The sequence below is a fragment of the Variovorax sp. P4_B10 genome, from assembly GCF_056402375.1.
Map to the genome: position 1 here is coordinate 1 of NZ_JBFUHN010000030.1, position 57,671 is coordinate 57,671.

Sequence of the window (57,671 nt, forward strand, 5' to 3'; positions counted from 1 at the left end):
CCGGTAGCATGCGCATCGGAGGGAGCGCGTTGTCAGTTGTGATTTACGACAAGTCGGGCAGCTTTGGGCCAGGCGTTCATTCCAAAGACCAACCCGCGACTAACCACCTCAACCGGACTGCCGAGCAGGTTTCCCTTTGCGCGGACGCCAGTCACAAGAAGCTGGGTATCGAGGTCTACGAGAGGAAAGTTGAGACTCTCTACCAATGGGCGGCGGAGAAATTTAAGTCCACGAACAATCCGCGCTACCACATAGCGCCCCAGCAGTGGGTCGACCGGGCTCTTGTCGGGGAGGCACTGAGCGACACCTTTGACGCCCTGGTCCTTGAACTAAGAGGCCTGCAGGTGGCCGTGAGACTAGTGCGTTCGCGAGTGACCGACCTTGTTCCTGCCGGCGGCGGAAAGCACAAGGTCGTTTGCGATGACGCGTCGGCCTGGAATGATCTTGCGGCAGATTTCGTATTCCTATGCACTGGACATACTTCCAACATGCCAGCTGCCGGAACACTTGCTGCCGAAATCACGGCGCTAAGCAACGCGGCGACATCCTCCTTGCGGTACGTTCATCATGTTTACCCAATAGAGAAAATAACAAACGAAGTGGTCCCGCCGTCCAGCACGGTTGCGTGCTTAGGAATGGGCCTAGCGGCCATTGACTGCATCAACTGGCTCACCGCAGGCCGCGGTGGCTACTTTGTGGAGGAGGCGGTATCCCGCAAATTGAAGTACATGCCTAGCGGGTTTGAACCTCGCAAGATCTTTCCCATGAGCGAGTCGGGCTTGTTTGTTAGGGCGCGAGCTTTCAACGAGAAAGAGAACGTGGCCGAGCGACGTCACAGCGGGATTGTCTTCAATGAATCGATGTTCGCTTCCCTAAGAAGCACGGAGAAGAGGCAGTGGCCGCGCAAGGACGTCATCGACGCTGAGGTAATACCTCTGCTCGCTTTGGAAATGATGATGCTCTACTACCGCACATTGCTATCGGTGGCGGCCGTTGGCGCAGTGGAAGAGGAAGTCAAGGGTGCTCTGGACCGCCATATCAAAAACCGCCATTTAGGTACAAATGCTTCGACCATCTGGGACGTCTATAGATCAGCCCATGCGCGGTACCGGGGTTACCTAGAGCACCTCGATGTATTGCTGAAATTGCCAGACGAGAAATGCTCGGACCTTGGGCCTGCAGATCACGAGGCGGTCTCTCGGTTTTTGAAGGTTCGCCTGGGCCCCGGGGTTCACACCTTGCTGACTGGAAAACGTCATGCTGATTTTCTGAAGGCGGCGAGGCGTCTCAACAAGGCCCAGTCTCCTTGGGGGCACGATGGTTCGATTCTTCGGCACACCTTTGATTGGAACGAGATCGTGGATCCCCTCGCCAAGCTGGCTGAGGCGGATGATCTACACGCGCAAGCTGCTTCATGGCTGGAGAACGATATTCTTGGCGCAATCCAGGGGAATCTGTCCAATCCAATAAAAGCTGCAATCGATGGAGCAATTCGGGACCTTCGCCCCTGCTTTAGGCAGCAGGTCGAATGGGGTGCCGGTGGCCCATCAGGCACTCGAGATTTGTTTACCAAATGGTATCGTGTTACCAATCGGCTTGCAGTTGGAACGACCCTTGAGCTTATGAGGAAGATGCTAGCTTTGGTGGAGGTCGGAATCGTGGACCTATCATTCTGTCGAGATCCTCTTAAGGAAGTTAACAGCGAAGGTGTGCGCTTGAAATTTGGTGACCGGTCTAGTGTTGCCAGCGTAGTCTTGAACGCGGTCGTTCATAGATTCAATTTGTCGCTCAGTGACAGTGAGCTGTATCAGAACCTGAGGCGTCGTGGTGTTGTGCGCGAATGGGCTGTCACCGATGGAGCTGAGTCCTACTCTCCTGGTTCGTTGGAGGTTGATAGAGAGAGTCGGCTGGTCGTCGGGGAAAATGGGGTAATTCTTCCTAACATCGTAGCCTTGGGTAGCCCGGTCGATGGCCCGTTCTATTACCGCTTGGCTTTGAGTCGGCCATATGTTTCTGACACGATATTGTTTGATGCGGACCAAGCGGTGAACAGCGTAGTCAGCCATTGGAGTTCATTGCAGGCAAACTCCTGACTGGATTCGCACGGAATTTCATGCCATTTTAACCGTGAACAATTCAGATCATCTCGAAATGCTGAGAAGTGATTTGCTGCTTCTCAGTCGTGTGGCGCAAAAACAAAGGGCGTTCGAGGCCGACACCTACTTCATAGAGGGGAGGGCGACCCTAATTGGTGCCATGGGGCCAAGCGCGAAAGAGTTTGCAATGAATCACTCGTTGTTGGTTGTCAAACCGGACGCAATAGTCGGTCGGAGGGTCGAGCAGGTTGTTGAGTGGCTTATGATATCTGGCTACGCCGTTGTCGGAGCAAAGGTACTCCGCTTCAACCGGCACATGATCCGGGCCATGTGGGGATATCATTGGAACGCCATGACAGAGGAGCACAAGCTGGTCGTGGATAAGCTGATGTTGTCGGGAGACGCTCTGGCGCTCATCGTCCGAGCTTCGGCGCGAGAGCAAACGGGTATTCCGGCGACAGTGATGCTTAGTGGCCAAAAAGGGTCAGCCTCCCCGCAGAGTAGGACGCCAGGGCAACTGCGATACAAGGTCGCTTTCAAGCTGCAGTTGCTCAATGCAGTGCATAGCCCTGATGAGCCTGCAGATCTCGTTCGAGAGTTGGCCGTTTTGTTCGAGCGAGAAGAGCGTCTGCAATTGCTTCAAGACGTCGTTTCAGGAGTTGAGATGTCGCCGGAACAACTTACTAAACTTACGGATACGTTGTACGCGACGAATGAATACCAAAATATCGAGCGGTTCTGTGCAGAAGCTGCTGGAATACGGGCGCGCGGCGTAAATGATGTGGCCCTGGCGAAGGGCGCTGTACTGGGGGGCTGGAATCTCCTTGTCAAGTATGCGAGCACCGTGCGAAATGAGATTCCTGGTGTTGAACGGCTGATTCCAAAGCCAGGATCAGACGCGTGGATGAGTTCGATCAATGAGAAAAAAGTTTGTTGAATCAGGAAGGGTACTGATGAAAGAGGTTCGGATTCGGGGCTCCATAACGGTTGGCAACAATAGCCCGCTCGTTCTTTTCGGTGGCGTGAATGTTTTGGAATCACGGGAGCTGGCGTTGCGCACGGCAGAAGAGTTCGTACGTGTTGCGGAAGCTCTAAACATTCCATACGTGTTCAAAGGCAGCTTTGACAAGGCCAATAGATCGTCGATCAAATCATATAGAGGCCCTGGTATTGAGGAAGGCTTAGTGATCCTTGATGCTGTTAAGCAGGCCTTCGGTGTGCCGGTCTTGACCGATGTTCATGAGCCTTGGCAGGCGCAGCCCGCAGCGGAAGTTGCCGATGTGCTCCAACTTCCGGCGTTCCTTGCACGGCAGACGGACTTGGTTGTGKCGCTAGCGGCGACTGGCCGTCCAATCAATGTGAAAAAGCCTCAATTTATGAGTCCGACGCAGGTAGCAAATGTCGTCGATAAGTGCGCTGAAGCGGGCAACGAGCAGGTGCTCCTGTGCGACCGCGGGACCTCCTTTGGTTATGACAACCTCGTCGTCGACATGTTGGGCTTCGGTGTCATGAGGCGTGCTACTGGCGACTGCCCCATCATTTTCGACGCAACACATGCGTTGCAACAGCGCGAGGCGAGTGCCATCGCCTCAGGGGGAAGGCGGAGCCAATTACTGGAGTTGGCGCGCGCTGGCGTCGCGGTTGGTCTTGCAGGAATATTCCTGGAAGCTCACCCGGACCCTGCAATGGCAAAGTGCGATGGCCCAAGTGCCCTGCCGCTGGACAAGGTGGAACCGTTGCTGCGACAGTTGAAGAGTCTGGATGACCTCGTGAAGTCCTTCCCTGCTGTAGAAATCAGCTGAATCCGGGTTGGGTCGAGCTCCTTCGACACCTTGCCCAGATGCTAGCGAGCCAAGCGTGCAGATCATCGTATGCGGTCAATGAACCCCGTCTTTGAGCCGCAGGCTGTGACCTGACAGCCTACGTTCCCACGTAGATGAACGCGGGAACGTAAATGACAGACGATTTGGAAGACCTCAAACGCCGGCTGGTGGTGGGGCACAAGAGCGACGGACGCAGCCTGTGCGACGAGGCAGCGAAGTCGCGACTGGTGGCACTGTGCCTGCAGCCAGGCGCCTCGGTGTCGCGCCTGGCGCGCGAGAGCCGCGACCTCGCCCGATCACTGGCTCTTCCAAACCGGCATTGACCCGGCTAGGCACCCGCGCCAAGCCAAGCCCAGCCCGCCGTATGCGTCCGCCCAACACATATTGAATCCCCCAGGCGGCTGGGCCGTAAGCGTCCAGTCACCTCATCTTGACGATTCAGGTGCTGAAGATGCTGATCTGTGCAGACGACAGTCGCTGTATCCTTCAATGATGAGATGCACTGCTGCGTTGGAATGAACAGACCATGACCCTTGATCACCGAGTATTTGTTGCGTTGAAGCGGCCACCCGGTTACGAGGACGGTATGCGTCCGCCCAACACATATTGAATCCCCCAGGCGGCTGGGCCAGCATGGTGTGCACCAGACCGATAGGTGGACACCATCAAAGACTCCAAGCGACTCACTCGGCGGCGCCATGACGCCGCCCTCAAGGCTCAAGTTCTGGCCGAATGCGCCAAGCCCGAAGCTTCGGTGGCCGGCATCGCGCTGGCCCATGGCCTGAACGCCAACCTGGTGCACAAGTGGCGCCGGATGGCTGCGGGGCCATCAACGCAGAAGCCGGTTGTGAACCCGATCCCCGCTCACTCGTTCATCGCGTTGCCGGTTGCGCCTCCCGCGGTTACGCCCGCCCAAGAACTGGTCATCGAACTGCGTCGAGGCACGCTCATGGTCAAGGCTACATGGCCCATCACCGCTGCCGCCGAGTGCGCGGCCTGGATGCGCGAGCTGCTGCGGTGATCCGCATCGATGCGGTGTGGCTTGCGGCCGAACCGCTGGACATGCGCGCCGGCACCGACACCGCGTTGGCGCGCGTCGTGCAAGTCTTCGGATCGGCCAAGCCTCATCACGCCTACCTGTTCGCCAACCGAAGGGCCAACCGCATGAAGGTGCTGGTGCACGACGGTATCGGCGTCTGGCTGTGCGCCCGCCGACTCCATCAGGGCCGCTTCCTCTGGGCCAACACCGCCCTGGGGGCGCAGATGGCCCTGTCTCGTGAACAACTCGACGCGCTCGTGCTCGGCCTTCCCTGGCAGCGCCTGGGCGATGGAGGCGCCATCACCATGGCGTGAGCGGGAGGTGGCCCTGCAGCAATTGGGGCGTTTGCGAATGGCCCTTGCCGCGGAGTTCGGCACACTGGCGTTCATGCTCACCAGCGAACAACTCCAGGGACTCGGCGAGGCCGAGTTGCGCGCGCTGGCGCAGGGGTTGCTGGCCCAGATCACCGAGCGCGATGGCTTGATCGCCGAGCGGGATGCCGAGATCGCGCTCAGGCAAGCCCAGCTCACGCAGGCCGACAGCGAGATGCTGATGAAGGATCGCAAGCTCGTCTGGAGCGAAGCCCGCATCGACCAACTCACCCACGAGATCGCGGTGCTCAAGCGCTGGAAGTTCAGTGCCCGCACGAGCAACTCGACGCTGCGCAGAAGAACCTGCTCGACGAGACTGTCGATGCCGACATTGCCGCCATCGAACTGGAACTCGAGCTGTTCAGAACGAAGCCGCAGACCCCGCCGCCGCAGCACCCGAAGCGGGCACCGCTGCCGGCTCACCTGCCGCGCACGTCGTTCCATCACGAACCCGCCTGCACCACCTGCAAGTGCGGCTGCGAGCTCAAGCGCATCGGCGAGGACGTGAGCGAGAAGCTCGACTACACGCCTGGTGTGTTCACGGTGGAGCGCCACGTTCGGGGCAAATGGGCCTGCGCGAAGTGCGAGACCCTGATCCAGGCGCCGGTGCCCGCACAAGTCATCGACAAGGGCATGCCGACCGCCGGCTTGCTGGCCCAAGTGCTGGTGGCGAAGTACGCCGACCACATGCCCTTGTACCGCCAGGAAGGCATCTTCGCGCGGGCCGGCATGCCGCTGGCGCGCTCCACGCTGGCCGAATGGGTGGGCGCATGCGGCGTGCAGCTGCAGCCGCTGGTCGACGCGCTCAAGCAAGAGATCCTGAGCCACAGCGTGCTGCACGCCGACGAGACGCCGGTGGCGATGCTCACTCCGGGCAAGAAGAAGACGCACAAGGCCTACCTGTGGGCGTACTGTCCCAGTGTCTTCGAGGGCCTCCGGGCCGTCGTCTATGACTTCGCGGAGAGCCGCGCCGGCGAACACGCGCGCACCTTCCTGCAGCAGGGCGGCGAGCCATGGATCGGCAAGCTGGTGTGCGACGACTACGCGGGATACAAGGCCAGCTTCACGCAGGGCGTCACCGAGATCGGCTGCGCTGCGCACGCCAGGCGCAAGTTCTTCGAGCTCCAGGCGAGCACCAAGAGTGCTGTGGCCGAGCAGGCGATGAAGTTCTTCGGTGAGCTCTACGAGATCGAGCGCGAGGTGCACGGCTTGACCACGCAGCAGCGACTAGCGATCCGCCAACACAAGGCCAGGCCCGTGACCGATGCGCTGCACGCATGGATGATCGCGCACCGCCTTCGCGCGACCGATGGCACGGCGCTGGCCCGGGCGCTGGACTACAGCCTGAAGCGATGGACTGCGCTCACGCGCTACATCGACGATGGGCAATTGCCGATCGACAACAACTGGGTGGAGAACCAGATCCGACCGATCGCACTCGGGCGCTCGAACTGGTTGTTCGCGGGCTCGCTGCGGGCGGGGCAACGCGCGGCCGCGGTGATGAGCTTGATCCAGTCGGCCAAGCTGAACGGGCTCGATCCGTACGCGTACTTAAAGGCCGTCCTGCAGCGCCTGCCCACGCACAAAGCGCGTCTCGTGGGGGAGTTGCTGCCGCATCGCTGGACGCCAGGCTAGACCGCCGAGAGGGAAGGCCTCAACTCTGACATATCTCTCCAGAATCCAGTCGCAATCGAAAGGACTTCCAGCCTCCTGGAGGGTCCCACTCAGCATCGCCAAAGATCTCGCCGTCTTGGACTCGGTGAATGACGACACCATCGATTCCAAGCCCTGACCTCCGCCACAAGAGTTGGCCAGCGCCGTCGAAGCGCAGCAACTCTGAAGCCGATGCGACCAGCACCGACGAACCAAGATTGGGCGACTCAAGATCCAAAGTCGTGAATACATGGCCGAAGTAGCCGTCGAGCGAGTGCGATGCCAAGCTCGCCGTCTTGGGCGAGAACACCGCAACTTGCTGACCGTAGCCGATGTAAACCAGTTCGCCGATGCAGCGTACGTCTTGAAAGCAAGATTGGCCAACGCTTGCGAACAAATCGACTCGCCATCGAACCTCCGATCCCACGCTGATCCCGACTGCCGTGGCTGCACGCTCCGTTGATCCAGAAGGGTTCCCGAGTACAGCGCAACCGGCGTCCTGCCAGTTGCTGATGTCCTCGGTGGCAATGAAGGTCGCTTGCAGGCTCATTCGCATCAGTCTAATGGGGCAGGTCGGCTGGTCCGTCAACACGGATTGCTCGGACGCTTACAGCCCGCCTCCCTATGTTCAAACTGCGCGCCACGCTCATCAGTCAAGGCTGCGATGATGCTGGCCGCGTATGAACCAGTCAGCGGGCACGGGATGCTCCGAGCCACAATTGCAACTCAGCCGCGGCTTCGCATACATCGCCGTGCGGCAACGGTAAGGTGCGGAACGACTCCTTGATGCTCGCCTTCGACGGGCAGAAAATCCGGGAAAGCTTCGACAAGAGCCATGGTCATGGCGACGAACGGCGCAGAGGACTACGACGATGCCTACTACGCGAAGAATCCAGGCTCGGCCGAAGCCTCGGAGGGCCAGCCCTTGCCGGTCTGGCGCGCGCATTGGTCGACGGCACGGAACTCTATGCCGATCCCGCCTCGGGCAGGGTGCTGTTGCGGGTCGACAGGTCGGGGCGATGGCAGCGGGGTTCATGTACCAGGGATTGCACAGCCTCGATTTCGGGCCGCTGCGCGAACGACCTTGGTTGCGCGAGGCGTCGGTGCTGATCCTGTCAGCCCTGGGCATCGCCTTGTGCATCACATCGTGCGTCATCGGCTGGCGCGCCCTGGTGCCCAAGGCGGCGGCGCGTAAGACAACCGGGCGGCGCACCGCATGAGTGGAGGTGTTCCGCTATGATCAGTCCGTTGGTGCTCGTTTCGTCCTTCCGGTCGAAGCAGTTCAACGGGAATCAGGAGGGGTGGTGCGGCAAGCCATCGCGCGCCCTAACCTGAGCTGCCCCCGCAACGGTAAGCGAACGTGAGCCCTCGTGCTCGCCGCTCGTGTCTATAGCCCACTAGGTCAATCCGCGCAATCTGCGCTGCCTGGGAAGGGAACACGGGTCGTCTTCGCCAGCCCGGATACCGGCCAACGAGGCGGCGCGCTGTGCGAACGGCGCGCCTTGTGGTGCGTACCTGCGGGGAAGCGGGTGAGCATGGCTGGCGCGGTATTTTCTCTATGACACGCATCCCCTTCAGGCGACATGGCCCTGGCTCACGCCCGCTGTGCGATGGCGTCCATGCGCTGCGAGTGGCCGGGAGGCCGATGAAGGCCGAGGGATGATTGCACCCGCAGCCTTCCGCTGTCCCGCGCTGCTGGTCACGGCCCCGGCCTCGGGCCAAGGCAAGACCACCGTCACTGCCGCTTTGGCGCATTGGCATCGCAGCAAGGGCCGGCGCGTGCGCGTGTTCAAGACCGGGCCGGATTTTCTCGACCCCATGGTCCTCGAGCGTGCCAGCGGCGCGCCGGTGCAGCAGCTCGACTTGTGGATGGGGGGAGAGGCGCACTGCGGCGAGCTCTTGCACCGTGCGGCTGCAGAGGTCGACCTGATCCTGGTCGAAGGCGCGATGGGGCTGCACGATGGAACGCCGTCGAGTGCCGATCTGGCGCTGCATTTCGGACTGCCGGTACTGGCCGTGATCGATGCATCGTCGATGGCGCAGACCTTTGGCGCAGTCGCCCACGGGCTGGCGACCTATCGCCCCGGCCTGCAGCTGGCGGGCGTGCTGGCCAATCGCGTGGGCAGCGCGGGCCATGCGCAGATGGTGCGCGAGAGCCTGCCGGCCGGCATGGCCTGGTACGGCGCGCTGCCGCGCGGCGGGCACTACGCGTTGCCGTCGCGTCACCTCGGCCTCGTGCAGGCCGGCGAGGTCGACGACATCGCCGAGCGCATCGGAGCCGCCGCGCTTGCGCTTGCCGAGCACGGGGCGCTGCCGATGCCGCCTGCCGTGGATTTCAACGCGCCGCTGCGCTCGGCTTCGGATTCAGGTCTGCCCGTCTCGCTCGCCGGCGTGACGATCGCCATCGCGCAAGATGCCGCCTTCTCGTTCGTCTACTCCGCCAATCTCGACCTCCTGCGTACCCTGGGCGCGCAACTCCGTTTCTTTTCGCCGCTGGCCAACGAACCGGTGCCGCAAGAGGCGCACGCGCTGTACCTTCCGGGCGGTTACCCGGAACTGCACTTGCAAGCGCTGGCCGGCAATGCAGCGACGCGCGAATCCATCGCTGCGCACCATGCCGCGGGTCGCCCGATGGTCGCGGAGTGCGGCGGCATGCTGGTGCTGCTGGAGTCGCTGAGCGACGCTGCCGGCCACAAGGCGCCCATGCTGGGTTTGCTGCCCGGGCAGGGCGCGATGTCCGACCGGCTCGTCAATCTCGGCATGCACAGTCTGGAGTTGCCCGAAGGCGAGGTCCGCGGCCACACTTTTCATCACGCCCGCATCGACACGCGCACGCCGGCTGCACTGCACACGCGGGCCCGGCGCCACCACGGCCAAGCCGAAGCGGTCTTCCGCCAGAAACGCCTTTTCGCGTCCTTCATGCATCTGTACTTTCCGAGCAATCCGGCGGCCATCGCCGCGTTGTTCAAGCCCTGATCGCGCGCTGGCAACGCCGCACGCGACCCCACAGAACCACCACAGCCCATGCAAACCTCGACTTCCACGCCCATGCAAAGCCGCAAGATCCCCGCCACCATCGTCACCGGCTTCCTCGGCAGCGGCAAAACCACGCTGCTGCGCCACCTGTTGCAGAACGCCCAGGGCCGGCGCATCGCGGTCATCGTCAACGAGTTCGGCGAACTGGGCATCGACGGCGAGTTGCTGCGCGGCTGCGGCATCGGCTGCGACGAGACCGGGGCGCCGGACGGCCAGTTGTTCGAGCTGGCCAACGGCTGCCTGTGCTGCACCGTGCAGGAAGAGTTTGCGCCGGTGATGGAGCAACTGGCCGCGCGGCGCGATCAGATCGATCACCTGGTCATCGAGACCTCGGGCCTGGCCCTGCCCAAGCCCCTGGTGCAGGCCTTCCAGTGGCCGGCGCTGCGCAACGCATTCACGGTGGACGCGGTGATCACGGTGGTGGATGCACCGGCCGTCGCCGCCGGCCGCTTCGCGGACGATCCGCTGGCGGTAGACGCCCAGCGCCGCGCCGACGAGAACCTCGACCACGATTCGCCCTTGTCGGAGTTGTTCGAAGACCAGCTCGCGACCGCCGACCTGGTGGTCGTGCACAAGACGGATGGGCTCGACGCGGCGACGCTGGCCGGCGTGGAGGCCGTCATCCGCGCCGAGACCGCGACAGGCGTGAAGCTGGTGCATGCGCAGCACGGGCGCATCGACCTGGGTGTGCTGCTGGGCATGGAGCGGGCGGTGGAGGATGCGATCGACCAGCGCAAGACTCACCACGACGAGGAGGAAGACCACGACCACGACGCCTTCGACTCGGTCTCGGTGACCCTGCAGGTCCCTGACCGCGGCCGCTTGCTGGCCGCCTTGCAGAGTCTGATCGAGCGCCACGAGATCTATCGGGCCAAAGGCTTCGTCGCATTGCCCGGCGCAGCGATGCGGCTGGTGGTGCAAGGCGTCGGCACGCGCTTCGACAGCTACTTCGACCGGCCCTGGCGGGCCGACGAGGCTCGGCAGACGCGCCTTGTGCTGATCGGGGCAGGACTCGATGCGGCAGCCTTGCAAGCCGAGCTGGACGCGGCGCTTAGCGTGGCCGCGGTGGCCTGACGCGTCGCCGAAAGCCCCTCATGCATCTGCTGTCCACCCGCCCCGGCGGCCACGTCGAAGACGGCGGCCAAGGCGTCGTGCGCGTGGCGCAGACGCCCGCCTCGGTGGTCGTGCTCAGCGCCGCCGACACCACCCTGTCGCTGCTCGCCGACGCGGCCGGGCAGATGGGCGCCGACTATCCCAGCGTGCGCCTGGCCAACCTGATGTGGCTTCGACAGCCGGCTTCCGTGGACATGTATGTCGACGACGTGCTGCGCCATGCCCGCGTGGTGGTGATCGACCATCTGGGTACCCCGAGCGACTGGGCCTACCTGGTGGAGCGCGCCATGTCCTCGGCACGCGAACGCGGTCAATGGCTGGCGATATTCTCGGGCGATGCTTCCGAAGACATGCAGCTGCTCATGCGCAGCAGCGCGCCGCACGACGATTGCCGCCATCTTTGGCGGTGCCTCCGCGAAGGAGGGCTCGACAATGCGAAGGCCTTCTTCTCGCTGATCGGCCATGCGGCGTTCGGGCTGGGCAGCCGGCCGGCGCAGCCGGTGCCCCTGCCTTCGGCCGTGCGCTATCGGCCGCGGGAGGTTGCCGGCCATGCCACCTGGAAGGCAGGCGCGCCGGTGGCGCTGCTGCTGTTCTACCGCGCCCATCTGCAAGCAGGCAACACGGCAGTGTTCGACGCCATGCTCGAAGCGCTGTCGGCCGCCGACCTGAACGCGATGGCACTCGCCGTGGATTCGCTCAAGAATCCCGACAGCCACGCCGCGGTGCAGGCTCTGGTCGCGGAACACCGCGTGTCGATCGTGCTGAACGCGACCAGCTTCGCGGTGGCGTCGATCGACGGCCGCGACGATGGGAGCGCAGGCGACGGCGGCATGTCGCTGGCCACGCTGGCCGGGGACGCCCCCGTGCTGCAGCTCATTACTGCCGGCGGCACGCAGGAGCAATGGCTGGCCGACCCGCACGGCCTTGCGCCGCGCGATCTGGCCATGCAGGTGGTACTGCCCGAGGTGGATGGGCGCATCCTCACGCGCGCCATCAGTTTCAAGGGCATGGCCTGGCGCTGCAAGCACACCGAGCTCGACGTGCTTCGCTACCAGGCCGAGCCCGGCCGGATGGCCTTCGTGGCCGAACTGGCACGCCGCTGGTGCGTGTTGCGCGACAAGCCCAACGCCGACAAGCGGATCGCGCTGATCCTGGCCAACTACCCGATCGACGATGCGCGCATCGCCAATGGCGTCGGGCTGGACACGCCGGCGTCGACCGTGGTCGTGTTGCAGGAACTGCGGGCCGCGGGGTACCTGACCGGGGATCTGCCCGCCAGCGGCGACGCCCTGATCGCAGCGCTGTTGCGCGGCATCACCAACGACAGCGACGCCAATGGCGGCCGGCCCGCCGCGCAGAGCTTTTCGCTGGCCGACTACCTGGAAGATTTCAATCGATTGCCCGCCGACAGCAGGGCGGCGGTCAACGCCCTGTGGGGAGCGCCCGAGCAAGAGCCGTCGCTGCGCAGCGGGCGCTTCACGATTGCCGGCCTGCGCTTCGGTCACGTCTTCGTCGGCATTCAGCCGGCGCGCGGGCGTGCCGTGGACCTTGCGGCCACCTACCACGACGCGGACCTGGTGCCGCCCCACCACTACCTGGCCTTCTACTTCTGGCTGCGCCGCGCCTTCGCGGTCGACGCGATGGTGCATGTGGGCACGCACGGCAATCTCGAGTGGCTGCCGGGCAAGAGCGTGGCACTGAGCGAGGCGTGCTGGCCCGACGCCATCCTGGGCCCGCTGCCGCATCTCTATCCCTTCATCGTCAACGACCCGGGCGAAGGGAGCCAGGCAAAGCGGCGTACCCAGGCCGTGATCATCGACCACCTGATGCCGGCGATGACGCGCGCCGAGACCTATGGCCCGCTGCAGCAGTTGGAGCGGCAGATGGACGAGTACTACGAAGCCCTGTCGCTCGACCCGCGACGCGCGCGGCTGTTGCGCGAGGACATCCTCGGACGCACCGTGCGCGAAGGCTTGCACGAGGAACTGGGTTTCGCGCGGCCGACCGACGAGAGTGCCCGGGAGAGCCTGTTGAAGGGGCTGGACGCCTATCTTTGCGAGATCAAGGAATCCCAGATCCGCGACGGTTTGCATGTTCTGGGGCGTTCGCCGCAAGGCCGCCAGCGCATCGACACGCTGCTGGCGCTGGCGCGTTTTCCGGGCGGCACGGCCGCCAGCCAGAAGAGCCTGCTGGTCGCACTGGCGCAAGACCTTGGCGTGGAGGGCGCGGACGGCTTCAGCGCTCTGGGGCCGGACTGGGCCGCGCCGTGGCGCGGTCCGCGTCCGAAGGTGTTGCAAGAACTCAGTGCCGAGGCATGGCGCCACGCCGGCCACACGCGCGAGCGGCTTGAACTGCTGGCCGCGCGCCTGGTGGCGGTGCAGGCGGTGTCCGGCGACACCCGGGCGGGCGCTGCGCATGATGCCTTCGATGTCCATGCCTGGCCCCATGCGGCACCGGTGCTGCAGCGCCTGAAGGAGGTGCTGGCCCCCCGCCTCGATGCCTGCGGCCCCCAGGAAATGACGCAATTGCTGCGAGGCCTGGCCGGACGCTTCGTGCCCCCTGGCCCGAGCGGCGCGCCGTCGCGCGGTCGGCCCGATGTGCTGCCCACCGGACGCAATTTCTACAGCGTCGACACCCGTGCCGTGCCCACGCCCACGGCCTACGCCATGGGTGCGGCCGCGGCGGAAAGACTGATCGAGCGGCACCTGCAGGACCACGGCACGATGCCTGGCGAGGTGGGCTTGTCCGTCTGGGGCACCAGCACCATGCGCACCGGCGGCGAAGACGTGGCGCAGGCTTTCGCGCTGCTGGGCGTGCGGCCGAAGTGGGCCGACGGCAGCGCGCGCGTGATCGACATCGAAGTGTTGCCGATGGCTGTGCGCCATCGGCCGCGTGTGGACGTGACTCTGCGCGTGTCGGGGTTCTTCCGCGATGCCTTTCCCAACGTGATCGACCTTTTCGACACGGCCGTGCGCGCCGTGGCCGCAATCAGCGAAGACGATGAATCCGACGAGGTGAACCCGATCCGTGCCCGCGTACGGCGCGAGGCCGCCGAGGCCCTGGCGGCCGGCCAACCCGTCGACCAGGCGCAGCGCCAGGCCACGTGGCGCGTGTTCGGCCCGCGTCCGGGCGGCTACGGCGTGGGTGTGCAGGAGGTACTGGACAGCGGTCGATGGCAACACAGTGCCGACATCGCCCAGGCCTATCTGCAGGCCGGTGCCTTTGCCTATGGGCAGGGCGAGCACGGTGTTGCCGCGCGCGCCTCGTTCGAGCAACGTCTGGGACAACTCGATGCGGTGCTGCACAACCAGGACAACCGCGAGCACGACGTGCTCGACGCTGCCGATCACGCTCAGTTCCAGGGCGGGATGGCGGCCGCCGTGGCGCATCTTGCGGGCGCACCGGCTGCGCTCTACCACGGCGATTTCAGCGTGCCGGGGTCGCCGCGTATCCGCAGCTTGCGCGAAGAGGTCGCGCGCGTGGTGCGATCGCGCGCCGTCAACCCGAAGTGGCTGGACGGCGTGCGGCGGCACGGCTACAAGGGCGCGGCGGAGATCTCCACCACCGTGGACAACCTGTTCGCGTACAGCGCCACCACGGGCGTGGTCGGCGATCACCAGTACGCGCTGATGGCCGATGCCTACCTGCACGACGACAAGACGCGCGAGTTCCTGCAGCGGCACAACCCGCTGGCCTTGCGCAGCATTGGCGAACGCCTGCTGGACGCCATGCGGCGCGGCTTGTGGCAAGAAGCCGGCGACCACCGCGAACGCATCGAACACCACCTTCTGGCGCTGGAGCGCCGGCTCGAGGACCACGGCGAAGGGCCGCTCTGATGACACCCCATTCCACCGAAGCGATCGCCGGCCCGAAGCTCGAGCCCGCCAGCCGAACGACCTTCCCCTTCAGTGCGCTGATCGGTCAACCCATGCTGCAACGCGCGCTGTTGCTCGCGGCCATCGACCCCGGTATCGGCGGCGTGCTCATCAGCGGACCGCGAGGCACCGCGAAGTCGACCGCGGCGCGGGCCTTGGCCGCGTTGCTGCCGCCTACGCCCGCTTCGTCGGCTGCGCCCTTCGTCACCTTGCCGCTGTCCGCCACCGTCGAGCAGCTGGTGGGAACGCTGGACGTCGAGGACGTGCTCCGCGATGGGCGGCTGCGCCTGGCACCGGGCCTCGTGACGCGCGCCCACCATGGCGTGCTGTACGTCGATGAAGTCAACCTGCTGCCCGACGCACTGGTCGACGCGTTGCTCGATGTCGCCGCCAGCGGCGTGAACACCGTCGAGCGCGACGGCATTTCGCAACAGCACGCCGCACGCTTCGTGCTGGTCGGGACCATGAATCCCGAGGAAGGCGAACTGCGCCCCCAGTTGCTGGATCGTTTCGGCCTGTCGGTGGCGCTGGCCAACCCGAGCGAAGCCGGGCAGCGGATGGCGATCGTGCGCGCGCGTTTGCGCTTCGACGAAGACCCGCTTGGGGTGGCCGAAGCCCATGCCGGTGAACAGGCCCGCCTGGCTGCGGCGGTCGTTGCAGCCAGCGCCGGGCTGGCGCGCCTGGCGTGGTCGGATGCCGTGCTGCAGCGCGCTGCGGAATGCGCGCTCGCGGCTGGCGTGGACGGCATGCGGGCCGACCTGGTGATGCTGAGAGCGGCGCGTGCGCTCGCTGCATTCGAGGGCCGCACCGAAGTCACGACGGACGATGTCGATGCGGTGGCGGAACTGGCATTGGCCCATCGACGGGAGGAGGGCAGGAGCAGCCCGGCGCCAGAGCCGAAAGCCGACATGCGTCAGGCGGCGCCGACATCCGCCGGCAGTTCCGCACCATCCGCCAACAGTTCCCCCATGGGCGACTGGGGTGCGCTGCCGCCGATTCCCGAAGCCACTTCCCGCGTGCAGCCCGAAGGAGGGTGGCCCGCAAAAAAAGCGTGAGCCACCGCAGCCGCCTCATGCGCGCCGGGCGCGGAGGTCTGCGGTGGCTGAATCCAGCCCGGCAGCCATTGCTGGCGCCGCCTGCACATCCGGATGCCGGGCCTTCGCGGGCTGCCATCGCATGGTTGCCCACCCTGCTGGCGAAGGGCCCGCAGCCTTTGCAAGGCGGGCATCTGCGCTACAGCCAGCGCTCGGTGCAACCGGCGCGTCTGCACCTGATCGTGCTCGACACCTCCGGCTCGATGCGCCAGCGCGGGCGGCTGGCGCTGGCCAAGGGGCACGCCACCTGGCTGATCGAGCAGGCAGCGCGCGCCGGCGACAGCGTGGCCATGCTGAGCTTTGGCGGTCAGGGCGTCGAGCTGCGACTGCCGCCCGGTCGGGCGCGCGCGTCTTGCAGGGAAAAGGTTCGAGCGCTGGGCGGTGGCGGGGGCACGCCGCTGGCGCATGCCCTGGCACAGGCCGACAAGGTGCTGCGCCGCGCCGAGCGTCGCGACGGTCCGGCCGAATCCTGGCTCTGGCTGCTGACCGATGGCCGGACGCTGGAGCAGCCGGCGGCACCCGAGGCCCCGCAGCATGTCGTGATCATCGATTTCGACGAAGCCGCGCGCGCCATCGGCCGCTGCGCCGCCTGGGCGCAGCGCTGGGGCGCGGAACATCGCCTCGCCAGCCGATCCGAGTGACACCAGGAACAAAGTAGAACCATGTCCCACGCAGCTCACCCAGCGCCCACCGCGCTGCGCCCTGCCGCCAAGGGCTGGTGCCCCGGCGCGCATCGCGCCATGGCTTCCGGCGATGGCCTGCTGGTGCGGGTGCGGCCGCGGCTGGCGCGCTTGACGAGCGCGCAGGCCCTGGAGCTGTGCGAGCTGGCCGGGCGCCTGGGCTCGGGGCTCATCGACCTGACCCATCGTGCCAACCTGCAGTTGCGTGGCGTGACGCCCGACGCCCACGGCGCGGTGATCGATGCACTCTGCGCCCTGGGCCTGGCCGATGCGGACGCCACGCGAGAAGCCTGGCCGCTGGTTCTCGTGGCGCCTTGCTGGCAAGCGGGCGATGACACCGAAGGCATCGCCACGGAATTGTTGTCGCGCCTGAACGAACTGCCCGCGCTGCCGCCCAAGTTCGGGTTCGCAGTGGACGCGGGGCCGGCGCCGGTCCTGGCTGCGGCACCGGCCGACGTGCGTATCGAGCGGGCCCGCTCGGGCGGCCTGCTGGTGCGCGCCGACGGCGCCGCGGCCGGACATCCCGTGTCTCGCGCCGGGGCGGTGGATGCGGCATTGGCGATGGCCGACTGGTTTGCGGCGACGGCCAAGGGGGTCGAACCGGCATCGCGGCGAATGCGTCGCCATCAACAGATCTTCAGTTGGGCCGACGGCCCGCAGCCGCTCGAACCCGCGACCGCCTCGGCCTCGCTGCCCACACCCGGCATGTCCTCGCTCGGACCGGTCTACGGCGTGCCTTTCGGACAGATCGAGGCTGCGGCCCTCGCCGCGCTGCTGCGCGACAGCGGCGCCGTGGGGCTGCGCCTGACGCCGCATCGCGCCCTGGTTCTGGAAGGGGGCCGGTGGTGCGATGCGAGGGCTTTCATCACCGTGGCCGGCGATCCCTTGCTGCGGGTCGATGCCTGCCCCGGCGCGCCTTCGTGTGCTTCGGCAACGGTGGCGACCCATGCGCTCGCCCGCGCACTTGCTTCGGGGCTGGCTGCGGCGGGCACCGGTGCACCCCGCAGCCTGCACGTGTCCGGCTGCGCCAAGGGTTGCGCACGTGCGCGCCCGGCCGATGCCACTTTGGTGGGCCGCAACGGCGCCTTCGATCTCGTGCGCAGCGGATGCGCCTGGGACGCGCCCGTGCAAACCCGACTGTCCCCTGAAGCCTTGTGCTCACTCATCGGAATGCCCTGATGCACGTCTTTGAAACCGATGGCGCGGAAATCTACCGTCGCTCTTTCGCCATGATCCGGGCCGAGGCCGATCTCTCGCGCTTCGATGCCGACGACGAGCCCGTCGCGGTGCGCATGATCCACGCGGCCGGCCTGATCGGGCTGGAAGCGCAGCTGCGCTTCCAGCCCGGCTTCAGCCGCGCGGCGCGGGCGGCGCTGGCGGCCGGTGCACCCATCCTGTGCGACGCACGCATGGTCAGCGAAGGCGTGACCCGCTCGCGCATGCCGGGCGGCAACGAGGTGGTGTGCACCTTGCACGACCCGGAGGTACCCGGTCTGGCCGCGGCCATGTCGACCACCCGGTCTGCCGCCGCGCTGGAACTGTGGCGACCTCGGCTGCAGGGCGCCGTGGTGGCCATCGGCAATGCACCGACGGCCCTGTTCCATCTGCTGAACATGCTGCAGGATCCGGCCTGCCCGCGGCCCGCGGCGATCATCGGTTGTCCGGTCGGCTTCGTCGGCGCGGCGGAATCGAAAGACGCGCTGTGGGCCGAACAGCCCGCGCCCTGTTGCATCGTGGCCGGACGCCTGGGCGGCAGTGCCATCACGGTGGCGGCGATCAACGCGCTGGGGAGTCGTCTGGAATGAACCCGCGCGGCACCCTGTACGGACTGGGCCTGGGCCCCGGGGATCCGGACCTGATGACCGTGCGCGCGCACCGCCTGTTGCAGCGCGCGACCCATGTCGCCTACTTTCGCAAGGCCGGCCGGCCCGGGCAGGCGCGCCGCATCGTGGACGATCTGCTGCCCGAAGCGGTGACGGAACACGCGATGGAATACCCCGTCACCACCGAGATCCCGGTGGACGATCCGGCCTACAACCAACTGCTGTCCGGCTTCTATGCCGAGTGCGCGTCGCAGCTGCGGGCGCTGTCGGACGCCGGCCACGACGTGGTCGTGCTGTGCGAGGGCGATCCGTTCTTCTATGGCTCGTTCATGCACCTCTACACCCGGCTGATCGAAACCCACCCGGTGCAGGTGGTGCCGGCGATCACCGGCATGTCGGGCGCATGGACGGCCACCGGCCAGCCCATCACCTGGGGCGACGACGTGTTGACCGTGCTGATGGGCACGCTGCCCGAAGCGCGGCTCGCGCGCCACATGGCCGACAGCGAGGCGCTGGTCGTGATGAAGATCGGTCGCCACATCGACAAGGTGCGCCGTGCATTGACGGCGGCGGGTCGACTGCAGGACGCCTGGCTGGTCGAGTTCGCCACCATGCCGGGTCAGAAGGTGATGCGGCTTGCGGAGGCCGAAGGCCGCGTCACGCCCTACTTTTCGATCGTGCTGGTGCATGGGCAAGGACGGCGGCCATGAGCGCCGCCCGGCCGCCCGAAGGCGCTCGCACCGCAGTGCGCAGCACGGAGGTCGCCTGATGAGCGTGGCGACGAACGCAGCCACGGCGGCGACGCATGCAGCGGGCTGGCTGGTCATCGCCGGGCTCGGCCCGGGCGCCGATGGCTGCGTGACACCCGAGGTGAGCGCGGCCCTGGCCGATGCCACCGACGTGGTGGGCTACATCCCCTACGTGGCCCGCGTGGCACCGCGCGCCGGACTCATGCTGCACGCGAGCGACAACCGCGTCGAGCTGGAACGCGCCGTCCACGCGCTGCGCCTGGCCGCCCAAGGCCGGCGCGTGGTGGTGGTGTCGTCGGGCGACCCGGGTGTGTTCGCGATGGCCTCCGCGGTGTTCGAGGCGGCGGAGGCGGGCGATGCTGCATGGCGTCTGCTGGACGTGCGCGTGTTACCCGGGATCACCGCGATGCTGGCTGCCGCCGCACGCGCCGGAGCGCCGCTGGGCCACGACTTCTGCGCCATCAACCTGTCGGACAACTTGAAGCCCTGGGCCCTGGTGGAACGCCGTCTGCGGCTGGCGGTGCAGGCCGATTTCGCGATGGCCTTCTACAACCCGCGCTCCGTGTCTCGCCCGAGCGGCTTCGCCCGAACGCTGGCCGTCCTTCGCGAGGCCTGCGGCGCGGCGGGAAGCCCGGCGCGTCCGGTGATCTTCGCCCGTGCCGTGTCCACGCCCGACGAGACCATCCGCGTGGTCGCACTGCGAGATGCACAGCCCGAAATGGCCGACATGCGTACCGTCGTCATCGTCGGCTCCAGTCTGACGCGGGTCATTGCCCGCGAGGGCCGACCCTGGGTCTACACGCCGCGCTCGGCGCCGCGCGAGGTGGGCGCATGATGCGCTGTCTCCAGCCACAGCAGCACCTCGGCCACGCGCGTCGCTTCCTGTCGCGCGGGCAGCGGTGGCCGCGCCACCATCACGATCGGCAGTCCGAGCTCGCGGGCAGCGTGCAGCTTGGCCTGTGCACCGGTGCCGCCGGCGTTCTTGCAGACCAGGACGTCCACGCGCTGCGCGCGCAGCAGGGCGATGTCGCCTTCCAGGTCGAAGGGCCCGCGCGAGACGATGACCGTGTGTTGCGGCAAGGGCGGCCGCAGCTCGGGCAGGTCGACCAGCCGCAGGATGTAGTGGTGCTGTGGCTGTGCCGCGAAGGCGGACAGGTGCATGCGGCCCAAGGCCAGCATCACGCGCCGCGGTGGCCCGCCCAGCGCGGCGACAGCCGCGGGCAGGTCGGGCACGGGCTGCCAGCAGTCGCCAGGACCTGCCTGCCAGCCGGGGCGAGTCAAGGCCAGCAAGGGCAGGCCGCACTCCGCGCAAGCCGCCACCGCGTTCGCGCTCATGCGCGCGGCGAAGGGATGGGTGGCGTTCACGACGTGCGTCACCTGCTCTTCGCGCAGATGGCGCACCAGGCCGTTCACGCCGCCGAAGCCACCCACGCGCACGGCGATGGGCTGCGCCTTGGGCTGGGCCACCCGGCCGGCATAGGACAGCACGGCGCGTTCGCCCCTTTCGGCGAGCGCCCGCGCCAGCGCGCTCGCTTCGAGCGTGCCGCCCAGGACCAGGACATTGCGCATGGCTGAATTCACTGAAGTTACCCCCTGGTTGACGATCATCGGGCTTGGCGAAGACGGGTGGGAGGGCCTGCCTTCCGCCAGCCGCGCGGCACTCGATGCGGCCGAACTGGTGGCCGGCAGCGCCCGGCATCTGGCGTTGTTGCCCCATCTCCGCGCCGAGCGGCTCGAATGGCCGGTGCCGTTTGCCGATGGCATCCCGATCCTACTGGCACAGCGCGGTCGCCGCGTGGCGATGCTGGCCTCGGGCGACCCGTTCTGGTTCGGCGCGGGCAGCTCGGTGACGCGCCATCTCGGCGCGCACGAATGGCATGCCTTGCCCACTGCATCGACATTCGGCCTGGCGGCTGCGCGCCTGGGTTGGCCGCTGGAGCACCTGACCTGCCTGGGTCTGCACGCGGCGCCGCTGGCGCGTCTGCGACCGCACCTGCACACGGGCGAGCGGCTGCTGCTGCTGCTGCGCGACGGTGCCGCAGTGACGGCGCTCGCGCGCTACCTCGTCGACAACGATTTCGGCGCCAGCGCGATGAGCGTGCTCGAAGCACTGGGCGGCCCGCACGAGCGGCGGCGCGACGTCGCTGCGTCCGCCTTCGACCTAGCCGATGTGCGGCATCCAGTGGCCGTGGCCTTGCAGTTGGCCGGAACGGGCATGGCCATGCCGTGCAGCACGGGCCTGCCGGACGACGCATTTGCGCACGACGGCCAGCTCACGAAGCAGAAGGTGCGTGCCCTGGCGCTGTGCGCCCTGGCACCGCGGCCCGGCGAGCGGCTGTGGGACATCGGTGCGGGCTCCGGGTCGATCGGCATCGAATGGCTGCTGGCGCATCCGAGGTGCGAGGCCGTCGCCATCGAGGGCGACCCCGAACGCGCGATGCGGCTGCGTGCCAATGCCGACCGGCTGGGCGTCGATCGGCTCGCATTGGTGACAGGCAGCGCTCCCGAAGCCTTGGCCGGCCTGCCGCCGCCGGATGCGATCTTCATCGGCGGCGGCCTCAGCGACGCAATGCTGGCGCATCTGTGGCGCGTGCTTCCGCAAGGCTGCCGCGTGGTGGCCCATGCAGTGACACTGGAATCCGAAGCGCTGCTGAGCGACTGGCACGCGCGCGCCGGCGGCAGCCTGACACGCATCGAGCTGGCGGAGGCCGCGCCATTGGGAACGCGGCGCGCCTGGCGCGCTTCCTACCCGATCGTGCAATGGAGTGCGACGCGATGATGGTGGCGGGTTTCGGTTTCAGAAGCGGCGCGACGCTAGCATCGCTGCGCGACGCGTTGGCGCACGCGGCCGCGGCCTTGCAACCCACGGTGCCGGTGCAGTCGATTGCCTGGCTCGCCGCTGCGCAAGACAAGGCCGACGCGCCGTGCCTGCGTGCGCTGGCCGAGGCGCTGGGCGTGCCGGTGTGCGCCGTGGAGGCTGCGCGGATGAACGCCACCGTCACCCTGACCGACCACGCCCGGGTGCGTGCGCTGCGCGGCAGCGGCAGCACCGCCGAAGCCGCGGCCCTGGCGGCAGCCCTGATGCACGTCGGTCCGGGTACAACGTTGCTTCATCCACGCGTGGTGTCGACCGACCGCCTTGCCACCTGCGCGATCGCCGCGCGAACACAACAACCGGAGTTTCGACCATGACCATCCACTTCATAGGCGCCGGTCCCGGTGCGCCAGACCTGTTGACCCTGCGCGGGCGCGACCTGATCGGCCGCTGCCCTGTCTGCCTCTATGCCGGCTCGCTGGTGCCCGAAGAAATCCTGGCGCACTGTCCACCCGGCGCGCGCATCGTCAACACCGCGCCACTCGATCTCGATGCCATCGTCGCCGAATTCGTCGCCGCCCATGCGGCAGGGCAGGACGTGGCGCGGCTGCATTCGGGCGATCTGTCCGTGTGGTCGGCGATGGGCGAGCAATTGCGCCGTCTGCGGGCCGTCGGCATCCCCTACACGGTCACGCCCGGCGTGCCCTCGTTCGCCGCCGCGGCGGCCGCGCTGGGTGCCGAGCTCACGCTGCCGGGCCTGGCGCAGTCGGTGGTGCTGACGCGCACATCCGGCCGCGCGTCGCCCATGCCCGCGTGCGAGACCTTGGCTGGCTTCGCCGCCACCGGAGCCACGCTCGCCTTGCACCTGTCCATCCACAAGCTGGCCGAGGTGGTTGCAGAGCTGGTGCCGTTCTACGGCGCCGAATGTCCGGTTGCCGTGGTCTATCGTGCAAGTTGGCCGGACGAGCAGATCTTCCGCGGGACCTTGACCACCATCGAGGCGACGATGGGCGAAGGGGTGGAACGCACCGCGCTGATCCTCGTCGGCCCCGCACTGGCCGCAGAAGGCTTCGCCGAAAGCCGCCTCTATGCCGGCGACTACGATCGAAGGTTCCGGCCGACACGCGCCGAACCGGGCCATTCGCCAACCACCTGACATCGCGTTTCTCGTTCCCTCCCATCAACCCCCTCGCAGCTCCGCGCAGCGGACTGCACTCACCCTACGGAGCCCCGCCATGCACATGGAACCCGGAATCGTCGACGGCAGCAAGATCCTGCTGTCCTATGCCACGGCGAGCGCCTGCGCGCTCTATGTAGTGAAGCTGTCCCTGAACCACATTCGCGAGGAGGGTGCGGGCTCGCTGCTGCTGCGCAGCGTGCTCGGCGCCATGCTGATCTTCGTCTTCTTCGAGGTGTTCCCGCACGCGCCGGTCGGTGTGTCCGAGGTTCACCTGATCCTGGGCTCGTCGCTGTTCCTGATTCTGGGCGCAGCGCCCACCGCCATCGGCCTGGCCGCGGGGCTGGCGCTGCAGAGCCTCTTCTTCGAGCCGCAAGACCTGCCGCAATACGGCATGAACGTCACCACGTTGCTGGCCGCGCTGTTCGCCATGCAGGCGGTGGCCAAGCGGGTGCTGCCGGCCAAGCTTCCCTATGTCGAGCTGGGCTACGCGCATGTGCTCAAGATGTCGGTGGTGTTCCAGGGAGGGATCGTCGCCTGGGTGGCTTTCTGGACGATCTACGGCCGCGGCTTCGGGGCAGAGACGCTGCAAGCCGTGGGCAGCTTCGGCGCCGCCTACATGACGGTCGTGCTGCTGGAGCCGCTGGTCGACCTGGCCGTGCTGGCAGCAGCCAAGGGGCTGCGCGGGCGGGCAGGGCAGGGCGGGTCGGTGCTGCTGACGCGGCGTCTGCACCACGCAGCCTGACCACGAGCTGGCCGATTGCCGCGCAGGCCCGCTGATGGATGCCGTCTCCACGATCGAGCTGATGCTGATTGGCATCGGCACCGGCAATCCCGAGCATCTCACGCTCCAGGCCATCGGTGCATTGAAGCGCGCCGACCTCATCCTGATTCCGCGCAAGGGCGCCGACAAGGCCGAGCTCGCCGACTTGCGCCGCAAGATCTGCGCAACGCATCTGAACAGTCAGGCCCGACTGGTCGAGTTCGATCTGCCTGTGCGCGACATCGCCGCGCCCAGCTATCTCGACGGCGTGCACGAGTGGCACGCGGCCATCGCCGCCGTGTGGGCGGGGCAGATCGCCACATGCCTGCCTCATGGCGGTCGCGTGGCACTGCTGGTCTGGGGAGACCCCTCCCTCTACGACTCCAGCATGCGCATTGCCGAACGGTTGCAAACGGCTGGCATGGCGCTGCGGGTCGAGGTGATTCCCGGCCTGAGCAGCGTTCAGTTGCTGACCGCCGCACACGCCATCCCGCTCAACACCCTGGGGGCCTCGGTGCTGATCACCACTGGACGTCAGTTGAGGGCCGGCGGCTGGCCGGCAGGCCTGGACACGGTCGTGGTCCTGCTCGACGGTGCCTGCGCTTTTCAGGTTCTACCCCCGGAGGGCATCGAGATCTATTGGGCAGCGTATCTCGGGATGCCGCACCAATTGCTTATTGCCGGCCCTTTGGCCAGCACGGGACCACGCATCTGTGCGCTTCGCGCAGCAGCCCGCGAGGAGCACGGCTGGATCATGGACAGCTACCTTCTTAGACGGAGCGTGTAGTTCTCCCAGGTCTTGCCGGTTCGACGGATTGAACGTGCGGCCTTGCTAGCGCGCGTCATCGGGTCGACGACGGCTTGCACCATCTTGATCCGATCGACCTTGGTAAGCGTACGGCAAGCAACGCCGCTCTCCCTCAATAAAAGATTGAACGAAGAAGAACTCAAGAATCGACCGATGGGCGAACTTGTATAAACCATCAGCATCGTGATTGCCCGAGCATGAAGAGCGACAGCGGTCGGCATCGAGGCGGTTCCCTGAGCGATTTCTTTCCTCCCCTTGCCTCTACCAGCGCCGAACCGCTGTCGAAGGGCAGTGTGCGTGACTCCAGTGAAGTCAGAGTGAAGCCCGTGTCGGAGTTCTGTGAAACGATGCTTGTCGTCTTGTTTCGCGCAACTCCTACCCTGGAACACACAAAGAGCCTGGTCGCGCTTCCCCTGAAAAAGGGATGCGCGGCAGCTCAACAAGCAGTTCAATTCGACTCCCAGCGCCATCGCTTCGTAAGCGTCGGTATTGCGCTCCAGTGCACGGCGATCAGGCGGTACAGCTTTTTTCCCACGAAGGAGTTCCCCGATGACCGCAAGCCTCGTTCCCATCGACGTCCCCTCGATCTACCTTCAGGGAGGCCACAAGGTGCCGCTGCCCAAGCGCATGGCTCTTTGCACGCCCGACATGAAGATGGCCATCTTCAAGCTCGGTGAAGCGGTCAAGGAACGGGACGGGCTCTTCGCCCTGTCGGACCTCTTTCGCACCTACGAGATGCAGCTCCAAGCGGCACTCGACTACGAATCCGGGAAAAAATCTGCGTTCAGTCCCCGGCCCGGGGGGAGTCTTCACGAAGCGGGCCGTGCATTCGACGTCGACCTCGGGTCCCTACAGATGACCCTCGACAAGTTCTGGAGCCTCGCCGGGAGCTTCAACGTCGTTCCGATCAACGACACAGCAGACCCCAGCCTCAAGGAAGCATGGCATTTCGAGTGCAGAGGCAGCCACCAACTTGTCTACGACTATTACAAGATCGGCAAGGGAGCAAATTTCAAGAAGCCCTATAGCGCCATGGCGGCAAGCGCGATCCTCTCGGTGGGAATCAGGCACGACCGCTTTCCGGAAAACGCCGCGGTTGCCCGGCTTCAATCAGGCCTGATTCGCCTGGGCCACGACATCGGAAACATGGACGGCGCCCTGGGCCCCAAATCGACGAAGGCCCTGCAGGCAATGGGACTGGCCGAGATGGCTCTGGAGCAGCAAACGAATGCGGTCGAGGCCCAGCTCCAAGCCAGGTTTCCGGCCGAGTACTTCGACGCGGTGCCCGACGAAGCAACATTGAGCCCGTGAACAGGTCGCTCTTGTTGTTGCAAGGCTTTAGGCGTTGAGTACGCAGTCGAATGATCGCGAGGGAGGTGTATGGCCAAGAACGAAGTCCCCGGTCGCGATGCAGACGAGAGACCAGTAGCGCAGACTAGGCGAGAGCGCGACGATCCCGTGCTCTGGCTGGTCATCGGCTTCTGCCTTCTCGTGCCGGTAGGGTTGTGTATTCATTGGGCGGCATCGGACCATCTCTATCCGCCCATGCTGATCGCTGTTCTTTTAGGGATCGGTGTCGCCGCATTGACTTACCGGTATCTGGGCGCGACGGGTGGGTCCGCGTTTTCGGTGGGACTGCTCAAAGTCGCGGGGTCCGCAGCATTGCTTCTCGGCACTGCATGGTTCACGAACTCTGAACTGGCGAAGCAGATGTCCAAGGACACATTGCCCAACAAGATCAGCGAACTCAAGGCGCGCATTGCCGGCGATGCAACGAAGATTGAGGCCTTGGAGCAGGAGATCACGAGGCTCAAGTCTGACGAGGAAAAAGAAGACTTGGAGAACGAGGCTTCGGTCGTTCAACGTGTGTCCAATCTGGAGCCTGATTCCCCGGCAGTCCAGAAGATCTTGGAACTGATCGAGAAGAAGAGTGGCCCTTTCTCGGAAGTGAAGAAAAAACTCGTCGCGAGGGTCACGTTCACGCCGAATCCTCGTGACAAGGGGCGTTTCTTCGCGTGCAAATCCATGGCGCTGACTGGCGAGCGCGTGCGGGTGTCCCGGCGTCCGGAAACCGGGCAAGACGAGAACTACGCGGAGGTCGATGCGATGGAGGCGGGAGGCATCGCCTCGGGACCATGCGACGCGCCGGATCGCAAGTTCGATTTGCAGATGAGCTGCGAAGCCGGGCTCGCGCTACTACCCGAGGAAATCGTGGGCTGCTCCAGGGACGGCAACGTCAACTGGAAGACCCCAAAGGGCGCGCGCGTCGTCAGAGTCAGTCTTGAGGTTCTTGCAAGGAAGTAATCTCTATTCTTTGGTGCGCCCGTTCCGGTCGTCGTTCGGCTCGCCCGGCTGCCGCGCGATCTCACTTCGCGTGAGTAGCGAGAAACTGCAGCACCCGCTCGCCGGCTGCCTTCTCAACGACCGCGTTGACTGTTTGACTCTCCAACGGCTTTGGACGCGAGCCCGGAAAGACGATGAAGGTCACGCCCGATGGAATACCCACGCCGCTGCCTTTCTTCAGGGCACGACAAGGCAACTGCCCCTGTACGGCGCACTGCGGATTGCCGAGATCCTCGTGTGTGCGCATCGAGGCCTCGCCGAGCCGAAACCAGGGACCGGCGTCGCCAACAACGGCCAGGGAGCATTGCTCACCCTTGACGACAACCGCCAGGTCCCCTTTGCCGACACCGGTGTCCTTCATCAGTGACAGGGCAGGGATCTTGGGCACAGGCAGCGGCATGACGATAAATGGCACAGCCTCTGCATTGACGAAGTGATCCTTGGAGCCCTTGTCAAAAGTCAGCCAGGTCTGGACGTCGTTTGGCCAGCCGCTGCCGCCAACCACAGGCGAGCCATCTGCGTCGACCCCGGCTTTCGAATTGAAGACCACCGTGCCATCGGCGTAGCGATCAATCGACGCAACCCGATTGGGGTCGCTGGAGCACCGCAGTCGCTTCCCGTTGTGCTTCGGTAGGGCGAGACCGGCAAAGCGGTTGGAACGGTCGCAATCGTCGTACAAGGTCTTCCACGTCTTGCCCTTGGCGCCTTGAGCAGCCAACGGCTCGCCAGGCTTTAGCTTGGTCAGGCCAGCGGAGATAGCGCTGCACATCTGCGCCCGTGATACCGACGTTGATGCCGCGGGTGCCGCCGGCACGGATTCCACCTGCGACACGGTCGACGTCACCGGAGCTTTCGTCGGCGAGCCCTCGACTGGTGCATTGCTTTCCGGGCTGGAAGGCCGTGGCGATGCACAAGCGACCAAACTACCGGCCATGGCCAGTCCAGCAATCCAGCGCATATTCGCGCTGCGTCGACGTGGGTGGATCATCGTTGTTTTCCCTCCGACTGGTTTTGCGGGCGCCCGGCTTGATGCCGCCACCACCATCCTTCTTGGACATCCGCACAGTGATGTGCGGTGCGCCACGTTATGCGGTCTTTCCAGGCACGTCAACTCCGTATCGCCGACATGATTTGTAGAGTCGACTGCCGCCTGGCAGACGGCGCGCGACCTCGCTCTGCCTCAAAATTCGGGTAAAGAGTCGAACACCGAATCGGCGTAGCTTCCGACACTGAAAGACGAACATTCGATGGGCAAGAAATACGTCGGCAAGAAATGCGTCTACTGCGAGCGATCCGAGGCTGGCAGGATTGGCCCCAGCTCGACGTGCAGAGGCTGGCGTACCTGGATGTCGCCCAGCAACACGATCGCCTCAGGCTGAAAGTCGACCGCAGCGATTACTGGCTCGAGATCTCCGTGGGGGTCGCCGAAGAACATCAACTGCGGCGTCGGCTGTTTGTGCTCGGATTGCGCGCGGAGGTTCGATGAGACGAGGAGGTTCATTTCATGTGCGTCGAAGTGGCGACGAAGCATCGGCCGGCCGCGAACCGAAGAAAGTGCGAGCGCAGTTCCTGAAAGCTATCTTGATCGAATGCGCGCTGGGGGTCGGTCAGCACGAGCTGCTGGAGGTTCGCTACAAAGTTCCCGGGCCAATCGTCAAGTGCGACCCACTCTGCGTCACTGCGGCCGTTCCCATCGAGCCAGGCCTGGATCTCCAGTTGGCGCCGGTTGTGGACGGCCAGATCGGGATCAATCTGCGGCGTCGCTCCGATGATCCGAGGCCGGATGTCGGCGCTGAAATATCGCTGCAGTTGCTCGATGCTTTCGGCTCGCCGCCAATCCGACGAGATGATGATGTCGACAGACGTGAACTCGCGAAGGAGCTCTTCCAGAAGCGGCAGATGACTGAAGAACTTGCTGCTGAACGAGTAGCCGGTCTCGACGGGATGAAGAACGCCATCGATATCCAGGAACAGCAGGTCGCTGGAGTCACCAACGTGGGTGGTGCGCGGAGTTGTCATCCGACGAAACCGGCTTGGAAGGACTCCAGGAGATCGAGCACATCGGCGGCTCGCCCCTCGGCCACCAGCGACTCAGATGTCTTGTAGTCGAATGGCGCGAGTGGCTCGTTCCTGTACCAGAGGATGGCCGCCTCGAGGTCCCCGCCCGAGACCGCAGTCGCGGCAGCCACCACTTGCTGGATCGGGGGGATAGATGACTGGATGTCACTCATAGCTCGACCATGAACTCGGGGTTGAACTGCTTGTTCTCCTGGTCACGGCCATGCCGCATGTATCCCCGGGGGTTGCACACCACGCGGCAGTTACCGACCTGGTAATCGAAGCTCTCGTGGATGTGGCCGTGTACCCAGAGCGAGGGAACGTCGAAGAAAGAGTCCGGAAGCTCGCTCACGAAGGCGCCGGACAGCCAATTGGCCTGGTAGTGTGGTGCGAGCGATCCGCGGTGCGGTGCATGGTGGGTCACGACCACCGTCGGTCCGTCGAAGGGCTCGGCCAACTTCTGGGCCAGCCAGGCTCGGTCACGCTGGTGCAGCGCTCGCGTGTCCTCGGGCGTCAGGCGGCGCTTCCTCGGCTTGACGTGCACCATGGACTGATCGGCAGGCTCTGGTGTCTCGGCCCACCGGATCGATGAGTAGTCGTTGAGTTGGAGCTTGGCGATCTTCATGGCGCGCTCGATGTCGACGGTGGGGCCGGCCTTGGCCTGGATGGGCAACTCGAAATCGGTCCACAGCGTGCAGCCCAGAAATCGGACGCCCTCGATCACGGCCTCGCCAGGCGCCAGCAAATGAACCTTGCACGCGGCCGCAGACAGCGCCATTTCCTTCTGCGTGGTCCGCAGCACGCCGCTGTAGAACTCGTGGTTGCCCGGCACGAAGACGATCGAGACCGTGTCCCCGAAAGTGTCTGCCCGCCGGGCCCAGCGCATGGCCTTGGAGCCGGGCACGAAGATGTCCCCGGCAAGGATCACGACGTCGTAGTCGATCTTCGGGACGTTGAAGACGCCGAACTCGAGATGCAGGTCCGACAGGATGAGTAGCTTCACGAGTCCTCACCTCCAGTAACATTTTGCACATCGATGACCAGACCAGGATCGAACGCCTTGTTCTCGATCCTGCCGCTCCAGTTCACATAGCCGCGCGGGTTACTCACGACTCGGCAAGAGCGGACGCGATAGTCGAACTGCTGATGCGTGTGACCGTGGACCCAGAGCACGGGCACATCAAAGAACGCATCCGGAAGCTCGGTGACGAAGGCACCTGAGGCCCAGTCATCGGCGTAGCGCTGCGCCAGTGAACCGCGATGCGGCGCATGATGCGTCACCACGACCGTCGGTCCAGCGAAAGGTTCCGAAAGCTTGTCTCGCAGCCAGGCACGTTGTGCCTGATGGATCCGCAGCGTATCGGCAGCCTGGAGTTTTCGTCCCTGTTTGTCGCGCCAGGTATCGGGTTCGGCCGACTCGTCGACCGTGCGGATCAGCGCGTAGTCGTTCAGCAGATTGGTCGCCGTCTTCATGGCACGCCCGACATCGCTGACCGGACCTTCAGGCGTCTCGATGGCAAGCTCGAAGTCGGTCCACAACGTCGCGCCGAGGAACCGCACGCCGTCGATCACTAGCTCGTCACCGTCGAGCAGGTGGACATTGCTTCCTTCGGCTTCGCGGCGCGCTTCGGCCAATGTCGTTTCTAACCGTCCGTCGTAGTACTCGTGGTTTCCAAGCAGATAGATCACCGGCTTGCAGCGAAAACGATCCGCCGCCCACTGGATGGCGCGCTTAGCCGGCGAATGGATGTCGCCGGCGAGGATGACGACATCGAAATCGAGATCAGGTGCCGGCTCGAAGGGTGCGAACTCGAGGTGGAGGTCGGAAAGAACCAGTACTTTCATTGGGACGCTCCTTCAAAGCGCGCGCGAAGCTCGGCACAGGCCTTGTCGTCGAAGCCGGTGAACGAGCCGCATACCACCAGATGGTCCTTGCAGTGGTCGAATTGCCAATAGGCATCGTCGAGCGCAACCCATGTCTCGTCGACCGCGTCGTGGATCTGTAGCCAGGCGAGGATTTCTCCTTCGCGCTGCCTGCACGGCGGCGGAAGGCCGAAACCCGAAGGCGGCGTGGCTCCAAGAATTCGGCCGCGGATGTCGCTGGAGAACGGCTTCAGCAAGGTCTCATAGAGCAGTTGCTCGCGCCAGGACGAACTGATCACGATCTTCACATGCGGGAACTCGCGCAGCAGCGCCTCCAGCCGGGGCAGAAAGCAGAAGTCGACGCCGCCGTTGAGGATGTGATCCTCCCCCTCCGGATGGAGTACGCCGTCGAAGTCGAGGAACAGGATCACACCGGGCTTCCTAATCCTGTCCCATCCAGCGACCGCGCGAGGTGCGAGCCCATGTCGATGCCGAAGGCGCAGAACGGCGCCGGGACGGTCCTCATACGACACCCCCGTGTTGAATGGCGTTGAGCACCGATCGCACCTTGTCCGACCCGCCCCCGACAGCGAAGGCTGCTGGCGTTTGGCCGTCGAGCCATTCGTGCGGCTTGTTCAGCCAGGCTTGGGCTTCTACGCCGAACACCTGAGCAGCGAGATTCAGCAAGTCTTGTGGAGGACTTCCCACCCCAGTCTCATCCCGCGGCCAGGTCAGGTGCGAGCCCATGTCGACACCGAAGGCACGGAATGGTGCCGCGGCGGTCTGCATCCCCTCGGCGAGATAGTCGATGTTCTGATGATGGTGGCCATGGACCACCAACTGGACACCGAGTGTCTCGGCGAGTTCGTCGATCGCCTGCCAGCCGTGCGGGTGAGCCGCCGGCGCCTCGTGCGTCACCAGGATGTCGGCGGGCTGGCTCCGCAGCAGCTGCTGGAAGTCGTCCGGGAAGATGGTGGAGCGGTACCGGCGAGCAATGCCGTCTCTCCACCGCTCCTCGCGGCGCATGGACCGGCGCAACGCGTCGGCCGAAGCGAAGGCGGCTTTCTTGATCGGCCGCCGCGGATCCCAGATCTTGCTGCGAAAGATGCCGCCCAGGCCCGCGACCCTGTACCCGGCGATCTCGACGATCCGTCCGTGCAGGTTGCGGTCCGCGAGCTCCGATCCCCACAGGTTGTCGTAGTCGGCATCGGAATCCGTGTCGTGGTTCCCATGGATGAACCAGACCTCGGTGATGCCCATGATCTGCCGTAGTTCGATGTGCAGAGGCTGGCGCGCCTGGATATCGCCCAGCAGCACGATCGCCTCGGGCCGAAAATGCTCGACCGCAGCGATCACGGGGGCGAAGTCGCCGTGCGGATCGCCGAAGATCAGGATATCGGGGCTAGCACTTGCAGGTGGGAGAGGCGAAAGTTGCTTTGGGCTGACCATTCTGGGCTCCTGGATGGAGCCGAATTTGTCAGCTCCTGGACTGGGGAACGAGGATGAGGCGAGGCGATATCGCCGCCGCTATCCGGTTCGAGGTTCGGGTCGAGGTCCGCGAACATATGGCCATGCGCACAGCCACGCCTGCGTCGGATGCGACGCGGTGAGTGGTTGCGGCTGAGAAGTTCAACATGGCGTTTGAAGTGAGTCTTGACGGAGCGTTTTCGTCAGACTCATCTTAGCGGTGACCGCTGCATCCAGGCAACCAACATCGTCAGAATGCAACGGCTGAACGAAGGCAGGCTCGGTACGGGAGCGATGCCGCCTAGACTGGGCGCATCCAGACGCTACTGCAAAAGGATCGCCAGCGTCCCGTTCCATTGGCCACTTCGACCTTGGAAATCACATTGACCCGGATGGTCGGGCGATCGAAGTCACTCGTCTCAAAGATGAGATGCGCGTGCAGGTGCGGGCTCAGCAGCCCTTGAAACTGCTCGATCTCACTTGAGCTGCCGCAGCCAGAAGTCGTCGAAATCGATGGCAACCGAAACAACGCGTGCTTCTTCGGCAGCTCCTTGGTTGTCCGCAATTTGCAGAATGGCGCTGCAATTTGTCGCTCAGTTCCCCAATGAGAAGAGGGATCGACATCCACGACAAATTCTGGCCTAATCGAAACATGCATACGACAGCGGCGAAAATGCATCGCTAAACTGCAAAATGAAACCAGAGCCCGTGATCATCCGCGGACAAACCGGCTACTCCGGTGGCCAGCGCGTCTTTCTTGGCTTCGCGCCTGCTAGCGTCCTGTGCGGCATCAGCTACGCGGACGTCTTGGACGAACAGACGGGCGCCGGTTACCAGAGACGCATTGCGCGAGAGCATAGTCTGGCCTTCAAGCGCTACATCCAGACCGAAGGCGCGACCACCATCCCGTTGACATTCAACCTGCGCCAGACTTGTGCATCCGCATGGGAGCTGGTTGAGGCGCCGGACGGGTCTGCGACATTGACTGTCGACGCGTCCGCGGGCCGCGTTCTCACACAGGTCGACGGCCAGCACCGGCTCGGCTTTCTTCAGGACAGTCCTGTCGTTTTCTCGTTCATGTCCTTCATCGGTCTGTCCGAGGGGCAGGAGATGGAAGTCTTTCGCACGATCAATGGCAAGGCCAAGGGATTGAGCAGTAGCCTACTAGATTACACGGGCGCAAAAGCGCTTGGCTCTGACCTCGCCGAAGTCGACCCGGCGCTCTTCGTGGCTCTGGGGCTGAACCGGGAGGGCGAGTCCCCCTGGTGCGGTCGCCTTGATCTGGGCGGTGGTAATACGGTTGGCCCTAAGCGGATTGCCTCACTGCGCACCATGCACCAAGCCGCCCAGCGAATGCTCAAGGCAGCGCAGGTTGGAGACAAGGTGGATGCCTCTGCGTGGCTGGAGCGCAGCATTGCCTTCTGGCAGGCAGTCGTCCTTGTTCTTTCGGAGCAATGGGCCGCGCCACGGCAGCACATGCTTTGCAAGGGCATCGGGGTGTACGCGCTCATGAGCCTTGCAGGGCACCTTGTGCGCGAGGCGGGTAACCGTCCTCTGACCGTCGACTATTTCCTGGCCAAGTTGTCTGATTTTCTTGACCAGATCGATTGGACGAATCATGGCCCGCTGGAAGGCTTCGGTGGATCAAAGGGCGCCGACATGGCGCTCAAGATGATCCTTGAAGTACGCAAAGATATTCATACGCGATTGAGTCAACATGCCTAATAGAAACATCCTGCTCGTCGAGCCGGGATACCGCAACAAGTACCCGCCACTAGGGCTGATGAAAATCGCCGCATATCACGGGCCCTACGGTAAGAAGGACAACGTCGTTTTCGTTAAGGGCGACCGGGCGGAGGTCCTTGGACGTCCATGGGATCGCATTTATGTGACCACTCTGTTCTCTTTCGAATGGAAAGAAATCTCCAAGTCCATCGAGTACGCCATCCAGGTTGCCGGCAGTCCGCGCAAGGTATTTGTTGGCGGCATCGCCGCCTCACTCATGCACGAACAGTTCGTCAAGGAGTTCAAGTGGCGGGGGGTGCGCTTCATCAAGGGATTGCTGTCTGAGCCACCCGCGGTCGCGCTGGAGCTGGACGAGTTCGAAGAGGAGCTGTACGCGGACGACCGCAATGGAACGCCCATCGAAGACCTGATTCCGGACTACTCGATCATTGAGCAGATCAGCGAGTACTACCAATATCCGGTCCACGATGCGTACTTCGCGTATGCCTCACGCGGATGTGTCCGCAAATGTCATTTCTGTGGCGTGCCGAAACTTGAAGGTGCGCAGCGTGACGGCCAATCGATCACGGCACTCGTAAAAGCCGTGGACGAGCGCTACGGGCCGCGCCGCGATCTGATGTTGATGGACAACAATGTCGCTGCATCGGCGAACTACCGCAACATCATCGCGGAGATTAGGGATCTCGGGTTTACACCGGGAGCAAAGCTCGCGCGGCCGGGCAAGGTTCCTGTTCAGCGCCGCGTGGACTTCAATCAGGGTGTGGACGCGCGCATTCTCTGCAAGGACAAGATGTACCTGGAGGAGATGGCGACGATTGCACTGAAGCCTCTACGAATTGCCTTCGACCACATCGGTGTGCGCAAGCCCTACGAGACGGCTATCCGCATGGCCCACAACGTGGGCTTGAATGACTTGTCCAACTACATGCTCTACAACTTCCATGACACGCCGGAAGACCTGTACGCGCGCATGAAGCTGAACATCAACCTGAACGTTGAACTTGGCTGCAGGATTTTCTCTTTTCCAATGCGATATCAGCCCACTGACATGAAGGACCGCTCTCATATCGGCGAGCATTGGAGCCGCTTCGCCCTCCGGTCTATGCAGACAATTTTGCAGGCCACGCACGGTATTGTGAGCGGCTCGCCCGACTACTTCCACACTGCTTTTGGTTCAGATGAAGGCGCCTTCCGTGCCTTGCTGTTGCGCCCGGAGCGCTTTCTCTTTAATCGCTTCTACTACGAGAAGTTTGAGGGCCGAGCAGAGTTTGAAGAGTACCAGTCGCAGTTCGTTCGGCTAGGTGACACTGACCGCAAGGAACTCGCAGCTCTCCTTTCGGGTGTCAAGCCTCGTGACTACGCTGGATTGGCGRACAAGACCACAAACACGGCTGTCCAGAGGATCCTTCCCTTCTACATTCCGCTGGACAAGCAGTTGGAGGCCGACATTTGGGAAAAGATGCGCGCAAAGGGCAAGGCGGCGGTACTGGCGGCCCCCGAAGTGCCTGACGACGAACGTGTAGAAGACGCAGGGTTGACGGAAGAGGTAGTGTGATGCAAGAAACAATGATTCGGCTGGCGGTACCAGCCAAGATCTCCGCCATTGATGACGACATCGTTGTGGGCAAGGATGTTCTCGAGCTGGTTGCCGGTGCGATGTATGCCGATCCCCTTACGGTCTACCGTGAGTACATCCAGAATGCGGCGGATGCGATTGACGAGGCTCGTGGTGCAGGTCTCCTTGCCTCCAGCGAGACGCCCCAGGTCCAGATCACGTTTGATCACGCTAACCGCTCTGTTCGCGTCAGAGACATCGGCATTGGCGTCTCCAATGGCGACTTCGTTCGGCGCCTTACCGCGGTAGGTGCCAGCGGGAAGCGCGGCGCGAAGCAACGTGGTTTTCGTGGCGTTGGGAGGCTGTCTGGCCTGGGCTATTGCCAAGAGCTTGTCTTTCGCAGCCGCGCCAAGGGCGATGCAAAGATCAAGGAGCTCAGTTGGGACGGCCGCGCGCTGCGCGAGAAGTTGCGCGATCCTGCGTTCACAGGGGGGCTGGGAGACTTGATCCGTACGATCGCGCGCGTGACCACGCACTCCGATGACGGCACATTTCCCGCGCATTTTTTTGAAGTCGAGATGAAGAAGGTCGTGCGTATCAAGAACGACCTGCTCATGAACGAGGAGGAGATCCGCAACTACCTGTCGCATGTCTCTCCTGTTCCGTTCCATCCCGACTTCAAGTTTGGCACTCAAATCCGCGCCTGGTTGGCTGAGCAAGGGGTCAGCGAGCCCATCAATATCGAGCTCAATGACGATCGGGGCGTGGTGTATCACCGCATTACAGATCGTGTCGAGTCAGGGCGGCAGGCGAGTGTCGATTTCTCCGGTGCAGAATTCAGGACGCTCACGAACTCGGCTGGCGAAGTACTTGCCTTTGGCTGGCTACTCGAACATGGCTATCTGGGCGCCATGCCCCGCGGCTCACGCCAGGGTGGTATCCGGCTGCGAACGGGCGATGTACAGGTTGGGGATGCGAGCGTACTCGCACCGCTTTTCGTGGAGCAGCGCTTCGGATCGTGGGCTGTTGGCGAACTTCACGTAGCCCACCCGAAGATTGTTCCCAACGGCAGGCGCGATGAGTTTGAACACTCTGCGGCCTACACGGAGCTGCAGGATGAGCTGAAGCGGCTGACGACGGAGATCGCGCAGACGATTCGCGGTCGTTCCGAGGCGCGACAGCGGGAAAGACGTCTGTCAGCTTCCATCGCTTCAGCGGAAAACTGGCTGGACATCGCGCAGCGCCGTGCGCTGCATGAGACGATCCGCCGCGCAGCGCTCCAGCAGGCGGTCGAACACGTCAAGGGTGTAGAGAAACAGCTTGCCAAGAAGGAGCCTGATGAGCTCACGCAGGCCAACCTGCATCGCCTGCGCGCGCAGGTCAAGCGCCTAGACAGCAGCTTGGAGAAAAAACGCGAGGGCACGCGTACGCAAGGTACGACGAAAGGGGCGCTGGCCGCTGTCAACGCAATCCTGTCGTCGTCCCTCCAGGCCCAGAAGGCGCTTCCCATGGCCGAACGCGTTCTCGCTGCGATGGAAGGACGGCTGAACGACTAGAGCCGTCGAGTAGGAGCGCTTCGGCGCTCGAAGGGTGCAGTCGGGTACTTGACAGTACGTTTCGGTATCAAATATGATTTTGATACTGAAACGTACTGGATTGTCATGGCCAAACCAACCAAAACTAGCCGACTTGTCATCGCCGGGACCCCCGTAGAGGTCAGCCACGAGGTTGTGGCGCTGGACACTCTTCGATTGGATCCGCGAAATCCACGCATCCGCTTGCAACTCAAAGTCAAGGGCCGCAAGAACGTACCGACTCAGGAGGAACTGTTGGCGCTCATCCGGGAACAGCCGGGCTACGACCGCTTGCAGCAGCAAATTCGCATGGAGGGCGGCATTTATGACCCGCTGATCGTGCGCAATGACGGCCAGGTTGTTGAAGGTAACACGCGTCTTGCGGCGCTTACCGTGTTGTCGAAGACTCCTGGAGGCCCGAAAAAATGGAGCAGCGTCCCGATTACCCGGTTGCCTGCAGGTGTATCAGAGAAGGTCATCCAGCTGCAGATGGCCGGCTACCACGTTGGCGGAAAGACCAAATGGCGCGCAGCCGCCAAAGCCGACCAGATTTATCGCCTCATACACGAGGAACGCGCGAGTCCCGAGGAAGTGCAGGCCGCAACTGGTATGGCACCCAATGAGGTCCAAAAGCATATGGATGCATACGAATACCTAGTGAACGAGGTTATTCCCGAGGTCACGAACGCAAGCGCAGAGAGGACGCAAGAGATTCTGGAAAGCAAATTCAGTCATGCGCTCGTGTTGATGTCCACAAAAAAGCTGGATAGCGTGCGGCAGGACAAGGGAAAGCGGAAAACGCTGGCCAAGCTCATTGCCAATGACCAGATCAAAGGCTTGCAGGTGCGCCAAGTCCATCTTGTCCTGGATGAGCCCCGTGCCCGCGTGGAACTTCAGCGCAACGGTTTCGTCGCTGCCAAGGAGGTGCTGCGCAAAGCCGACCCTTGTGCGGACTCCAAGGTGCTGAAGGACATCTCCAAGCTTACCGACACGCTTGGAAACTTAGGGCGTAGTGACCTTGAGCTGTTTGCCGGTCATTCAAAAGCTCGAGACGCACTGCAGTCGCTGGTGCAAGCGGCCGAAGACGTCCTAGTGATGGCGAAGCGGGAGAAAAAACGTGGCGACTAAGAAGAGTAGTGCCCAACCGCCACTGGAGCAGTACGCGCACGACGGCGTCGAACTGGTTGACGAGATCACGCTGGATCAGCGCCGCGTCATTGTGCGATGTATCGACTTGCCGCTGGACGTGGTGAAGCTTGATCCGCGCAATCCGCGAATCGCCAACACCGCCCGCGTCAACAACTTCGGAAGCAGTGATCAGCAGCAGCAGGAGCTTGCTGAGTTGCTCTGGAGCGACCCGGACGTGCACGCGCTTTACCAGTCCGTGCGGCAGAACAAAGGACTCGTCGAGCGCATCATCGTTCGCTCAGACGGCACCGTGGCCGAAGGCAATTGCCGTACTGTTGTCTACAACAAGCTGGCTCAGGCTGCGCCCAAGGATCCGACCTGGCAGCGAATCCCTGCACGGGTTCTTCCCGACGACATTTCAGAACGTCAGCTTGCAGTGCTGCTCGGAGAGTTGCACGTCGGAGGGAAGAACAAATGGTCTGCGTTCGAGAAAGCTGGGCATATCTATGAGCTCTTTGAGACCCATGGCCTTACGCAGGACGAAATTGCCAAGCTGCTGAAAACCTCTAAGACAGCCGTCAATCACAGCACGCGTGCGTTTTCGGCCATGAAGGACCAGTACCTGCCTAAATTTGGTGGCGTCGGCGCAGTCCACCGGTTTACCCACTTCCTGGAGCTGTACAAGCAACCCGATCTGCGCGAATGGGTCATGGCAGAGGACGCGGCGCTTTCAGAATTCGTTGACTGGGTGGGCTCAGGCAGATTGCCCAAGGCAGCGGATGTTCGGGATCTTGTAGACATCGTCAAGAGCCCGCCGGCTCTGGCCGCATTCCGTCAGTCCGGGTTTGAAGGCGCGCGCAGTGTGCTTGAGCTGGATCAGCCGGAGCTTGCCTCCGAGCTGTTCAAGCAGATGGTGGAGATGACCAACGCGCTTGAGGCGGCGCGGCTTCCGGACATCCAGCGCGTGCGAAAGGACAACGTCGGAAGCGCCAAGCGGATCGTGCGCAACCTTCGCGATTCGCTGGACAGGTTCATTGACATGTGTGATGGCGTATAGGAGAAGAACATGGTGACTTACACACGCAACATTCAGGGCGTCGGCGTTGGCCTGACATTGGTTGAGGTCGATCCCAACGAAGTCCAATTGGATACCACGAATCCGCGGGTGGGATTTTCGATGCGCCAGCTCGATGCCGAGATGCGCAACGATCCTGCCTGCACGCTGTTGCTGACGAGCCAAGAGGATACGGAAGGCCTCAAGCGTTCCATCGTTCTGTCCGGCGGCGTTCAGGAACCCATCTATATCCGCGACGACCTGACGGTTGCCGAGGGCAACCGGCGCGTAGTCGCCATGCGCGCTGCGCAGGAAGACAACCCAGGCGACCCAAGGTTCAGCCGCATGCCCGCCTGGCGCATCGCCCCCGACACGCCCGAGAACGTAATACAGGACCTGCTGAACGAGATCCATTTGGGCTCGGTGCGCGGATGGGCGCCATACGAGAAGGCCCTTCAGATGCGCGCGCTGCTGAACAGCGGCCTTGTCCACGAGGAAGTCGCCGAGCGCTACCGCATGACGGCCAATGAAGTGCGTCAACATGTCCAGGCGGCTCAGATGATGGACCGGATGTACTTTCCGATCACTGAGGACCCGACCGATGCGGAGCACCGGTCCAAGTATTCGTACTTTCTGGAATACCTGAAGAACACCAAGTTGCACAAGCAGGTCGCCGCAGTTCCGGATCTGGACGAGCGCTTCTCGCGCTGGGTGCGCGATGGCAAGGTGGACACTGGTATGAAGGTGCGGCGTTTGACCAAGGTGGTCGAGAACAAGGATGCGTTGCAGTTGCTTGAAACGAAGGGCTTCGACGCTGCGGAAGCGCTGCTGGGCAAGGTCGACCCGCGGGAGCAGGAGTTCTACGCCACGCTTGAGAAAACTAACGCGAGGCTCCAACAGCTCACCGTTAAGGAGCTGATTGAACTGGCCGCGAGCCCCGAAAGATTGAGTATTCTCAAGGAGCTGCAACATCAACTAGAGGCTGTGGTCGACACGGCTGAACAATTCCAGCGCAATGCGCAGAGCGCATCATCCGGGCGCGATCAGCGCTTGCCCGCCCATGCCTAGCCCTCAACATCAGGCGCTGGTTCTCTGGGGCGTGCGCCGCATGCTATCCGACGGATTTAGCATGACCGGCGTCGACGGCTGGGTCGACCGGCTCGGGCTCCCAGCCGGCTTCCCCCGTCCGCCGGTGATCCAAGGCGTGCGCCCCGACGCTAGCGGCTGGCATGCCTCAGACGATATTGAGGCTTTCGTGGAGGCCAAGAGCGAGCGTGATGTCGACAATGCCCATACGAGAAAGCAGTTGCGCGAACTCTCAAGCCTGCAATCGTCCAGTGGCAAGCCGTGCACGCTCTATCTGGTCATTCCGCGCAGCGCTGCTTATGCGTTGGACAGGGTGCTGATCGACTTAGGCCTCTTGCGTGCTAGGAATGTCAGGCGCGTCCATGTCCCTGACATATTGCTGAGGCACTGAACATGTCGAGCATCAAGCCACCTCTTGACCTTCCACATCAGACAGAGGGGACACAGTTCCTGCGTGAAAACAAGGCTGCGGCGCTGTTCGACGAGCAGGGCCTGGGCAAGAGCAAGCAGGTGATCGACGCGTTGAGCGCGCAGATGACTGAACACAGCATCGACGCGGCGCTCATCATCTGTCCTAACGGCCTCAAGACCAACTGGGGCCAGGAAATTGAGAAGTTTTCAGCATGCACTTATGCAGTGTTTGGTGCCGGGCGCTCGGCACGACGCATGGCGTTCAGAAATCTGAAGTCCTCGTTCTACGTAATCAACTATGAAGCTGTGGACTCTGAGCTTGCGTCGCTCAAGGCATTGCTTCGCTTCAAGCGAATTGCGCTCGTGCTCGACGAGAGTCACCGCATCAAGACACCTGAAGCCAAGACAACACAGGCGGTGCTTGCCCTGCGAAGTCTCGCGGCGCGACGTTACATCCTGAGCGGGACGCCTGTTGCGAACAAGCCTGAAGATCTGTGGTCCCAGATGCTCTTCCTTGACGATGGACAGGCGCTTGGAAATTCGGCCGAGCAATTCCAACAGACCTACGGATCAGCCAGTAGTGGGTACCGCAATCTCGAGCAGTTGCGTTCGCGCGTGGCCACCAAGAGCCTGAGGCGCCTAAAAGCCACTGCGGTGTCCTTGCCCTCCAAGAAATTTCGGCGTGTACCGGTGACCCTGATAGGACRTCAGGCCCAGATGTACTCAGCCATGAAGGTCGATCTGGCCCTGTGGGTGCGCGGCATGGATGGTCAGGACACTGAGGAACGCGCCGATGCGATCCTCGCGCGCCTCGTGCGCTTGGCGCAACTCGCAAGCAATCCGGCCATGCTCGACGCGGCGTACATTGAAACGCCGGCGAAGTTTCTGCAACTGGACCGTGAACTGGCAGATCGGATGGACGACTCGGAGCAGAAGGTCCTGATCTGGACATCGTTCGTGGAAAACATCAATGCCTTGCGTTTGCGGTATGCACGCTGGAACCCCGTGTGCATTCATGGGGCCATTCGCAACGAAGAGCGCGACAGGGCTGTTAAAGCCTTCAAAACAGACCCCGGTACGCGGATTCTGATCGCCAATCCTGCGGCCGCCCGGGAAGGTCTCACGCTGACTGAGGCCAACCTGGCAATCTATCTTGATCGCACATTCAATCTCGTGGACTACCTGCAGTCTCAAGATCGCATTCACCGAATATCGCAGACTCGCGACTGCGAAATCGTTCTACTCATTGCACAGAATACCGTCGATGAATTCATCGATTTCACGCTGGAGCAAAAGCACCGCGTTGCGCAGTTTGCCCAATTCGACAGCGAAGAACTCGCCGCAGAAGACGCCATGATGATCAAGCCTGAGGATCTCCGTCGGCTAATTCAAGACTTCGACTGAGGTTTGTCCGGGCGGCGCGGTTACTATGAAATTTGGATGGCCTGTTAGAGCCACTTCATACCGATAGAAGGTCAATCAGCGCATGACGCTCTACGCATCGAGTCGTACGTCTTCGACATTCGGTGCCTCGATAACGTGGTACTCGAGCTCTTGAACATCAAGTAGGCACTTGGCAAGGCGTATTGCCTGGGCGCCGTTGCTTGGAAAATTCGCCGACGTCAGTGGTTCATTTTGCATGCGTATCTTCATGGCAGCGGCTTCTGTCGAGAAGAATTCCTCGGTCAAATTCTTGGCTTTGAAGCCGCGCTCGAGAACATGCCGAAGGACAATGATCAGTGCCGTGTAGCCTACGGATTTTCGGATGATGTAGTCGCCGTTCTCATCTTCCCATTCGGCTTTGAACTGTTTCGAGATTGCGGTGAAGAAGTTCTGAACGATTTTAAGAATCGTGGCATCGTCATCGTTCTTGAAGTATTTTCTAAGTGGGCATCTCTTGTCGTCCGGGAGGTCAGACCCTTTGCCCGTCTTGAGGATTCTTACGTCCTCAGCGGAGTCTCGTGATATGAGCTGTTCCAGCCTGGCTGCAAAAGTGCCTTGGGAAAGCATGACCTTGCCTTCACCGTGATGATCTTCACGCCGACCAAGCATCTTCAATTTGCGATAGAAGGGACTACCCTCGCTGCTATTCAGCGCTTGCGCGATGTAGTTGCAGGTCTTCTGTGGGCTGCGACTGGTCGACAGTCCAAACAGGTCGTAGATGAGGGAACTCGAGACTGGCGTCTGCTTGCTGTTGATTGTGGAAAACACGAATGCCTTGTCATCAAGCGACAGGTCAAACATTAGGACGACCGCGAGGTCGAACTCCGAACGGAGCGCCGATTGGCGTAGTCCAAGGACTCGATGCTGTCCGTCCAGTACGTCCCCCACAACTCCTTCGTCCGGGATATCAAGCAGGATGACGTTCGACGCTGCTCCATCGATGTCAACAGCAACATTTGCCTCGGTAATGACCGAACTGTCGACGCCAAGAATGATTGGAGTCGGAAACGTCGCTTGTGGGTCAGTCGTGAAGTCCGYGATATTCTGCACGCGGGTCTTGTTGAAGATGCGTTGAATGTCTTCGCTCTGGGAGGAAGAGGAGGTTCGTGGTCTGTTCTTCACGCGATCGACGAAGAAATTCGCCGGCAAAGTCGTCAGATAGAACTCGCCCAACGGCTGCCGCACTTTGAGAGCCAGTATTCTCATTCGTTGACTCCCTCAGATCTGCTCGCCGTCGAAAGTCGTCGTCTGACTTTCGGCTTTGGCCGAGAGCTTCTGCACGTCCTCACTTCGACTTTTTGCGTATCGATCGTGAAGATATTTCGCGCGACCGAGACAGAAGAGCTGAAAGGCAACAATAGTGCTGAGGCCCCAGAAGAAGATCTGTAGGCCATGTCGAATCGGAGCTTTTTGAACAGCGGCAGTGTTGGATTCTGCAATGGCTTGTCCTCGTGCATCAACGGCCGCCTTGCTGTCGGCGACCGCTGTTGTTGGTGAAACGAGTAACGGACCGACGAGCCCTGCTTGAAAGAGGATCACAAGGCCAGCCACCACGCTCCAGGTGACTTTTCTCCCCAACATCAGGACAGCTGACTTATCGCGTAGCGCTTCAATGAACTCGCATGCGACTGCCGCGCATGCGGAGGAAAGTAGCGCGATCGCGAATGTGTAGGAGCCACCGGATCGAAGGTAGCTGTCCCATATCGTCGCCAAGTCGCTGGAACTCTGGTATGTCAGAAACAGGACGAAGAAGAGGCCAGCCTGACCTACCAACACCTGCACGGCGACGAAGACAATTAATTGGTAGTTCTCTTCGCGCCAGATCCTTGCAATATGGGCGAACGACGATGGTTCTTTTTGGGCCGTATCGCTTGCATCCATCGGTCACAACCTCCTCGGCGGTACTCGCCAGATCTCATTCTCGCAATGTAACAAAACACTGGGCGGTGCACGCCAGCAATCCCGGCCGCGTCTGGACGTCGACGGCACGCCGCCGTCATCTCTCCCATCCGTCCTGCGGCATTGTCGCGGTGGAACGGCCAGCCGCATACAACTTAGATTCCAAGCTGCCCCTCGGGATTGGTTGTTGGCTGCATTTGAGGGACAGTCGCCATCCCTGTCTTGGGTCTTGCTTGTAGCTACCAGTTATGCGTGAACCGCAGTCGAAGTGTCTCCAGGGCTGGCGGGAACGCCGCCTCGCAAGTCATGCCTAGGTAGGTCGCGGCGCGGGTCGTGCCCACGTACAAGTACTTGTCAAACAACTCCGGCTGCTCGTTCGCCAGCCGGTCTACGCCGACAAAGAACACTGCTTCGAACTCAAGCCCCTTGATGTGCTGAATGTCGAACACTCGTACGTCGTTCTCGTTGCCCATGGTCTGCCCGACCCGGCAAGGTACTGCCTTGATGTTGTTATCTACCAGTTGATCGCTTAGCGCCTGTGCCAGTGGCTCTACCTCGGCTTCGCTCATCACCAGCACGGCGATCGAAGGCATCTTCTTCACAAACGCTTCGATTTCGCGGATGCGCGCGGCCAACCACACAGCTATCTCTACCGACGATTTCAGTCCTTCGACCAGCACTGGCGCCACGCCCTCGTTGTCCACGCCTTCGGGCAACGACACCGCGCCGGGGTCGCCGCCGCCCAAGCTGACAATGTCCTTCGCCATCTCGTTGAGCTGGGTACTCTGCCGGTATGAGATGGTGATCGTCTGGTCGCTCAACCCCGGGCAGGCCCACCGCACGTCTTCCAGTCTGCGGCTGCCCCAGCTGGTCAACCGTTGGTTGAAATCGCCGCAGGCGAAGAACGAAGTGCCAAGTGGGTTGGTCAGCGCCGCCATGCAGCCTAACTGGATGGGCGAGAAGTCGGTCGCCTCGTCAACCAGGATTTGATTCCGCTGGGCGCCACGCACGGCGTCCAGCGCGGACCATTCGGTCGACTCGATCTCACGTTGCACCGAGGGTCGTAGCTGCAGGCCCGTGGCGTTGCGCAACAGAGCAAGAAGCATGATGTCCAGCTCGAGCGGATGAAGGTCCGTTGCCATATAACCACCGGCCGATTGGTACCAACTGCCTTCCCCCTGACGTTGGCGTCTGAAGCTGCGGTAGCGGCGAGGCACATCGTTGATGAACGACCGCGCTGGATTCAGCAACTTTCTCACACGCGATTGCTGAACCAGACTGCGGCCCACGGCAGCCAATTCGGCTGGTGCCAGCCCGCGATCCCCTAACCACTCGACGATGCGACTACTTCGCCGACCCTTCTTCAGCGAGTTGCCCGTCGCGCGTGATCGCGCCAGAGCGCGTAAGCTGCGCTGGTAAGCTTGCATCGCAGCGGCGCGTCCGGTTCTTTGCTCGACCGGCTCTTCATCGTCGTCGTTCTCGTCCTCATCGTCTTCGTCGGTATCCGTGCTCGTGTCCTGCAGCGTGTCGAYGAAGCGCGCCAACTCGTCTAGGAAGGAGCGGTTGCGGTTCACCTGCAGGGTCAGCGCCTCCTTCACTTTTCCGTCGGTGTAGGCTCTCATTTCCTGCAAGCTTTGTTGCAGCCCACGGGTGCTGCGGCTCAGTCCGACCACTGCGTCGCCAGCGTTTTCAGGCCCCACCCCGGCGAGGGACTCTAGTGCAGGTACAGCCAGCGCGGAAACTGTTGTGTCTGCGTCGGCCCGCAAATCCTCCGCTGCCTGGAGAATAGCCATCAGCCATGCGGTTTTCTGCCATTGGTCGAAGTCGGCATACCAAGCGGTCGGCGCTTCTCGAGCGGTGGCGGTGAGGGTGGGCGCGGAATCCTTCAGCACGAAAATGCCGCTGCCACTGGCTGTGCGCAGGATGCCAAAGCGGTTCCGTGCCAGGTCGTGCCGCTGATCGCTCCACGTGCGAATGCGTTGCTCGGGCGCGAGGATGCCCTCGAGTGCGAAGGCCTCCTTTACATACTGCCGCAGCAGGTCGGTGGGCGTGAACATCATCCAGCTCTGCGCGTGCGGCAACTCGCTGGTCTCGTCCATGCGGCGGATGAGCCCCTGTTCGACCTCATCCAGTACGGCGGTGTCCAGCTTCTGGCCCAGGCGACGAATCAGTGTGGTCGTCTTGCCGGTGCCAGGCGGGCCCAGGATCAGCAGTCGGCTGGCCAATGGCAGGCGGAAGATCTCGTCTTGGTAAACATCGAGCACTGGCTGGTCGCGCAGGCCCATCTTGGCGATCACGCTGCGGCGCCGACCGGCGATCACGTTCTTGGCCGCTTCCTCCTCGGCCAGCAGCGCCGTCAGCACGTCCTCGGTCACTCCCGCAACAGCTGGCACCAACAATTCGCGCAGCGAGCGTATGGTGACCGTGGCGAAGTTCTCGCTTTCGAAGACGCTGTCACGCGAGTCCCAAATGTCCTGCTTGAAGGGACGCAGCAGGGCGCGCTGACGCAGTTCGACCTCCTGTCCATCCGGACGGACGAAGGTGGAGCCGACTGCGCGTGAGGCCATCGCGCCCATTGGCGAACGGTAGGAGATGAGCAGGCCGCCAAGCTCCCTGGGCGGCGAGGTACGGCAGACGTAGTACGTGTGCATGGCACCAGATTCATCGCTGACCACGACTTGAGCGATGGAGGGCTCCCGGCTGAGGGCAGCGAAGGCGGCGGCCTTCTCTGTATTCATGCGCTCGATTGTTTGCAGCGCGGCGGCCTCGCGAGCCGGGTTCATCACTCCGATTGATTCCGCTGTGAGATAGGAGTCGCCTTCGAGGCAGCGTCGCACTCGTTTCTCCACTTCGTCGAAAGTGTCGAGAACATCTCCCGCGATAGTCGTAACTGAATCTTGGTGCACGGTGTCTCCGCTCAAAGCCAATCTCCTTTTAGACGTGAATACGCAATCAGCCCAACATGGCGTCGCTGTCGTGGCAAACATCTACCATGGGGCCTGATTCGATGACTTTGGTTACATCTTACTGGGCCGCCAATTGCTTGCGCCGAGCCGTCCCCACCCGACGAGCGTTTGACGCAGGCGCTCGAGCAGACGGCGGCGCGGTGGGCATGCAGGCGTTGAACAACCTGTTCGCCGCGGGCAGCACGTTTCCGGCCATGGCGGAGCGAATGCATCCCGTGATGCAGAGGCCTTTGCGCTGATGATTCTTACGTGCGTGGAACATCGGCTTCCACGACACCCTCTGCTTTGGGCAGCAGGCTCACCGACCAATGGCCGCCTTCTTCCTGCAGGGGCGCCAGGAGGTCGTAGGTCTTGACCATGTTCAGCAGTCCCGAGTGGCCGTAGGTCTGGGGCGAGAAGGCGGGGTCGGTGCGCTTGAGGTACTGGCCGAGGACGCCCAGGCCGACCTTGCCTTCGGACGTGTCGCTGGCCAGCAGCGCCACGGCCTCGACGAGGAAGCGCGGCCGGCGTTTCGGCGCCGGCTTGGGCGGTTCCTGCTTCGGCTGCTCGGCCTTGGCCGGCTCTGTCTTTGCGGGGGCCTTCGGCGCAGCCTCGACGACCGCTTCTGCTGGAGGCTCGGGTCGTGTCCATTCGAAGAACTGGTCGCTGGCGTTGCGCAGGGCGTCGGGCGTCTTGGGCTCGCCGACGATGCACACGGTGGCGCCGCGCTCGCGTAGCTTGCGGCACAGGTAGGCGAAATCGGAATCGCTGGTGACCAGGCAGAAAGTGTCAGCCCGGCGATCGAAGAGCGCCTCCAGCGCGTCCAGTGCCAGGGCGATGTCGGCGGTGTTCTTGCCGGCGGCGTATTGGTACTGTAAGCAGGGAGTGAAGGCTAGGCGCACCAGCGCGTCCTGCCACTTGTTCGCCAGCGTGCCCTGGTTGCCGTAGCCGCGGCGCAGCACGACGCGGCCGAACTGCGCCACCATGCGCAGCGCGTGTTCGAGGATGTCGGGCGGCACGTTGTCGCAGTCGACCAGGACGGCTACGCGTGTCTCTGTTGTCGTTGGGGTGGTGCTCATCCGAGGTTCTGTGCTGCTGGATTTAACGGGTCACAACGGTAGCCGATTCCGAGCGTCTCCGGTCAAGGGAGGCAACGGCCAGGGGCTTTGCGGATCAGAAGAAGACTTGGATGTCGGTGACTATCGTGAATCGCTTGTGTGCGGCCATCTCCTTGCCTCGATCCCAGGTCAATGACTTGTAGAGTTCATGGGGCAGCTTACGTGCGTTCTTGATGAGTGCATTAACAACCGTCTCAGTGTCCTTGCCGTCGACCTTCACCAACATCACGTAGCGCGTCTGCCRGAGACCTGGACGACTGCAACGGGCCGACATTCGCRAGGCCAAGATTGCCCGCCCGAAACCGGACGCACCTTGGTCTGCAATCATGACTGCCGTAATCCTGAACTTCCAAGGACTGCTTCACGTCATCCCACGTTTTGGGGATGACAACATACACCGGGGCAGTTACAAAGCCCCAAAGCTTGGAATACGAGGCTGAGGGAATCAAATGCGCATGCACCAAAGCGACCGCAGGAGCGCGAAACTCCACTTCGTAGGTGCACTCGCACTGGCGCTGGCCTCGACGCTCTGCTTTCCGGACAACGCGAAAGCGGAGGACGGGAAGCCCGAGACGCGGATCTACACCTTCCCGACGTGCCCTGCCACGGGGTCCGACGTCTACAAAGACCCATCAGCGGCGATAGTAGGCCTTGCACCGTTGGTGGCCGCATTGGTATCTGCGGTGGTCTCGCCACTGATAGAAGGCGTGGTCGACAAGGGCGTCAACGCGCTAAAGGAAGCCGCCAAGGACAAGGACTTTCCGATCGCCTCCCCTGATCCCGTGATGAAAGAGTTCTATCAGGTAGGACTGTCTGGAGAGACCGCACTCAACAGGCAGATTGGCTGCGTTGTCCTGGTGCGCGGAGAGTTCGAGACCGGCAAGTTCCCACCAGATGTGTCCAAGCCTGGAGATCTGCTGTCGAAACGCATCGAAGCCAAGTTCAGGGTTGGGGCCGGAAGTGGTGCGACCCCGCAGCCTGGCGATGACTATGCGCGCGTGAAGCCGGGCAAGCTCGAGTTCTACTTCGAGGTCGTCCCTGTGGTGTCGGACGATGGCAAGACGCTGGGCCTGCGCCCCCAGGCGTTGCAGGTTGAGAGCTTCGCCTCGAAGGACGGCTTCTTCGGGCCGTCGCGCCGAAACTATCAGTTCACCATCACCTTCGCAGACCCGTTCGGGTCCACGGCCTTCGCGAGTGCCGACTTCAAGTACGAGGGGGTCGAGCGCGGCACGTCCAAAGAGGCCTGCGTCGCGAAACCAGCGAAGACCTACTGCGTGCCGACGGAGCTTGGTGGCATTCGGGGCTGGTATGCAACAAAGCCCATCTCGGACGACTTCGCCGCACTCATCAAGAAGCGCCAGGCAAATGCAGTCACGGTGAAGACCGCAGTGAATGCGCTGGATCCCGCACTGCCCATGCCGATGGTGCCAGACGACCTGATAAATGTGATCCCGAAGCTCGGCAACTACTGCAGAGAACTTGAGGCGGCAAACAAGCTGCGGACGAATGGGCAGCAGTGGGACGACGCATGCCCACCGACTCTTGCACGCGCCAAGCGTGAGTACCTCTACGAAGAGTCCATTGGAGCTGCCAAACTGGCAAAGCAGCAGGCGGATGAGTTTTGGTCGAAAAAGTGCATAGACCCTGCAGGGGTGCAGCTCGCAAGGAACGACCAAAACATGGTCAAGTGCCTCGAGACCCTTGCCGGCACCCAACAACTCGTTCCCGCTGGAAAGTTCTTGCTAACGTCGACGATCGTGGAGACTAGGCCTGGCAACAAACTGGCAGCGTTCCTCGCCCCAGCCGCAGAAAAGGTAGCACCTGCCGTGAAGACGGCTTTGAAGGAGAAGTTCGATCCCGTGGAGCGGGAGAAGCTTGCCGCTGCAGCCGCGGCAAAGACCGCTACGGATGCCAAGACCAAGCGCGATGCGTTGAACGCTATCACGCTTGCCGATGACGCCGTGAGTGCCGCTCAGGCGACCTACGACGCTGCGTTCGCCAAGTCGGCCGACGCTCCAACCGACTCGGCCCTGAAGGTTGCGGCGATCAACGCGCACATTGCGCTCGTGAAGGCCCAGATCGCAGCCAACGACGCCTACCGCGCCCTGGATCTTCCCATCCCGTATCCCTCCTTTGGATAGCCGCGATGGTCAATTGCCACCTCGTCTTGCTCACTGCGTCGCCGAAGGTGCTCTTCAAGGACCTTGCACCCGTGGCGTCTGCAGCGATGCGGCAAATCAACGACCACTTTTACCGGTTCTGGGAAGCGCTTTGGTACCGTGACCCCGTTCACCGATCAGTCGCAGGTTCCTCTGGCGTCCTGTTGCATTTTGTCCGCACGGTGCAGTCTCACGCGCTTCGCTGCAACGCGACCGCCATGCGGGGTGCCAGATCTTCGTGCAACAGCCGTGATGAAGTCGGAAGATCAGTGTTTCTTGAAGGCGACACGTCTCGCGAGCACAGTCGCTCTGCGTGTCTCGGTCGCAGATGCGCGGAGGCTTCATGAGCCAGATCCTGGAACTCGCCATCGCCCGCATTTGCCTGATCGGCATCCTCGCTCTGACGGGAGGACCGAGCCATGCGGTGGTCGTGGGGCAGAACGATGCGGTCACGGTCGCTTCGCTGCCGGCCAACGACCCCATGCGGCAGGTGGGCCAATCGGTCGGAATCTTGTTCGCACAGTCGCACGACGGCTCCGCATCGATCTGTACTGCCGCCATCATCTCCGACCGTCACATCCTCACGGCTTCGCACTGCGTGAACGACGCCCAAAGCCTTACGGCGGCCTTCGGCGAGGGATCCCGACGTGAGTCATTCCGCGTGCTGGCGCCCGCCGTTGAGATGGACAGGCTGCGCAACTACGCTGTTCTCAACATCGAAGGCGCACCGTCCAGAAAGTTCAGCGCGGCGAAGCTGTTGCTGCGGATCCCGATCCAGGGCGAAAGTGCGTTCTTGCTGAGTGTCAATCCCAGCGGCGAACTGACCGCGGCCCGGGGTTGTTCGGTGCGCGGAACGACAACCGACGGCTTGATCCTTCACGATTGCGACAGTGCACCGGGAAGCAGTGGAGGCCTGCTTTTTTCAACCAAGGACCTGGCCGTTTTGGGCCTGCATGTCGGCTCTGCCGACCAGTTCAACCAAGCCTCGCCCATGTACGCGATCGGTCTGGCGAGCGCCTTGGTTCGCAACCTCGCAACCATCAAGCCCCCCATCATCGATTTCCGGACCGTGGGCAACAAGCCTTCCGAGATCGCCACCGACTTCAGACGCCTGTACCTCTCGCTGCACAACGAAGGGCGGCTGCCTCTGAAGTCGTACCCGGTCAACCGGTTCAGCACCATCGAAGAAGTGTTCCGATCCCTTGGACTCTTCCATGGGTCGCCGTTCCCGATCGAGCTGGACAGCATCGCTTGCGACCTCAATCCGAACGTCTGTTGGCGCGAAAGAGTGGAGGCCACCGCGCAAGAGCGAAAGCCAGGGAGCTACGTACGGGATGCGATAGCTGACCCCGCGAGACCGAGCGGGAATTCAAGGCCTTCCAGTGGCAATTGGTCCGTCGTACCGCCTGCGTCCCTGTGGCTGCCGAGCGTTCAGGTCGAGGAACAGCGAGGATGGTTCGTCTATCGCAAACGCGCTGGCGAGGACATCGAACGTGTAGTCACGGATGATTTCGGAGCTTGCGATCTGTTCGACGGTGAGTGCAGGCGCCTCATCATCGGAATGAACAGGGATCAGGAAGATAGGCTCACGCGCGCCTATTCGGGCGTGATCCTGCTCCCGAAACCCTCCTATTCCGTGAGGGCCATTGACATCTCCACCGCGGCGGAGAAAGGCGTGGGGCCTTCGGTGGAGATCACACCGGCCTCGTCCCTCCAGAACGGCACGCTGGTGCTGCAGGCAAACGACGCGGCCACGGGCGGCAAAGCGGCGCGGCCCAAGGAAACAGAGTATCGAATCTTGCAGGCACCAGCTCCGTCCGGTACTCCCGCCAGCTTGGACGCAGTGCTGAAGTCACTCGGTGCAACCGCGTCCGGTTCTGCGCGCATCGGCACGAACCAGGCGCCGGGGCAGCAGGCTCGATGCAAGGGCAGCGAGGCGAACCCCTGTGAGATGGATCCCAGCGATCTCTCGAGCTACCAGCAGAAGCTGACAGGGGGCATCTACTTCCCCTACGCGACGCTATCGGACTACCCGCCCGTCACGCGGGCAAAACCCAAGCGGATCGGGATCGTCGACACCGATCTGGACCTGAGCCATTGCGCCTTCGACCAGAGCCGGCTGAAGCCGATCGACACCGATGTCCGTGCTTCGGCCCCCATGGCAGCGGGTCACATGCCCTGCAAGTGGCTGAAGCCATACCGCGAGGCCATCGACAGTCACGGCACACATGTGGCGGGCCTGATGGTCGGGAAGATCGGCGACAGATCCTGGGGCCTGAATCCCTTTGCAACGCTCTACGCCGGTCAAGTTAACACGACGACAATCGGTCAGCAGGTGCGAGTCTCCAACCTGGAGCTTTCCATTCTCCTGAGAAAGATGCTCGACGAAGCCGGCGCTGCCGGCGGTCTCGATGTCGTCAATCTCAGCATCTTCTACGAACGGGAAGGCATAGGCGCAGGCGTACCCGGCGGCATGGGCACACGCCCCCGCGGCGACCCGGTGCTCGACGTGATCCGGAGCGACGGACTCGAGACCCTGTTCGTCGTGGCGGCAGGAAACGACGGCGACGACTTCACGGCGATTTGCGACCTCAGGCCAGCCTGCATCGATCTGCCGAACGTCATCTCCGTCGCGGCATTGGATGGGAGCACATCCGACGCCGCCCTGCTCAGGAGCGGTGCAGGGGGAAGCAACTACGGCAGCCGGGTGCACGTGGCGGCACCGGGCACGGACGTCTTAAGCCTGGTCAACGGCAATTACCTCGGCCTGCTAAGCGGCACCTCACAGGCAGCTCCCCAAGTCGCTGCGGTTGCCTCCATCTTGCGCACCCTCAGACCCAAGGCGAGCCCCGGGGATGTCAAGGAACGGCTCATCACCTGCTCACGCGAACTGCCGCGTCCAGCGGGGACGGCCGACGACAACGCGAACGAGGTGTTCGGCGGCCGTATCGATTCGGCCTGCACCCTGGCGCCCGAAGGCGAGGGACTTCTGGAGGAAAAGGATTCCAAGGGCAGCTACCGAGTAAGGGCCCTGAAGGTCGGAGCGCAACCGGATATCGTTTTCGAGGCAGTATCCGGTGACTACTCGATCGCGATCCCCCCCAGACAACTTCGAGGGCTGCGCGCGAGCATAGGCGACCGCGAGGAACTGACGGTGTTCTACAAGCGATCACCGGAGAACGCCAACGAACAGTTGTCCAGGGAAGGACAACTGTCCGTGAAGGCGGATGCAAAGATCTTCGTCGAGGTCTGGGACGATCGCGGTTCCGACTCTCCCGTGTGGAAAATCCGCCCGTTCCTAGTGCAGAACATAGCGCGGTTCGTAGCTCCTATGCGGAGCCGCTGATTGGAGGGCAGCATGGTGTCACTCGCATCCTTCTGCGCGATCGCCCTCGTTGCGATGGCAGCGCTCCAAGGCCAAGTCGCGGCCCAGCCTGCGCATGACGGTCGTTCGCCCATCATCGTCGGCAACGTAGAGCAGCGCGACCATAGGATTTCGCTTTCCGGCAAGAACGGAAACCCATCGGTGATCGCATCGGGCGTTCCAACCGCTACAGCCATCAAGCTTCGCTTGGAATACGTCGATGGATCCGACGTTCCCCCCGGCGTTGCCGTCGTGGTGCGGGATTCCAGCAACCACGAAGTGGCGAGGTACGCGGGTGAAAGACTGGCCGAAGAACGCTGGCTGTGGTCCCCATTGATCAAGGGGGCCGCGGCGACCGTCGAGGTGGTCGGGTCGGCGCTGCCGTCGGCTGACTTCAGGGTTTTGGTCGCTGCCGTCGCCTCGAACGTTCCGCCCGCCAAGCCGACGCTCAACATCGTGAGGGAATTCGACCTGGAGGACATCGAGTACATCCGTGTAAATCAGCCGGAGATCTTCGCGGCAAGCCGTGCCGTGGCGAAGATCTCGTTCGTGACCAGCAAGGGCTCCGCGGCTTGCACCGGATTTCTGGTGGGCGAAAGTCAACTGCTGACTAACCATCACTGCATCAGCACCCAGGAGCTCTGCAAGTCCGCTGATGTGATATTCGGCTTCGACAAGCCCGACATGACGCTCGGACAGGAGGTGCAGAGGTGTCTGCGGCTCATCGACAAGGACGAAGGCCTCGATGCGGCGCTCCTCGAGGTTGCGGGCTCGCCAGGACAACGATGGGGCGTGCTTGGGTTCAGCGTGGGCGGCGAACCCTCCGTCCCCGAGGCGGCCGTGGTGGTCCAGCACCCGGYAGGCTTCCAGAAGTTCGTGTCCCGAATCGATTGCGTCGTGGCGACTATGCCGGCAGACGGTGTCAACAAGGGAGCTGATTTCGGCCACTCGTGCGACACGATGGACGGCAGCTCGGGTTCGCCGGTGCTCAGGAGGGGGGACCTGAAAGTCATCGGCCTTCACCACTGGGGTTTCGTCTCCGGCGACGCCAAGTGGAAGGCGGAGAACAGAGCGGTGCAGATCAGCCGCATCAAGACCAGGTTCGGTCTCTAGGCAGGTCTGTGGCCACATGTCGGGATCTTTCGAGGAGAACGGGCCGTGTCCGCCGCACGGTCTGGCCCTTCGGCAAGCATCGATCTGTGATTCCTCAACACAACGGTTGCAGTACCAGATTCAAGGGCAGTTCAACGGTCGTCACGCAGCACGCAAGGAGTACGAAGTGATTCAAGTTCGCGTCCCATCCTCATCTCTCCAAAGACCCAGGGCGAGGAGCGCCCGCGCGCTGGCTGCGCTGGCACTGATTCCCGCGATCTCGGTGTTAACGCATCCGAGCGTGCTCGCACAGGATAAGAAGCCGGCGTTCACGCCCACCGAGGCGAGGCTCTTCCTGCGGAGCACTTCAGATGCGCTGCTGACCAAGCGCAGCGAGAACGCCAGAACGTTCAAGGCCTTCAAGGACTCGGTTACGAAAGAACCCTTCCAGTACGGGAAATACATCGTGAACGGCGATACGCCGATCCGCGACATCAAGGAGCTCAAGCAGTTCTACAAGGAGAACGTCGTGGGCCGCTCTGGGAATGCCAACGTCGAATTCACAATTATGCGCAGGAATGGCGTCGACATCACCTGGGACGACCAGAAGAGGAAGGCGCTGACGTACTGCGTCAGCAATGCGCCGGTGGCATCCGGCGGTTTCGGAGACCGTTACAGCGCGGTCGTGGCTGCCATGGCGGAGGCAACCAAAGCCTGGGAACAGGCCGCCGACATCAAGTTCGTGCATGTGGCCGCGGAGGACGCCAAGTGCACGCCGGAGTCGAAGAAGATCATGTTCGACGTGAGGCCGGTCAAGGTAGGCGCCTATCTAGCGCGGGCGTTCTTCCCGAACGACCCTCGCACTGCGCGCAATGTGCTTATCGACAACTCGGCGTTCGAGCTACCCGCCGGGGGCAAGCTCTCGTTGACCGGGATTCTCCGACACGAACTCGGGCACACGTTGGGAGCGCGACATGAACACACCCGTCCCGAAGCAGGCACCTGCTTCGAGGACAACGATTGGAGGGGCGTGACTGACTATGATGCCTTGTCGGTGATGCACTATCCCCAGTGCAACGGCAAGGGCGACTGGTCGCTGGCGTTGACCGATCAGGACAAGACAGGCATCGCGTGCGTGTACAAGCAACCGGGCGGCGTGCCCATCGATCTAGGCAAATGCGTCAAATGACGAAGGAGTCGCGGCCAGACCCGTGCTTTGATGGTCGTGAACTGACCGTCTGAGCAGCGTTACTGTTCGGTTCGGGTGAAGTCGGGTGCATATACCGCTGTTCCTGGCAGTCGTCCTATTGTTTGCAGCTGCCGTAGATCCGGGCGCTGCTAGGCCCGCAACATCGGCAGGCGCCGGCTGTCCATTGTTGGGTTCGTACTTGGATGACGGGCGCAGGATCGAAAGCACGGTAAGCGTCCTGGCAACTCATGTTGACGTCGATCTCAGGCTCAGGACCAAAGCGCGCAGATGGCTAGCCACGGCAACGTGGCAGCATCCGACACTCAGTTGCCGAGGAAGTAATGACGGCGATCGGCAGACCAGCGTGCGAGTTGCTCCTTACACCATTGGGCGAGTCCGTCAGCGATTTCATGCATTCCCTGTTCGCGAAGCCAAGCAACAGTACGTGTAGGGTCGCCGCGAGCTGAACGCGCGGAGCTGAGCGACTACAAGGGGCTCCGGCTATGTCCGCGGGCACATGGCACCGGCCGGCGATATGCTGAGCCCGACGGCCATGGCGCAGAGCTTTTAGTTGGCGAACATGGTTCCGCAGAACCCAACGCAGAATTCGGGCGCCTGGTCCAAGATCGAGCAGGACACACGCCGGTATGCGCTGCGCGCCAAGGGGGATGTGTTCGTGATCACGGGACCGGTGTTCAGCCCCGACGGCCAGACGATCGGAGGTAAGCGTTTAGCGATGTCGCCTTGATGGGCCGGATTGCCCTTGTCGACCTGGTTCAATGCCAACGGCATCATCTTTTGCGCGCCGGTTCATGGAACTAGGCATAGGCCAATGTGGGGTGGTGACGGCGCATGCGTCGTAAATACCTTTTGGCCCATGGTTGATTGAGTAGAGGCAGGGAGGCTGCCCAAGCGCATGTTCGCCACGAAGTCTCTGAACATCAAGTCGGACCGAGGTGTTGAGTTCACGTGTCCGCTTTGCGTCGCCCCAGGGGGGGCACTTCATGGGCAAAGGCAGTTCGAACGACGCCTACAACTTTAGGTGCGTGCAGGAGGGAAGCCAGCAGTAGAGCTTTCGCCCCTAGCAAAAGCGAACCTGAAGTTCGTCCGTCCGACTCGTGGATTTGTGAAGGCGTGAGCTTCGTCCAGCGGAGTCGGGGTTGGTTCCTGCAGACCCGCACGCTGCCAGCTCGATGTCAGACAATGCGCGATGAGAGCGCTACCGTGCAAGCCCGGTTTTCGCTTCACGAGTCATTGTCGTC

The 57,671-nt window shown here is 62.9% G+C and carries 50 protein-coding genes, 3 pseudogenes and 1 riboswitch; of the genes and pseudogenes, 37 read left to right on the top strand and 16 right to left on the bottom strand.

Going from position 1 to position 57,671, the window contains the following annotated elements:
- From AC1DXX_RS15485 to tnpC, 7 genes and pseudogenes are all read left to right on the top strand, one after another.
- On the top strand, positions 1-2,093 hold a 2,093-nt coding region (locus AC1DXX_RS15485; RefSeq protein WP_478135089.1), incomplete at its 5' end, for an FAD/NAD(P)-binding protein.
- Between the two features lie 34 nt (positions 2,094-2,127).
- Positions 2,128-3,033 (top strand): nucleoside-diphosphate kinase, encoded by a 906-nt coding sequence (locus AC1DXX_RS15490; protein ID WP_478135090.1) that lies wholly within the window; start codon positions 2,128-2,130, stop codon positions 3,031-3,033.
- Positions 3,034-3,049: 16 nt separating this feature from the next.
- Complete coding sequence (gene kdsA, locus AC1DXX_RS15495; RefSeq protein WP_478135208.1) at positions 3,050-3,898, top strand: 3-deoxy-8-phosphooctulonate synthase; 849 nt, start codon at positions 3,050-3,052, stop codon at positions 3,896-3,898.
- A gap of 152 nt (positions 3,899-4,050) precedes the next feature.
- The gene (locus tag AC1DXX_RS15500) at positions 4,051-4,242 is read left to right on the top strand and encodes a hypothetical protein (RefSeq protein ID WP_478135091.1); all 192 of its coding nucleotides are present in this window, start codon (positions 4,051-4,053) and stop codon (positions 4,240-4,242) included.
- Positions 4,243-4,574: 332 nt separating this feature from the next.
- A complete protein-coding gene (locus tag AC1DXX_RS15505; protein ID WP_478135092.1) occupies positions 4,575-4,940 on the top strand; it encodes a transposase in 366 nt (121 codons plus the stop codon).
- Entirely contained in the window at positions 4,883-5,272 is a 390-nt protein-coding gene (gene tnpB / locus AC1DXX_RS15510; RefSeq protein WP_478135093.1) for an IS66 family insertion sequence element accessory protein TnpB, read from the top strand. Before AC1DXX_RS15505 ends, tnpB begins: the two co-directional genes overlap by 58 nt.
- Positions 5,273-5,345: 73 nt before the next feature.
- A pseudogene (gene tnpC / locus AC1DXX_RS15515) lies at positions 5,346-6,964 on the top strand (IS66 family transposase).
- 19 nt (positions 6,965-6,983) lie between these two features.
- On the opposite strand, the gene AC1DXX_RS15520 reads toward tnpC, so the two are convergent.
- Positions 6,984-7,532: a hypothetical protein gene (locus tag AC1DXX_RS15520; RefSeq protein ID WP_478135094.1), complete on the bottom strand. Its 549-nt coding sequence runs from the start codon at positions 7,530-7,532 to the stop codon at positions 6,984-6,986.
- A 484-nt stretch (positions 7,533-8,016) separates the two neighbouring features.
- On the opposite strand from AC1DXX_RS15520, the gene AC1DXX_RS15525 reads away from it, so the two are divergent.
- From AC1DXX_RS15525 to cobJ, 10 genes are all read left to right on the top strand, one after another.
- Positions 8,017-8,202: a hypothetical protein gene (locus AC1DXX_RS15525; RefSeq protein ID WP_478135095.1), complete on the top strand. Its 186-nt coding sequence runs from the start codon at positions 8,017-8,019 to the stop codon at positions 8,200-8,202.
- 12 nt (positions 8,203-8,214) lie between these two features.
- A riboswitch (cobalamin riboswitch) is annotated at positions 8,215-8,469 on the top strand.
- Positions 8,470-8,641: 172 nt separating this feature from the next.
- Entirely contained in the window at positions 8,642-9,958 is a 1,317-nt protein-coding gene (locus tag AC1DXX_RS15530) for a cobyrinate a,c-diamide synthase (protein WP_478135096.1), read from the top strand.
- Between the two features lie 72 nt (positions 9,959-10,030).
- Positions 10,031-11,092 (top strand): cobalamin biosynthesis protein CobW, encoded by a 1,062-nt coding sequence (gene cobW, locus AC1DXX_RS15535; RefSeq protein WP_478135209.1) that lies wholly within the window; start codon positions 10,031-10,033, stop codon positions 11,090-11,092.
- A gap of 20 nt (positions 11,093-11,112) precedes the next feature.
- Positions 11,113-14,967, top strand: coding sequence for a cobaltochelatase subunit CobN (cobN, locus tag AC1DXX_RS15540; protein WP_478135097.1), 3,855 nt, complete (start codon positions 11,113-11,115; stop codon positions 14,965-14,967).
- Complete coding sequence (locus AC1DXX_RS15545; RefSeq protein ID WP_478135098.1) at positions 14,967-16,061, top strand: magnesium chelatase ATPase subunit I; 1,095 nt, start codon at positions 14,967-14,969, stop codon at positions 16,059-16,061. The genes cobN and AC1DXX_RS15545 overlap by 1 nt, the downstream gene beginning before the upstream one ends.
- Positions 16,058-16,741 (top strand): vWA domain-containing protein, encoded by a 684-nt coding sequence (locus AC1DXX_RS15550; protein ID WP_478135099.1) that lies wholly within the window; start codon positions 16,058-16,060, stop codon positions 16,739-16,741. The genes AC1DXX_RS15545 and AC1DXX_RS15550 overlap by 4 nt, the downstream gene beginning before the upstream one ends.
- Before the next feature lie 21 nt (positions 16,742-16,762).
- On the top strand, positions 16,763-17,959 hold the full coding sequence (locus AC1DXX_RS15555) for a hypothetical protein (protein WP_478135100.1): 1,197 nt from the start codon (positions 16,763-16,765) through the stop codon (positions 17,957-17,959).
- Positions 17,959-18,585, top strand: coding sequence for a precorrin-8X methylmutase (locus tag AC1DXX_RS15560; RefSeq protein ID WP_478135101.1), 627 nt, complete (start codon positions 17,959-17,961; stop codon positions 18,583-18,585). Before AC1DXX_RS15555 ends, AC1DXX_RS15560 begins: the two co-directional genes overlap by 1 nt.
- Positions 18,582-19,313: a precorrin-2 C(20)-methyltransferase gene (locus AC1DXX_RS15565; protein ID WP_478135102.1), complete on the top strand. Its 732-nt coding sequence runs from the start codon at positions 18,582-18,584 to the stop codon at positions 19,311-19,313. Before AC1DXX_RS15560 ends, AC1DXX_RS15565 begins: the two co-directional genes overlap by 4 nt.
- 58 nt (positions 19,314-19,371) lie before the next feature.
- Positions 19,372-20,187 (top strand): precorrin-3B C(17)-methyltransferase, encoded by an 816-nt coding sequence (gene cobJ, locus AC1DXX_RS15570; RefSeq protein WP_478135103.1) that lies wholly within the window; start codon positions 19,372-19,374, stop codon positions 20,185-20,187.
- Here cobJ and AC1DXX_RS15575 read toward each other — a convergent pair.
- Positions 20,148-20,921 (bottom strand): cobalt-precorrin-6A reductase, encoded by a 774-nt coding sequence (locus AC1DXX_RS15575; RefSeq protein ID WP_478135104.1) that lies wholly within the window; start codon positions 20,919-20,921, stop codon positions 20,148-20,150. The two genes, cobJ and AC1DXX_RS15575, sit on opposite strands and share 40 nt — an antisense overlap.
- Between AC1DXX_RS15575 and cbiE the strand changes: the two genes are divergently transcribed.
- From cbiE to AC1DXX_RS15610, 7 genes are all read left to right on the top strand, one after another.
- Entirely contained in the window at positions 20,920-22,131 is a 1,212-nt protein-coding gene (gene cbiE, locus AC1DXX_RS15580; RefSeq protein WP_478135105.1) for a precorrin-6y C5,15-methyltransferase (decarboxylating) subunit CbiE, read from the top strand. The genes AC1DXX_RS15575 and cbiE overlap by 2 nt on opposite strands.
- Positions 22,128-22,544 (top strand): cobalamin biosynthesis protein, encoded by a 417-nt coding sequence (locus AC1DXX_RS15585; protein ID WP_478135106.1) that lies wholly within the window; start codon positions 22,128-22,130, stop codon positions 22,542-22,544. Before cbiE ends, AC1DXX_RS15585 begins: the two co-directional genes overlap by 4 nt.
- Positions 22,541-23,323 (top strand): precorrin-4 C(11)-methyltransferase, encoded by a 783-nt coding sequence (gene cobM, locus AC1DXX_RS15590; protein ID WP_478135107.1) that lies wholly within the window; start codon positions 22,541-22,543, stop codon positions 23,321-23,323. The genes AC1DXX_RS15585 and cobM overlap by 4 nt, the downstream gene beginning before the upstream one ends.
- A 79-nt stretch (positions 23,324-23,402) precedes the next feature.
- Positions 23,403-24,089 (top strand): energy-coupling factor ABC transporter permease, encoded by a 687-nt coding sequence (locus AC1DXX_RS15595; RefSeq protein ID WP_478135108.1) that lies wholly within the window; start codon positions 23,403-23,405, stop codon positions 24,087-24,089.
- Positions 24,090-24,123: 34 nt separating this feature from the next.
- Complete coding sequence (gene cobF / locus AC1DXX_RS15600; protein WP_478135109.1) at positions 24,124-24,894, top strand: precorrin-6A synthase (deacetylating); 771 nt, start codon at positions 24,124-24,126, stop codon at positions 24,892-24,894.
- 570 nt (positions 24,895-25,464) lie between these two features.
- A complete protein-coding gene (locus tag AC1DXX_RS15605; protein WP_478135110.1) occupies positions 25,465-26,226 on the top strand; it encodes a hypothetical protein in 762 nt (253 codons plus the stop codon).
- 69 nt (positions 26,227-26,295) lie between these two features.
- Positions 26,296-27,219, top strand: coding sequence for a hypothetical protein (locus tag AC1DXX_RS15610; protein ID WP_478135111.1), 924 nt, complete (start codon positions 26,296-26,298; stop codon positions 27,217-27,219).
- 61 nt (positions 27,220-27,280) lie between these two features.
- Here AC1DXX_RS15610 and AC1DXX_RS15615 read toward each other — a convergent pair whose 3' ends face one another.
- The 9 genes from AC1DXX_RS15615 to AC1DXX_RS15655 all read right to left on the bottom strand — a co-directional run bounded on the left by AC1DXX_RS15615 (position 27,281) and on the right by AC1DXX_RS15655 (position 33,274).
- Positions 27,281-28,246 (bottom strand): glycoside hydrolase family 75 protein, encoded by a 966-nt coding sequence (locus AC1DXX_RS15615; protein ID WP_478135112.1) that lies wholly within the window; start codon positions 28,244-28,246, stop codon positions 27,281-27,283.
- A 291-nt stretch (positions 28,247-28,537) separates the two neighbouring features.
- A complete protein-coding gene (locus AC1DXX_RS15620) occupies positions 28,538-28,759 on the bottom strand; it encodes a hypothetical protein (protein ID WP_478135113.1) in 222 nt (73 codons plus the stop codon).
- A complete protein-coding gene (locus AC1DXX_RS15625; protein ID WP_478135114.1) occupies positions 28,756-29,277 on the bottom strand; it encodes an HAD domain-containing protein in 522 nt (173 codons plus the stop codon). Before AC1DXX_RS15625 ends, AC1DXX_RS15620 begins: the two co-directional genes overlap by 4 nt.
- Entirely contained in the window at positions 29,274-29,489 is a 216-nt protein-coding gene (locus AC1DXX_RS15630) for a hypothetical protein (protein ID WP_478135115.1), read from the bottom strand. Before AC1DXX_RS15630 ends, AC1DXX_RS15625 begins: the two co-directional genes overlap by 4 nt.
- Positions 29,486-30,319: a metallophosphoesterase gene (locus AC1DXX_RS15635; RefSeq protein WP_478135116.1), complete on the bottom strand. Its 834-nt coding sequence runs from the start codon at positions 30,317-30,319 to the stop codon at positions 29,486-29,488. The genes AC1DXX_RS15630 and AC1DXX_RS15635 overlap by 4 nt, the downstream gene beginning before the upstream one ends.
- Complete coding sequence (locus AC1DXX_RS15640) at positions 30,316-31,161, bottom strand: metallophosphoesterase (RefSeq protein WP_478135117.1); 846 nt, start codon at positions 31,159-31,161, stop codon at positions 30,316-30,318. The genes AC1DXX_RS15635 and AC1DXX_RS15640 overlap by 4 nt, the downstream gene beginning before the upstream one ends.
- The gene (locus AC1DXX_RS15645) at positions 31,158-31,610 is read right to left on the bottom strand and encodes an HAD domain-containing protein (protein ID WP_478135118.1); all 453 of its coding nucleotides are present in this window, start codon (positions 31,608-31,610) and stop codon (positions 31,158-31,160) included. The genes AC1DXX_RS15640 and AC1DXX_RS15645 overlap by 4 nt, the downstream gene beginning before the upstream one ends.
- A gap of 91 nt (positions 31,611-31,701) precedes the next feature.
- Positions 31,702-32,628 carry a metallophosphoesterase gene (locus tag AC1DXX_RS15650; protein ID WP_478135119.1) on the bottom strand — a complete coding sequence of 309 codons (927 nt, stop codon included), beginning with the start codon at positions 32,626-32,628 and terminating at the stop codon, positions 31,702-31,704.
- A gap of 319 nt (positions 32,629-32,947) precedes the next feature.
- Positions 32,948-33,274: a hypothetical protein gene (locus AC1DXX_RS15655; RefSeq protein ID WP_478135120.1), complete on the bottom strand. Its 327-nt coding sequence runs from the start codon at positions 33,272-33,274 to the stop codon at positions 32,948-32,950.
- Positions 33,275-33,339: 65 nt separating this feature from the next.
- Between AC1DXX_RS15655 and AC1DXX_RS15660 the strand changes: the two genes are divergently transcribed.
- The 8 genes from AC1DXX_RS15660 (at position 33,340) to AC1DXX_RS15695 (ending at position 42,604) form a co-directional block, all read left to right on the top strand.
- Positions 33,340-34,371, top strand: a complete 1,032-nt coding sequence (locus AC1DXX_RS15660; protein ID WP_478135121.1) for a DGQHR domain-containing protein — start codon at positions 33,340-33,342, stop codon at positions 34,369-34,371.
- Positions 34,364-35,947: a radical SAM protein gene (locus AC1DXX_RS15665; RefSeq protein ID WP_478135122.1), complete on the top strand. Its 1,584-nt coding sequence runs from the start codon at positions 34,364-34,366 to the stop codon at positions 35,945-35,947. The genes AC1DXX_RS15660 and AC1DXX_RS15665 overlap by 8 nt, the downstream gene beginning before the upstream one ends.
- On the top strand, positions 35,947-37,503 hold the full coding sequence (locus tag AC1DXX_RS15670; protein WP_478135123.1) for an ATP-binding protein: 1,557 nt from the start codon (positions 35,947-35,949) through the stop codon (positions 37,501-37,503). The genes AC1DXX_RS15665 and AC1DXX_RS15670 overlap by 1 nt, the downstream gene beginning before the upstream one ends.
- Positions 37,504-37,551: 48 nt before the next feature.
- A complete protein-coding gene (locus tag AC1DXX_RS15675; RefSeq protein ID WP_478135124.1) occupies positions 37,552-38,649 on the top strand; it encodes a ParB N-terminal domain-containing protein in 1,098 nt (365 codons plus the stop codon).
- Complete coding sequence (locus AC1DXX_RS15680; protein ID WP_478135125.1) at positions 38,639-39,706, top strand: hypothetical protein; 1,068 nt, start codon at positions 38,639-38,641, stop codon at positions 39,704-39,706. Before AC1DXX_RS15675 ends, AC1DXX_RS15680 begins: the two co-directional genes overlap by 11 nt.
- A gap of 9 nt (positions 39,707-39,715) precedes the next feature.
- Positions 39,716-40,771: a hypothetical protein gene (locus AC1DXX_RS15685; protein ID WP_478135126.1), complete on the top strand. Its 1,056-nt coding sequence runs from the start codon at positions 39,716-39,718 to the stop codon at positions 40,769-40,771.
- Between the two features lie 61 nt (positions 40,772-40,832).
- Positions 40,833-41,180, top strand: a complete 348-nt coding sequence (locus tag AC1DXX_RS15690) for a hypothetical protein (protein WP_478135127.1) — start codon at positions 40,833-40,835, stop codon at positions 41,178-41,180.
- Between the two features lie 2 nt (positions 41,181-41,182).
- A complete protein-coding gene (locus AC1DXX_RS15695; protein WP_478135128.1) occupies positions 41,183-42,604 on the top strand; it encodes a DEAD/DEAH box helicase in 1,422 nt (473 codons plus the stop codon).
- A 90-nt stretch (positions 42,605-42,694) separates the two neighbouring features.
- Here AC1DXX_RS15695 and AC1DXX_RS15700 read toward each other — a convergent pair whose 3' ends face one another.
- The 5 genes and pseudogenes from AC1DXX_RS15700 to AC1DXX_RS15720 form a co-directional block, all read right to left on the bottom strand.
- On the bottom strand, positions 42,695-43,849 hold the full coding sequence (locus tag AC1DXX_RS15700; RefSeq protein WP_478135129.1) for a DGQHR domain-containing protein: 1,155 nt from the start codon (positions 43,847-43,849) through the stop codon (positions 42,695-42,697).
- 12 nt (positions 43,850-43,861) lie between these two features.
- Positions 43,862-44,524 (bottom strand): hypothetical protein, encoded by a 663-nt coding sequence (locus AC1DXX_RS15705; RefSeq protein WP_478135130.1) that lies wholly within the window; start codon positions 44,522-44,524, stop codon positions 43,862-43,864.
- A gap of 257 nt (positions 44,525-44,781) precedes the next feature.
- Positions 44,782-47,448, bottom strand: a complete 2,667-nt coding sequence (locus AC1DXX_RS15710; RefSeq protein WP_478135131.1) for an ATP-binding domain-containing protein — start codon at positions 47,446-47,448, stop codon at positions 44,782-44,784.
- A gap of 305 nt (positions 47,449-47,753) precedes the next feature.
- Positions 47,754-48,566, bottom strand: a complete 813-nt coding sequence (locus AC1DXX_RS15715) for an NYN domain-containing protein (RefSeq protein ID WP_478135132.1) — start codon at positions 48,564-48,566, stop codon at positions 47,754-47,756.
- A 78-nt stretch (positions 48,567-48,644) separates the two neighbouring features.
- Positions 48,645-48,843 (bottom strand): annotated as a pseudogene (locus AC1DXX_RS15720) (transposase); the annotation flags it as partial.
- 217 nt (positions 48,844-49,060) lie between these two features.
- Between AC1DXX_RS15720 and AC1DXX_RS15725 the strand changes: the two are divergent.
- The 5 genes and pseudogenes from AC1DXX_RS15725 to AC1DXX_RS15745 all read left to right on the top strand — a co-directional run.
- Positions 49,061-50,746: a hypothetical protein gene (locus AC1DXX_RS15725; RefSeq protein WP_478135133.1), complete on the top strand. Its 1,686-nt coding sequence runs from the start codon at positions 49,061-49,063 to the stop codon at positions 50,744-50,746.
- 361 nt (positions 50,747-51,107) lie between these two features.
- Positions 51,108-54,110: a S8 family serine peptidase gene (locus tag AC1DXX_RS15730; RefSeq protein ID WP_478135134.1), complete on the top strand. Its 3,003-nt coding sequence runs from the start codon at positions 51,108-51,110 to the stop codon at positions 54,108-54,110.
- Positions 54,111-54,122: 12 nt separating this feature from the next.
- Entirely contained in the window at positions 54,123-55,241 is a 1,119-nt protein-coding gene (locus AC1DXX_RS15735; RefSeq protein WP_478135135.1) for a trypsin-like serine peptidase, read from the top strand.
- Between the two features lie 106 nt (positions 55,242-55,347).
- Positions 55,348-56,409: a matrixin family metalloprotease gene (locus AC1DXX_RS15740; protein ID WP_478135136.1), complete on the top strand. Its 1,062-nt coding sequence runs from the start codon at positions 55,348-55,350 to the stop codon at positions 56,407-56,409.
- A 456-nt stretch (positions 56,410-56,865) separates the two neighbouring features.
- Positions 56,866-57,130 (top strand): annotated as a pseudogene (locus tag AC1DXX_RS15745) (DNA/RNA non-specific endonuclease); the annotation flags it as partial.
- Between the last annotated feature and the right edge of the window lie 541 nt (positions 57,131-57,671).

What these genes read in the sequence shown, in the direction of transcription:
- AC1DXX_RS15575 (WP_478135104.1), bottom strand. Translation starts at nt 20,921, where the DNA reads ATGCGCAATGTCCTGGTCCTGGGCGGCACGCTCGAAGCGAGCGCGCTG.
- AC1DXX_RS15730 (WP_478135134.1), top strand. Translation starts at nt 51,108, where the DNA reads ATGAGCCAGATCCTGGAACTCGCCATCGCCCGCATTTGCCTGATCGGC.
- cobM (WP_478135107.1), top strand. Translation starts at nt 22,541, where the DNA reads ATGACCATCCACTTCATAGGCGCCGGTCCCGGTGCGCCAGACCTGTTG.
- AC1DXX_RS15565 (WP_478135102.1), top strand. Translation starts at nt 18,582, where the DNA reads ATGAACCCGCGCGGCACCCTGTACGGACTGGGCCTGGGCCCCGGGGAT.
- AC1DXX_RS15525 (WP_478135095.1), top strand. Translation starts at nt 8,017, where the DNA reads ATGTACCAGGGATTGCACAGCCTCGATTTCGGGCCGCTGCGCGAACGA.
- AC1DXX_RS15670 (WP_478135123.1), top strand. Translation starts at nt 35,947, where the DNA reads ATGCAAGAAACAATGATTCGGCTGGCGGTACCAGCCAAGATCTCCGCC.
- AC1DXX_RS15685 (WP_478135126.1), top strand. Translation starts at nt 39,716, where the DNA reads ATGGTGACTTACACACGCAACATTCAGGGCGTCGGCGTTGGCCTGACA.
- AC1DXX_RS15530 (WP_478135096.1), top strand. Translation starts at nt 8,642, where the DNA reads ATGATTGCACCCGCAGCCTTCCGCTGTCCCGCGCTGCTGGTCACGGCC.
- AC1DXX_RS15690 (WP_478135127.1), top strand. Translation starts at nt 40,833, where the DNA reads ATGACCGGCGTCGACGGCTGGGTCGACCGGCTCGGGCTCCCAGCCGGC.
- AC1DXX_RS15560 (WP_478135101.1), top strand. Translation starts at nt 17,959, where the DNA reads ATGCACGTCTTTGAAACCGATGGCGCGGAAATCTACCGTCGCTCTTTC.
- AC1DXX_RS15725 (WP_478135133.1), top strand. Translation starts at nt 49,061, where the DNA reads ATGCACCAAAGCGACCGCAGGAGCGCGAAACTCCACTTCGTAGGTGCA.
- cbiE (WP_478135105.1), top strand. Translation starts at nt 20,920, where the DNA reads ATGGCTGAATTCACTGAAGTTACCCCCTGGTTGACGATCATCGGGCTT.
- AC1DXX_RS15545 (WP_478135098.1), top strand. Translation starts at nt 14,967, where the DNA reads ATGACACCCCATTCCACCGAAGCGATCGCCGGCCCGAAGCTCGAGCCC.
- cobJ (WP_478135103.1), top strand. Translation starts at nt 19,372, where the DNA reads ATGAGCGTGGCGACGAACGCAGCCACGGCGGCGACGCATGCAGCGGGC.
- AC1DXX_RS15605 (WP_478135110.1), top strand. Translation starts at nt 25,465, where the DNA reads ATGACCGCAAGCCTCGTTCCCATCGACGTCCCCTCGATCTACCTTCAG.
- cobN (WP_478135097.1), top strand. Translation starts at nt 11,113, where the DNA reads ATGCATCTGCTGTCCACCCGCCCCGGCGGCCACGTCGAAGACGGCGGC.
- AC1DXX_RS15500 (WP_478135091.1), top strand. Translation starts at nt 4,051, where the DNA reads ATGACAGACGATTTGGAAGACCTCAAACGCCGGCTGGTGGTGGGGCAC.
- AC1DXX_RS15640 (WP_478135117.1), bottom strand. Translation starts at nt 31,161, where the DNA reads ATGAAAGTACTGGTTCTTTCCGACCTCCACCTCGAGTTCGCACCCTTC.
- AC1DXX_RS15660 (WP_478135121.1), top strand. Translation starts at nt 33,340, where the DNA reads ATGAAACCAGAGCCCGTGATCATCCGCGGACAAACCGGCTACTCCGGT.
- AC1DXX_RS15650 (WP_478135119.1), bottom strand. Translation starts at nt 32,628, where the DNA reads ATGGTCAGCCCAAAGCAACTTTCGCCTCTCCCACCTGCAAGTGCTAGC.
- AC1DXX_RS15715 (WP_478135132.1), bottom strand. Translation starts at nt 48,566, where the DNA reads ATGAGCACCACCCCAACGACAACAGAGACACGCGTAGCCGTCCTGGTC.
- AC1DXX_RS15705 (WP_478135130.1), bottom strand. Translation starts at nt 44,524, where the DNA reads ATGGATGCAAGCGATACGGCCCAAAAAGAACCATCGTCGTTCGCCCAT.
- AC1DXX_RS15620 (WP_478135113.1), bottom strand. Translation starts at nt 28,759, where the DNA reads ATGAACCTCCTCGTCTCATCGAACCTCCGCGCGCAATCCGAGCACAAA.
- AC1DXX_RS15610 (WP_478135111.1), top strand. Translation starts at nt 26,296, where the DNA reads ATGGCCAAGAACGAAGTCCCCGGTCGCGATGCAGACGAGAGACCAGTA.
- AC1DXX_RS15585 (WP_478135106.1), top strand. Translation starts at nt 22,128, where the DNA reads ATGATGGTGGCGGGTTTCGGTTTCAGAAGCGGCGCGACGCTAGCATCG.
- cobW (WP_478135209.1), top strand. Translation starts at nt 10,031, where the DNA reads ATGCAAAGCCGCAAGATCCCCGCCACCATCGTCACCGGCTTCCTCGGC.
- AC1DXX_RS15625 (WP_478135114.1), bottom strand. Translation starts at nt 29,277, where the DNA reads ATGACAACTCCGCGCACCACCCACGTTGGTGACTCCAGCGACCTGCTG.
- AC1DXX_RS15595 (WP_478135108.1), top strand. Translation starts at nt 23,403, where the DNA reads ATGCACATGGAACCCGGAATCGTCGACGGCAGCAAGATCCTGCTGTCC.
- AC1DXX_RS15555 (WP_478135100.1), top strand. Translation starts at nt 16,763, where the DNA reads ATGTCCCACGCAGCTCACCCAGCGCCCACCGCGCTGCGCCCTGCCGCC.
- AC1DXX_RS15520 (WP_478135094.1), bottom strand. Translation starts at nt 7,532, where the DNA reads ATGAGCCTGCAAGCGACCTTCATTGCCACCGAGGACATCAGCAACTGG.
- AC1DXX_RS15615 (WP_478135112.1), bottom strand. Translation starts at nt 28,246, where the DNA reads ATGATCCACCCACGTCGACGCAGCGCGAATATGCGCTGGATTGCTGGA.
- tnpB (WP_478135093.1), top strand. Translation starts at nt 4,883, where the DNA reads ATGGCCCATCACCGCTGCCGCCGAGTGCGCGGCCTGGATGCGCGAGCT.
- AC1DXX_RS15630 (WP_478135115.1), bottom strand. Translation starts at nt 29,489, where the DNA reads ATGAGTGACATCCAGTCATCTATCCCCCCGATCCAGCAAGTGGTGGCT.
- cobF (WP_478135109.1), top strand. Translation starts at nt 24,124, where the DNA reads ATGGATGCCGTCTCCACGATCGAGCTGATGCTGATTGGCATCGGCACC.